The organism is Sphingomonas sp. P4_D12 (assembly GCF_056401895.1).
The window spans coordinates 494707-550295 of sequence record NZ_JBFUIL010000001.1 but is presented as its reverse complement, the minus strand read 5'-3'; the positions used below and the strand labels follow the sequence as shown (position 1 = coordinate 550295).

At 63.9% G+C, this 55589-nt stretch carries 56 protein-coding genes (2 of these 56 only partly in view); 34 read left to right on the top strand and 22 right to left on the bottom strand.

Annotation, left to right across the window (positions count from 1 at the left end; genetic code table 11):
* Positions 1–294, top strand: partial view of a mannose-1-phosphate guanylyltransferase/mannose-6-phosphate isomerase gene (locus AC1DSD_RS02605; RefSeq protein ID WP_478028223.1) — the 3' portion only. 756 nt of this gene lie to the left of the window's left edge; the window shows 294 of its 1050 coding nt (coding positions 757–1050); its start codon lies off the left edge, out of view; it ends in the stop codon at positions 292–294.
* Between the two features lie 623 nt (positions 295–917).
* On the opposite strand, the gene AC1DSD_RS02600 is transcribed toward AC1DSD_RS02605, so the two are convergent.
* The 5 genes from AC1DSD_RS02600 to AC1DSD_RS02580 form a co-directional block, all read right to left on the bottom strand.
* Positions 918–1250: a hypothetical protein gene (locus tag AC1DSD_RS02600; protein WP_478028222.1), complete on the bottom strand. Its 333-nt coding sequence runs from the start codon at positions 1248–1250 to the stop codon at positions 918–920.
* A gap of 466 nt (positions 1251–1716) precedes the next feature.
* Positions 1717–6555 (bottom strand): RHS repeat-associated core domain-containing protein, encoded by a 4839-nt coding sequence (locus AC1DSD_RS02595; protein WP_478028220.1) that lies wholly within the window; start codon positions 6553–6555, stop codon positions 1717–1719.
* Between the two features lie 195 nt (positions 6556–6750).
* Complete coding sequence (locus AC1DSD_RS02590; protein WP_478028219.1) at positions 6751–9498, bottom strand: TonB-dependent receptor; 2748 nt, start codon at positions 9496–9498, stop codon at positions 6751–6753.
* Between the two features lie 152 nt (positions 9499–9650).
* Complete coding sequence (gene pepF / locus AC1DSD_RS02585; protein WP_478028218.1) at positions 9651–11510, bottom strand: oligoendopeptidase F; 1860 nt, start codon at positions 11508–11510, stop codon at positions 9651–9653.
* Positions 11511–11596: 86 nt separating this feature from the next.
* Positions 11597–13210 carry a DUF6311 domain-containing protein gene (locus tag AC1DSD_RS02580; protein ID WP_478028216.1) on the bottom strand — a complete coding sequence of 538 codons (1614 nt, stop codon included), beginning with the start codon at positions 13208–13210 and terminating at the stop codon, positions 11597–11599.
* A 144-nt stretch (positions 13211–13354) separates the two neighbouring features.
* On the opposite strand from AC1DSD_RS02580, the gene AC1DSD_RS02575 reads away from it, so the two are divergent.
* Positions 13355–14329 (top strand): bifunctional helix-turn-helix transcriptional regulator/GNAT family N-acetyltransferase, encoded by a 975-nt coding sequence (locus AC1DSD_RS02575; RefSeq protein ID WP_478028215.1) that lies wholly within the window; start codon positions 13355–13357, stop codon positions 14327–14329.
* On the opposite strand, the gene AC1DSD_RS02570 is transcribed toward AC1DSD_RS02575, so the two are convergent.
* The 4 genes from AC1DSD_RS02570 to AC1DSD_RS02555 all read right to left on the bottom strand — a co-directional run bounded on the left by AC1DSD_RS02570 (position 14326) and on the right by AC1DSD_RS02555 (position 18716).
* Positions 14326–14913 carry a hypothetical protein gene (locus AC1DSD_RS02570; RefSeq protein ID WP_478028214.1) on the bottom strand — a complete coding sequence of 196 codons (588 nt, stop codon included), beginning with the start codon at positions 14911–14913 and terminating at the stop codon, positions 14326–14328. The two genes, AC1DSD_RS02575 and AC1DSD_RS02570, sit on opposite strands and share 4 nt — an antisense overlap.
* A gap of 230 nt (positions 14914–15143) precedes the next feature.
* Positions 15144–16787, bottom strand: coding sequence for a chaperonin GroEL (gene groL / locus AC1DSD_RS02565; protein ID WP_478028212.1), 1644 nt, complete (start codon positions 16785–16787; stop codon positions 15144–15146).
* A gap of 93 nt (positions 16788–16880) precedes the next feature.
* Positions 16881–17168 carry a co-chaperone GroES gene (groES, locus tag AC1DSD_RS02560; protein WP_066812912.1) on the bottom strand — a complete coding sequence of 96 codons (288 nt, stop codon included), beginning with the start codon at positions 17166–17168 and terminating at the stop codon, positions 16881–16883.
* A gap of 159 nt (positions 17169–17327) precedes the next feature.
* Positions 17328–18716, bottom strand: a complete 1389-nt coding sequence (locus AC1DSD_RS02555; protein WP_478028211.1) for an MATE family efflux transporter — start codon at positions 18714–18716, stop codon at positions 17328–17330.
* A 125-nt stretch (positions 18717–18841) separates the two neighbouring features.
* Between AC1DSD_RS02555 and sppA the strand changes: the two genes are divergently transcribed.
* The 3 genes from sppA (at position 18842) to AC1DSD_RS02540 (ending at position 22572) form a co-directional block, all read left to right on the top strand.
* Positions 18842–20731, top strand: a complete 1890-nt coding sequence (gene sppA / locus AC1DSD_RS02550) for a signal peptide peptidase SppA (RefSeq protein ID WP_478028265.1) — start codon at positions 18842–18844, stop codon at positions 20729–20731.
* Positions 20728–21291, top strand: coding sequence for an N-acetyltransferase family protein (locus tag AC1DSD_RS02545; protein ID WP_478028209.1), 564 nt, complete (start codon positions 20728–20730; stop codon positions 21289–21291). The genes sppA and AC1DSD_RS02545 overlap by 4 nt, the downstream gene beginning before the upstream one ends.
* 66 nt (positions 21292–21357) lie before the next feature.
* Positions 21358–22572: an MFS transporter gene (locus AC1DSD_RS02540; protein ID WP_478028208.1), complete on the top strand. Its 1215-nt coding sequence runs from the start codon at positions 21358–21360 to the stop codon at positions 22570–22572.
* Here the strand turns inward: AC1DSD_RS02540 and AC1DSD_RS02535 are convergent.
* The gene (locus tag AC1DSD_RS02535) at positions 22569–23207 is read right to left on the bottom strand and encodes a trimeric intracellular cation channel family protein (protein ID WP_478028207.1); all 639 of its coding nucleotides are present in this window, start codon (positions 23205–23207) and stop codon (positions 22569–22571) included. The two genes, AC1DSD_RS02540 and AC1DSD_RS02535, sit on opposite strands and share 4 nt — an antisense overlap.
* A 1462-nt stretch (positions 23208–24669) precedes the next feature.
* Here AC1DSD_RS02535 and AC1DSD_RS02530 point away from each other — a divergent pair.
* From AC1DSD_RS02530 to AC1DSD_RS02520, 3 genes are all read left to right on the top strand, one after another.
* Positions 24670–24975, top strand: coding sequence for a glycine zipper 2TM domain-containing protein (locus AC1DSD_RS02530; RefSeq protein WP_478028205.1), 306 nt, complete (start codon positions 24670–24672; stop codon positions 24973–24975).
* Positions 24976–25039: 64 nt separating this feature from the next.
* A complete protein-coding gene (locus AC1DSD_RS02525; RefSeq protein WP_478028203.1) occupies positions 25040–25468 on the top strand; it encodes an OsmC family protein in 429 nt (142 codons plus the stop codon).
* A gap of 168 nt (positions 25469–25636) precedes the next feature.
* On the top strand, positions 25637–26203 hold the full coding sequence (locus tag AC1DSD_RS02520; RefSeq protein ID WP_478028201.1) for a glycine zipper 2TM domain-containing protein: 567 nt from the start codon (positions 25637–25639) through the stop codon (positions 26201–26203).
* 64 nt (positions 26204–26267) lie between these two features.
* Here the strand turns inward: AC1DSD_RS02520 and AC1DSD_RS02515 are convergent, their stop codons facing one another.
* Together AC1DSD_RS02515 and AC1DSD_RS02510 are read right to left on the bottom strand one after the other, a co-directional pair.
* Positions 26268–26630, bottom strand: a complete 363-nt coding sequence (locus AC1DSD_RS02515; RefSeq protein ID WP_478028200.1) for a hypothetical protein — start codon at positions 26628–26630, stop codon at positions 26268–26270.
* 52 nt (positions 26631–26682) lie between these two features.
* Entirely contained in the window at positions 26683–26904 is a 222-nt protein-coding gene (locus AC1DSD_RS02510; RefSeq protein WP_066812729.1) for a hypothetical protein, read from the bottom strand.
* Between the two features lie 114 nt (positions 26905–27018).
* On the opposite strand from AC1DSD_RS02510, the gene AC1DSD_RS02505 reads away from it, so the two are divergent.
* The 7 genes from AC1DSD_RS02505 (at position 27019) to AC1DSD_RS02475 (ending at position 31960) form a co-directional block, all read left to right on the top strand.
* Positions 27019–27801, top strand: a complete 783-nt coding sequence (locus tag AC1DSD_RS02505; protein ID WP_478028198.1) for a hypothetical protein — start codon at positions 27019–27021, stop codon at positions 27799–27801.
* Positions 27802–28128: 327 nt separating this feature from the next.
* Positions 28129–28500: a fluoride efflux transporter CrcB gene (crcB, locus tag AC1DSD_RS02500; protein WP_478028197.1), complete on the top strand. Its 372-nt coding sequence runs from the start codon at positions 28129–28131 to the stop codon at positions 28498–28500.
* Entirely contained in the window at positions 28497–29768 is a 1272-nt protein-coding gene (locus tag AC1DSD_RS02495; RefSeq protein WP_478028195.1) for an RluA family pseudouridine synthase, read from the top strand. The genes crcB and AC1DSD_RS02495 overlap by 4 nt, the downstream gene beginning before the upstream one ends.
* On the top strand, positions 29768–30364 hold the full coding sequence (locus tag AC1DSD_RS02490) for an FMN-binding negative transcriptional regulator (RefSeq protein ID WP_478028193.1): 597 nt from the start codon (positions 29768–29770) through the stop codon (positions 30362–30364). Before AC1DSD_RS02495 ends, AC1DSD_RS02490 begins: the two co-directional genes overlap by 1 nt.
* Positions 30361–31032 carry an HAD-IA family hydrolase gene (locus AC1DSD_RS02485; protein ID WP_478028192.1) on the top strand — a complete coding sequence of 224 codons (672 nt, stop codon included), beginning with the start codon at positions 30361–30363 and terminating at the stop codon, positions 31030–31032. Before AC1DSD_RS02490 ends, AC1DSD_RS02485 begins: the two co-directional genes overlap by 4 nt.
* Positions 31029–31280, top strand: a complete 252-nt coding sequence (locus tag AC1DSD_RS02480; RefSeq protein WP_478028190.1) for a hypothetical protein — start codon at positions 31029–31031, stop codon at positions 31278–31280. The genes AC1DSD_RS02485 and AC1DSD_RS02480 overlap by 4 nt, the downstream gene beginning before the upstream one ends.
* Entirely contained in the window at positions 31277–31960 is a 684-nt protein-coding gene (locus AC1DSD_RS02475) for an ATP12 family chaperone protein (RefSeq protein ID WP_478028188.1), read from the top strand. The genes AC1DSD_RS02480 and AC1DSD_RS02475 overlap by 4 nt, the downstream gene beginning before the upstream one ends.
* Before the next feature lie 152 nt (positions 31961–32112).
* Here the strand turns inward: AC1DSD_RS02475 and gmk are convergent, their stop codons facing one another.
* Both gmk and AC1DSD_RS02465 read right to left on the bottom strand, forming a co-directional pair.
* Complete coding sequence (gene gmk, locus AC1DSD_RS02470; protein ID WP_478028187.1) at positions 32113–32718, bottom strand: guanylate kinase; 606 nt, start codon at positions 32716–32718, stop codon at positions 32113–32115.
* An 82-nt stretch (positions 32719–32800) separates the two neighbouring features.
* The gene (locus tag AC1DSD_RS02465; protein WP_478028186.1) at positions 32801–33004 is read right to left on the bottom strand and encodes a hypothetical protein; all 204 of its coding nucleotides are present in this window, start codon (positions 33002–33004) and stop codon (positions 32801–32803) included.
* A 264-nt stretch (positions 33005–33268) separates the two neighbouring features.
* Here AC1DSD_RS02465 and AC1DSD_RS02460 point away from each other — a divergent pair, with 264 nt between their 5' ends.
* Complete coding sequence (locus AC1DSD_RS02460; protein WP_478028184.1) at positions 33269–33541, top strand: ArsR/SmtB family transcription factor; 273 nt, start codon at positions 33269–33271, stop codon at positions 33539–33541.
* Positions 33538–34017 (top strand): SRPBCC family protein, encoded by a 480-nt coding sequence (locus AC1DSD_RS02455; protein WP_478028182.1) that lies wholly within the window; start codon positions 33538–33540, stop codon positions 34015–34017. Before AC1DSD_RS02460 ends, AC1DSD_RS02455 begins: the two co-directional genes overlap by 4 nt.
* 124 nt (positions 34018–34141) lie before the next feature.
* Here AC1DSD_RS02455 and fumC read toward each other — a convergent pair whose 3' ends face one another.
* Together fumC and AC1DSD_RS02445 are read right to left on the bottom strand one after the other, a co-directional pair.
* Positions 34142–35533 (bottom strand): class II fumarate hydratase, encoded by a 1392-nt coding sequence (fumC, locus tag AC1DSD_RS02450; protein WP_478028180.1) that lies wholly within the window; start codon positions 35531–35533, stop codon positions 34142–34144.
* Between the two features lie 38 nt (positions 35534–35571).
* Entirely contained in the window at positions 35572–36246 is a 675-nt protein-coding gene (locus AC1DSD_RS02445; RefSeq protein ID WP_478028178.1) for a methyltransferase family protein, read from the bottom strand.
* A 180-nt stretch (positions 36247–36426) separates the two neighbouring features.
* Between AC1DSD_RS02445 and AC1DSD_RS02440 the strand changes: the two genes are divergently transcribed.
* Positions 36427–37737 (top strand): HD-GYP domain-containing protein, encoded by a 1311-nt coding sequence (locus tag AC1DSD_RS02440; RefSeq protein WP_478028176.1) that lies wholly within the window; start codon positions 36427–36429, stop codon positions 37735–37737.
* Positions 37738–38002: 265 nt separating this feature from the next.
* On the opposite strand, the gene AC1DSD_RS02435 is transcribed toward AC1DSD_RS02440, so the two are convergent.
* On the bottom strand, positions 38003–38479 hold the full coding sequence (locus AC1DSD_RS02435; RefSeq protein ID WP_478028174.1) for an SspB family protein: 477 nt from the start codon (positions 38477–38479) through the stop codon (positions 38003–38005).
* Between the two features lie 71 nt (positions 38480–38550).
* Here AC1DSD_RS02435 and hisB point away from each other — a divergent pair, with 71 nt between their 5' ends.
* From hisB to AC1DSD_RS02390, 9 genes are all read left to right on the top strand, one after another.
* Positions 38551–39138, top strand: coding sequence for an imidazoleglycerol-phosphate dehydratase HisB (gene hisB, locus AC1DSD_RS02430; protein WP_478028173.1), 588 nt, complete (start codon positions 38551–38553; stop codon positions 39136–39138).
* Positions 39138–39449 carry a YciI family protein gene (locus AC1DSD_RS02425; protein WP_478028172.1) on the top strand — a complete coding sequence of 104 codons (312 nt, stop codon included), beginning with the start codon at positions 39138–39140 and terminating at the stop codon, positions 39447–39449. The genes hisB and AC1DSD_RS02425 overlap by 1 nt, the downstream gene beginning before the upstream one ends.
* Positions 39446–40051 carry an imidazole glycerol phosphate synthase subunit HisH gene (gene hisH, locus AC1DSD_RS02420; RefSeq protein ID WP_478028171.1) on the top strand — a complete coding sequence of 202 codons (606 nt, stop codon included), beginning with the start codon at positions 39446–39448 and terminating at the stop codon, positions 40049–40051. The genes AC1DSD_RS02425 and hisH overlap by 4 nt, the downstream gene beginning before the upstream one ends.
* Before the next feature lies 1 nt (position 40052).
* Positions 40053–40787, top strand: a complete 735-nt coding sequence (gene hisA, locus AC1DSD_RS02415; protein ID WP_478028169.1) for a 1-(5-phosphoribosyl)-5-[(5-phosphoribosylamino)methylideneamino]imidazole-4-carboxamide isomerase — start codon at positions 40053–40055, stop codon at positions 40785–40787.
* Between the two features lie 142 nt (positions 40788–40929).
* Positions 40930–41697, top strand: coding sequence for an imidazole glycerol phosphate synthase subunit HisF (gene hisF, locus AC1DSD_RS02410; RefSeq protein WP_478028168.1), 768 nt, complete (start codon positions 40930–40932; stop codon positions 41695–41697).
* A gap of 166 nt (positions 41698–41863) precedes the next feature.
* Complete coding sequence (locus AC1DSD_RS02405; protein ID WP_478028166.1) at positions 41864–42082, top strand: hypothetical protein; 219 nt, start codon at positions 41864–41866, stop codon at positions 42080–42082.
* A gap of 32 nt (positions 42083–42114) precedes the next feature.
* Complete coding sequence (locus tag AC1DSD_RS02400) at positions 42115–42435, top strand: phosphoribosyl-ATP diphosphatase (RefSeq protein WP_478028165.1); 321 nt, start codon at positions 42115–42117, stop codon at positions 42433–42435.
* Positions 42435–42812, top strand: coding sequence for an HIT domain-containing protein (locus AC1DSD_RS02395; protein ID WP_478028163.1), 378 nt, complete (start codon positions 42435–42437; stop codon positions 42810–42812). Before AC1DSD_RS02400 ends, AC1DSD_RS02395 begins: the two co-directional genes overlap by 1 nt.
* 98 nt (positions 42813–42910) lie before the next feature.
* A complete protein-coding gene (locus AC1DSD_RS02390) occupies positions 42911–44530 on the top strand; it encodes an amino acid permease (RefSeq protein ID WP_478028161.1) in 1620 nt (539 codons plus the stop codon).
* A 99-nt stretch (positions 44531–44629) separates the two neighbouring features.
* On the opposite strand, the gene AC1DSD_RS02385 is transcribed toward AC1DSD_RS02390, so the two are convergent.
* The gene (locus AC1DSD_RS02385) at positions 44630–45628 is read right to left on the bottom strand and encodes an adenosine kinase (protein WP_478028159.1); all 999 of its coding nucleotides are present in this window, start codon (positions 45626–45628) and stop codon (positions 44630–44632) included.
* Positions 45629–45689: 61 nt separating this feature from the next.
* On the opposite strand from AC1DSD_RS02385, the gene AC1DSD_RS02380 reads away from it, so the two are divergent.
* Positions 45690–46370, top strand: coding sequence for an EI24 domain-containing protein (locus tag AC1DSD_RS02380; protein WP_478028158.1), 681 nt, complete (start codon positions 45690–45692; stop codon positions 46368–46370).
* Positions 46367–46747 carry a hypothetical protein gene (locus AC1DSD_RS02375; RefSeq protein ID WP_478028157.1) on the top strand — a complete coding sequence of 127 codons (381 nt, stop codon included), beginning with the start codon at positions 46367–46369 and terminating at the stop codon, positions 46745–46747. The genes AC1DSD_RS02380 and AC1DSD_RS02375 overlap by 4 nt, the downstream gene beginning before the upstream one ends.
* Before the next feature lie 19 nt (positions 46748–46766).
* Here AC1DSD_RS02375 and queG read toward each other — a convergent pair whose 3' ends face one another.
* The gene (gene queG / locus AC1DSD_RS02370) at positions 46767–47897 is read right to left on the bottom strand and encodes a tRNA epoxyqueuosine(34) reductase QueG (RefSeq protein ID WP_478028156.1); all 1131 of its coding nucleotides are present in this window, start codon (positions 47895–47897) and stop codon (positions 46767–46769) included.
* 41 nt (positions 47898–47938) lie between these two features.
* On the opposite strand from queG, the gene AC1DSD_RS02365 reads away from it, so the two are divergent.
* From AC1DSD_RS02365 to msrB, 4 genes are all read left to right on the top strand, one after another.
* Entirely contained in the window at positions 47939–48868 is a 930-nt protein-coding gene (locus tag AC1DSD_RS02365; RefSeq protein WP_478028154.1) for an ABC transporter ATP-binding protein, read from the top strand.
* The gene (locus tag AC1DSD_RS02360; protein WP_478028152.1) at positions 48868–50109 is read left to right on the top strand and encodes an ABC transporter permease; all 1242 of its coding nucleotides are present in this window, start codon (positions 48868–48870) and stop codon (positions 50107–50109) included. Before AC1DSD_RS02365 ends, AC1DSD_RS02360 begins: the two co-directional genes overlap by 1 nt.
* A 91-nt stretch (positions 50110–50200) precedes the next feature.
* Entirely contained in the window at positions 50201–51442 is a 1242-nt protein-coding gene (locus tag AC1DSD_RS02355; protein WP_478028264.1) for a cytochrome P450, read from the top strand.
* Positions 51443–51521: 79 nt separating this feature from the next.
* Positions 51522–52016 carry a peptide-methionine (R)-S-oxide reductase MsrB gene (gene msrB / locus AC1DSD_RS02350; RefSeq protein ID WP_478028262.1) on the top strand — a complete coding sequence of 165 codons (495 nt, stop codon included), beginning with the start codon at positions 51522–51524 and terminating at the stop codon, positions 52014–52016.
* A gap of 28 nt (positions 52017–52044) precedes the next feature.
* Here msrB and AC1DSD_RS02345 read toward each other — a convergent pair whose 3' ends face one another.
* The 3 genes from AC1DSD_RS02345 to AC1DSD_RS02335 form a co-directional block, all read right to left on the bottom strand.
* Complete coding sequence (locus AC1DSD_RS02345) at positions 52045–52608, bottom strand: CHAP domain-containing protein (RefSeq protein WP_478028150.1); 564 nt, start codon at positions 52606–52608, stop codon at positions 52045–52047.
* Between the two features lie 208 nt (positions 52609–52816).
* Entirely contained in the window at positions 52817–54274 is a 1458-nt protein-coding gene (locus tag AC1DSD_RS02340) for an MFS transporter (protein ID WP_478028148.1), read from the bottom strand.
* Positions 54271–55101 carry an SDR family NAD(P)-dependent oxidoreductase gene (locus tag AC1DSD_RS02335; RefSeq protein ID WP_478028261.1) on the bottom strand — a complete coding sequence of 277 codons (831 nt, stop codon included), beginning with the start codon at positions 55099–55101 and terminating at the stop codon, positions 54271–54273. Before AC1DSD_RS02335 ends, AC1DSD_RS02340 begins: the two co-directional genes overlap by 4 nt.
* A 234-nt stretch (positions 55102–55335) precedes the next feature.
* Between AC1DSD_RS02335 and AC1DSD_RS02330 the strand changes: the two genes are divergently transcribed.
* Positions 55336–55589, top strand: partial view of an acyl-CoA dehydrogenase family protein gene (locus AC1DSD_RS02330; RefSeq protein WP_478028147.1) — the 5' portion only. It continues 892 nt past the right edge of the window; only the first 254 of its 1146 coding nucleotides appear in the window; the start codon lies at positions 55336–55338; its stop codon lies beyond the right edge, outside the window.

Here is a 55589-nt window from a genome sequence, read left to right as displayed (position 1 = left end):
GCGGTGATGGAGAAAACGCCGCGCGTCGCGGTCGTGCCGGTCAGCATGGGCTGGAGCGACCTCGGCAGCTGGGATGCGCTCCACGAACTGAGTACATGCGATGGCAACGGCAACGTCTGCAAGGGCGATGTCGTCGCGATCGAGACCGAGAATTGCCTGGTCCAGGCCGATGGCGTGCGCATCGCCTTGGTTGGTGTGACCGACCTGATCGTGGTCGCCAACGGCAAGGATGTCCTGATCCTGCCGCGCGGCCGCAGCCAGGAGGTCAAGAAGCTGATCGAGGCGATGAAGTAGGAAGCCAAAGCCTTCTCCCCATGGAGAGAAGGATACCGCAGCTGGCAGCTTGCTGCCTAGCAGAGGTTGGATGAGAGGTTAGCCGCGCTCCGCGCCGCGCGTCCGCTCTGCGGTCGCTTCCCTCACGCACCCCCTCGGCTGCGCCGAGCGGGCCTCTCCTGTTTATCACCTTGTTCAGCGCGCAATAGTCATCGGCTTTGTGAAAAGCCTCTAGGATACCAAACACCTCTCCAAGTAGGCGCGTCCATATTCGGAAGCACATGTTTTTGGTCCAAAGTTGAAACGTCGACATCTTCAATTACGTGTTCGATCTCTGGGATGGGCTTCCCATTGAAAACGGTCATCCCCAAAATCGCGAGTGCATCGTCATAGCTATACGCCGTGACTCCGCACCCAGGTCTGGGCACGCCAAAGCTGTTGCTCGCTGCAAAGCGAATCCAGAATCGATGAAGGTCCATGGGGCACCCGGCACAAAATAGGTAGAAGTTCCCGGCTCAAACCGGATTGAAGGACCTTCGTATGGATCGGCGTTGCCCCGGGAGAGCCCATGTTCCGGAAAATGCTCGGTGGTGCTCCGTTCGACCTTCCAAATGATGCTCACCACGCGATCGGCAGTTCTGAAATTACTCGCCAAAATCGCTCCAGATGATGTCTTCGTCGGTTGCCCCAATAGATCTCAGTACGTCCTTTAGCTCCTCGCATGGATCTTTCGAATCTTCACGGAGGTACACGTCAACTCCCTTCTTGGGAGCATCCAGATAGAACCCCAACAAAGCATAGATACCGGCCTCGGTGTGTATCGACGCGACGTCGAGATCACCCAAATCATCACGAATTCGTTCAAATATTAGCCCGAAACGCTCGGATAGAGCCTCTTGGGTGATGTCCAACATGGCAGCATACCGACCCGTCCTATAGGGTGCAGTTCCGAGCGGGATTTGAGCAATTTTTGTCATTCACGGCCTCGTTATGGCACGATCGTCTGGCCTGTCACCGTCACAGGAATGGATGCCCATCCTCGCTAACTAGGGCTCCCTCCCCCGCCAAATCGCCCGAGCATTTGTTGATATCCAACGCAGATGCTTGCGTAAGGCGAGGCGGGTCATCGCCCCAAGCTGACTTCACCAATCACAGAGTAGAGGGTCGTTCCAGGCGTTACCGAATCCCTACGCCGACTCTACGTAACGCCTTACGAGACTATAATAACCTTCTTCGCCATCTTTGGCAGGATTGTTATCAAGGAACTCAATTATACGATTTATAAATAAACTCTCAGCTTCCCCGTTTTTCGAAATTCGACATGCAACGAGAGAGTTCACGTATGAAACAAGCTCATAAATCCGATGATTACGCCGATAAGCATTTGGAGGCAGGGAAAATGGAGCATTCAATCTCTCTTCCATTTCACTACGTTCTGGATGATCAGCGCGGGACAATGGTAGCTCCAGGATTGAGGGAGTTTATGCCATCGAGATACTCTCGCAATGGAACAGCATTTGGACTGAAGCGCGGATCATAAACGTACGATCCATCGGTATAGACGTCATGATAGACAAACCCATCTTGCACCGAGCCATACTCCGAAAGACTCAGATCCCTTCCGGCTGACGGAGTGATGTGAAGAATATCACCATTCCCATTCGCGGCTCGTTGTATGGATTCCGCGATCTCTGAGCAATCGGTTCCAGAACATATGTTCATATTGTTCATGTGATTGGCAAGATCCGGATTGGCCGCGGCGTCCGCTCCAGAGCTCGCTTCACCAGCTGCTGCGCTGGCGTCCGCCGCTTCAGCTGCGGCCCCGCCGTCTGCGGCTCCGGCGGCGGCCGCCGCGTCCGCCGCGCCAGCGGTCCCGGCACCACCACCCGCCTCCGCAGCAGCTGCGCCACCGAGCCCCCCGCCAACGAATGCTCCAGCACCACCAAGTGCGCCGCCCGTTGCTACCGAGATCGCCAATCGCCCCCAGTTGAAGTTCCAGCAATGCTCGTTCCGGTGCTCCCACAACTCTATGCCGAGGTCGATCACCGCACCAAGCATCATGCCGATCAGGATCGGATTACGCCCGCTTGGATCGGTGAAGCGCAGCGGATTGGCGTTCGCGTAGAGATAAGGGTTCGCACCACCTCTCAACCCGACCGGGTCGGCCTGGATGTAGCGCCCGAGCGTCGGGTCGTAATCCCGGTACCGGTTGTAGTAGAGGTCCATGAGCGTCCGGGTCTGTCCGGGGAACCCGACCAGCGTGTATCCCGGCGTCACCACGTTGCGCAAATTGTCGGTAATCAGGATCGGCACGCCGAGATGATTGCCGTAGACCCAGTTGAGCCCGGCGGGGGTCGCGACGGCGAGCGGGGCGTAGCCGCCCATGCCGTCATCTCCACCAAAAGGCTCGGCAGGACTGCTCACCGTCGGGCTCAGCCAGATCGTCTCGGCCCGCACATCGGTATAGGACGAACCATATTCGCCCATCATCCGACCATCGAGATCGTACACATAATGGCGCGGGTCGGTGGTCGCACCGCCGGTGATGCGATCGTCGAAGCCGTTATATTCGTTGACCAGCGTATCGCCGCCGGACACCTGGTAGCTCGTCAGCCGGCCAAAGCCGTCATAGGCCACGGTGATCCCGCTCCCCGGCCGCGTCTCTCCGATCGTGTTGCCACGCCCGTCATAGCTGATCGACCGCGTACCGGCGGCATCGACCACAGAGGCGAGCTGGTTCGTGCCCGTGTTGAGTGCGTAGGTCGTCGTCGATGCCGGCACGATGTCCGCCGGATTGGCGCGCAGCTCGGTGCGCTGCAGGTTGCCGTTGGTATCGTAAATCAAATCCTGGCGCCGCGCGCTCCCAGATGCCAGCACGCTCTGCGTCAATCGCCCGACGGCATCATAGCCATAAGTGACACTACGCGTGGAATCGACGTTGTCGGTGATCGACGTGATGTTGTCGTCATTGTCGTAACCATAAGTCAGCGACGAGACGTCGGTTCCTGCCGGGAGGTAAAGCCGCCTGCTCGCGAGCCGGCCGTCATTGCCCCAACTTTGCTGGAACAGGAGACCATTGCCGTACGTCGCCGACAGCATCGACCCGAAGGGTTCGTAGGTGATGCCGGATATCAGGTATTGGAGCGGGGCGGAGGAATTAGCTCGCGTGGAAACCAGGGTTACGCGCCCGTACAAATTACGCGTGTAGTTCACGATCCGGCCTGACGGATAGGTGATGCTCACCACGCGGTCAGCGTTGTCGTAAGTATAGGTAAGATCGGCGAGGACGGTCGATCCGCTCTTGCGCCGCTTGATCGTGATATTGCCGCGATGGTCGTAACCGAACTGGGTTTCGCCGGTGCTGTCCACGGCCGAGACCAGCCGTCCAATGCTATATGAGCCGGTGATCACATTGGCGTCATAGCCATAGTTGACGATTTCGGATGCCGGGCGGCCGGCAGGCGTCTTGCTCAGGATTCGCCCCAGTGCATCGCGAACGATATCAACGCGCTGCCCCCGCCCATCGATTGTCGCGATCACCGCGCCCGCCGCATCGTAATAATAGGTGCTGGTGCCGCGATCGGGGCTGACCTCCCGGATAACGTCACCGAACCCGTCGCGAACGAAGGTAGTCTGGACCGACTTCGCATCGGTGAAGCTGCTCGCTCTGTCGAATACGTCGTAGGAAGTCCCGCGGCTGCCCGTGTCGGGCGCGACTGACGAGATCAGCCGATTGAGCGAATCGAAGGCTCGCGTGGTCGCGAAAGATCGCGCCGAGGTGACCGAAACGACGTTGCCGAGCTTGTCATAAGCCAGAGCCGAGGTGCGGCCGGTCCCCAGCGTCTCCGTCAGCAATCGACCGAGTCCATCGAACGTGCGGCCGATCTCGCGAGCGGTGGTGCCGTTGATCCGCTTCACGGATTGGAGCGTGACGTTGCCCATCGGATCGCGGGTGAAGGCGATCTTTTCTCCGGTTAGCGTCAAGCGAAGCGCGGTGACTTGCCCCGCGAGGTCGCGATCGATCGCCAATTTTGTCGTACCTGGCAACGTAACTCCGACGATGCGTCCTTCGATATCATAGTCGAAGGACGTGACGGCATCGCCCGCAGACGACGCGGGGCTCTTGACCGTCACGATCGCCAACCGGCCGAGCTGATCATAGGTGTAGAGCGTATCGATGCCATTGGGGTCGGTCATCTTTCCCGGTCGACCATTCGCATCGTAATTGGCGAAATGCGTCACGTAACCAAGCGCATTGGTCGAGGTCAGCAGATTGCCATTGGTATCGTAGGTGAAGGTGGTGACGTCGTCCTTACCGTTCACATCGAGCCCCTTGGGCCCGTTGACCGACAACAGCCTGCCGTTGCCGTTCCAGTTGTAGGTCCAGGTCCTAGTTTGACCCGCCGTCGAATAAGGGACCGTTTGCGTCGTCGTGTCGGTCTCAGTCTTCGTCAGCAACAATCCCGCCGGGCTGTAGGTGTAATCGATGCTGAGCCCGGGTCGATCTTCGTGCTTGGGAAGATCGAACACTGGATCCCAGGTGAAGTTGGTCGTCCGCGCGTCCGATGTCCCTGACGCTTCGCGCAACAGCGTGGGACGGAGCTGTCCGTCGATATCGACGTGCTGCTGCAGCCCCTTCTCATCGGTAAAGTCGGCGATCGCCATGTCGCCGACATAGCCGTAGTAATTATAGTTGGTCGTCGACCCTTCGACTCCCATCGAGGCGTAGTTGGTAACGCTTTGAAGCACACGCTGAGCGTCAGCCCAGTTATGCGCTTTATAGAATCTATAATCCTGTCGATATCCGAGCGGGTTTGTCACCTGCCTTATGAACGAGGCCCCCCAAGACATGTCCTCCAGGTTGACGATTTGGTACTTGTTGAACCCGCCAGCGAGTTCGGTCGACGTGACCAACCCGGCCGCATCATAGGTATAAGTAGAAAGCCGGTTGCCGTTCTGGTCGACTTTGCCGGTCAGCGCATAAGGGATCGCCAAGTTTTCATAGAGATAGGTCCGCCCCCAAAGCAACGTGCCGGTGGATGAGAGGCGCTGGACTCCTTCCAGGCGGTCCTGGAGCTTGGAACCGCGGACGTCGTAGTCCTTGCCATAGGTATAGTTCAGGCTCGTTCCATCCGGCAGGTCGATCTTGGAAATCACGTGCACCGCGTGATTCAGCGACAGGGTAGCTGCGGTTTCCCGCGGCGCGTCGGCCCAGGTCAGGGTCATTTGATGACCGAGGCTATCGGTCACCAGGTTGGGAAACTCGCCTGTGTCGGGATATGAATAGGAAATCTTGTACCCATCCGCCCAACCATGCTCGATCGGGACAAGATACCTGACGCCATCCGTTGGATTGCTGGGACCGGCCCGACGGAACAGGATATACTCACCCTGCTGCATATCCATCCGGACTTCGCCACCGCCATTAGAGACAGCCGATCCAGCATAGAAATAATCGTTACGACCGGACGACGGAATGGCGACCATCGATAGTCTGCGCCTAGTCGCCGCATAAGTGTGCCAGGTCCAGACGGAGTCCCCACCATCGGGAAGGAAGATGGCGAAGGAACCATCGACGTCTAGATATTCGAGCCTGCCGTTACCAAAAGCGAGTCTTCCAGGTACGACGCCGTGCCAGCGCGCACCAAAACCCGGAATAGCTGTTGGCGAGACGACGTTCGTATAATCCTCTCCGAGACTGTAATATGTTCGATCGACCGAGAACCGTCGTTCGGCAGCGGAATAGTCAACCTCTTCATCGACCTTTGCGCCTTGGTTGAGCGCTACAGGATTGCCTACGGTCGGATTTGGAGAGCCATCAGGACCGCCGTCTTTACAACCGCATTGCGCACGCGAGCCGGTATTGGCATCGCCGCGCAGGCAGATGCCGGGATCCGCCAATTGATAGCCGGAGGGACAATATGCTGTTGCGAGGGCGGAGAGGATGGTGTTGGAATTGGCGTTCAGCGTCCAGTTGCAAGCCGCAGTACGCCCACCATTGTAGGTCGGCGGTTGAAGCGTCGCGCCCGGGTTGTAATAATCGTGCTGAGCCTTGCAGGCCGCATCCGGGCTTGGCCAGTTTCCAGGATCACTCGGAAAATTGCCGCTCCAGAGTGGCGTTGGCGCATAAGCCGGCGGGGCCACTCCTTGTGCATTCGCCGTGACGGGGAACAATAACAGCGTAAAGAGAAGAGCCAAATATGCAGCAAATCTGCGCATCGTCGTCATCGCCCCCGATCGAGACTCAATGCGGCGAAAGTGTACTGTAATCTCCAGCTTCACAAGGGGTTAGGTCCAAATAGAACGTAAATTTACCTTTCACTACAATATCATGACACGTACGCGGCCCTGCCTGCAAAACCGCGCAGTTGAAAGCTTCGGCGCCCGGCGAATTTTCGCCGATCAACGACCACCGGCAGCGTCGCCAGCTTTGAAGGCGGCGGAAAAGGCAGCTCCCAACGGGGGAGCAACCCGCTCCTAAAAGTGCAACTGCACGCCAATGCGGTAGGTCGACCCATAGCGCTCGCGTTCGACTAGGAAGTCCTTGCTGCCCTGATAGTGGCGCCATGGCGAGTCAGTCAGATTGGCCGCGTCGACATAGATCGTATATTGCGGCGTGACCTGTAAACCGACGTGCAGGTCGAGCTGTCCCTGCGCATCCCAATAGGAGTCGGTGGCCGCGCTGGTGCCGACCACGTCGGAGAAGGCCGAGCGGTAATTGAACGCCAGCCGCGCGGTCAGGCCGTATTTCTCGTAGAAGAGGCTGACATTGCCGAGGTCGTGCGACTGATAGGCGAGCGGGATAGCGCCGGCGCGGAACCCCGGTCCGGTGGCATGGCCCCAAACGTGCGTGTAATTGGCCGACAGGCCGAAGCCGCTCAGGAAACCCGGAAGACCGGTGAACTGGGTCTGGGCGTTGAGCTCGACGCCGCCGATGAACTCCTTGTCCATATTGGTATATTGGGTGAGGTCGATCTTCGGATAGTCGGTCGCCGACGCGCCGGGAATGTCGCCCGGATTGGCAATACCCTTCTGGACGATCTGATAGATCGGGTTCTTGATGTCCTTGTAGAAGAAGCCGACGCTGAACAGGCTGTCCTTGGTCGGATAATATTCGATCGCGGCGTCGAAATTGACCGCTTTGTAGGGCTTCAGGAAGGGGTTGCCGGCGGCAACCGTGGCCGGATTGGGATCGTTCGGCGTCACCGTGATGAACGGCGCCAGCGTGCTGTAATTCGGGCGGCCGATCGACGTCGTGACCGCGCCGCGTAGCAACAAATTGGGCAACGCCGCGAACTTGACGTTCAGGCCGGGGAACCAGTCGGTGTAGCTGTTGGTGGCGCGGGCGTTGAAACTGTTATTGGCAGCCAGTGCCGCGGCATAGGCCGCGTCGGTCGTGATCGTCTTGCCGATCGCGGTGATCGCGGGGCCGACGATCTTCGCCGCGGTCTGATCGCGCGTATTCTCGACGCGCACCCCTGGGACGATGGTCAAATTGCCGAACTTTAGCGTGACCATCGCATAGCCCGCCAGGATGCGTTCCTTGACGTCGTAATCGGGCGCCAGCGAGCCGCCCAGATTGCCAGCATAGTCGAAGGTCGCCACGTTCGGATGCGCGACGAGATAGGCCCGCGCCTTGTTCCAGTCGATCCGCTGACCGAAGTTGAACTGCCCGTTGTAGAAGTCGCTGTCGCCCAGGAATCCGACGGTATCGAGCGTCCAATTGGCGCCCTTCGTGCTCTTGTAACTGGTCAGGTCGTGGTCGTCATTCTTGTGGCGGTCGAGATATTTGAAGCCAACCTGGAACGATGAGTCGGTGCCGATCGCCAACGGGTGGCTGTAATCGGCCCTGCCCTGCCAGATGCGTTCGAACGTGAAGCGGTGCTCGGCCTTCAGCTTGCTCTGGATGAAATTGGCCGGGTCCGAAAAGATCCCGGCATTCGTACCGCTCGGCACCAACGTATAGGGGTAGGTCGAGGGATCGTAGGTCGCAAACAGCGGGTTGGTCTTGGGCGGCGTATAGGTGAAGGTGAATTCGCTGCGAATCGGGTCGACCTTTTCGGCCCGGGTCCAACCGCCCGACATCGACAGCTTGCCGCCGCCGACATTGAAATCGCCACCCAGGGTCACCGACTTGGTGTTGTCGTCCTCTTCGCGATGGCGGACCAGGATCGTCGCAGTGGCCGGCAGCGTGGACAAGGTAAGAGCATTATAGGCCCCGCTGCCCTTTGCCGGGAAGTTGATCGCGAGCAGGTTCTGATCGCGAGTCTCATGGTCCTGATATTTGGAATAGCTCGAGCGGATATAGAGCTTCACGTCGTCGCTCGGTCGCCAATCGAAATTGCCGACAATGCCCAGGCGCGTGCGGAACAGATTGTAGTCGCGATAGCCGCCACCGGCCGGAACGGCCACGCCGCCGACGGTGTTGGTCCAGTCCGAAGAACCCTGAAAATTCTCGGACTCGATCGGGCGCCGCGAATAATTGACCGACAACACCGCGCCGAACGTCTCGCCGGCGCCGAACCGGCCACCGATCGTGCCGTCAACCTCATAAGGCGATTTCTTGTTGATGCCGTACAGGCCGATCGCGCCGCGGGCGTCGAAGAAGAACGGCGCCTTGCTGTCGAACGCAGTCTTGGTCCGGACATTGACCTCGCCGCCGATCGCATTGGCATCCTGGCTCGCGAGCAGCGACTTGGTGACGACGACCGACTGGATCATCGCCGAGGGAAGATCGTCGAGCTTGACCACGCGGCCGTCCGGCTCGGGCGCGGGCAAAGTCTGGCCGTTGAGCGTGACGTTGACCAGGCTCGGGTCGATACCGCGAATGACGACATAGCGCCCTTCGCCTTGATCGTTGGCGACAGACAGCCCGGGCAGGCGCTTGACCGCCTCGGCGACATTCTGGTCGGGCAGCTTGCCGACATCGTTGGCGTGGAGCGTTTCGACGAAATTGTCGGCGTCCCGCTTCTCGGCGGTGGCGGCGCGCAGCGCGGCGCGGCTGCCGGTCACGATGATGTCGCTGCTCGGAGCATCGCTCGGAGCAGCACCGCTATCCGCAGTCTGCGGGGCATCACTCGTGGCCGGCAAGGCAGGCGCGGTCTGTCCGTCGGCCGCGAATGACGGCGTCGCAACACACAGAGCGATAACGGCGAGAGCGAAGCGCGACGTCGTGCCGCGCAGCGTGAAGCTGACCATGTCGTAACCCCCGAAGAGCTGAGACATTGGTAAATCCCAACGTCCCGTCGCAAGGCGCGCTATTCCCGGCGCGCGACATTCGCGCGACACCAGGATGACGTCCGCGTTACGATTCGGGGTCGGTTTTGCGACGTGGCGCTATAAAGCCCCTCCCCTAAAGGCGAGGGGCATAGATAGTCTCACGCCATCAACTTCTCGCAGGCATCCAGCGTTTCGCGGAACGTCTGGATGATCGCCTGATATGGCGCCGGGCTCGCCATATCGAGGCCGGCGCGCTCGAGGATCTCGGTCGGATAATCCGACCCGCCCGACTTGAGGACGGTGAGGTAAGTGTCGCGCTCCTTGGCGCCGCCTTTCAGGATCGCGCGCGCGAAATAGGACGCCGCCGAGATCGAGGTGGCGTATTGATAGACGTAGAAGCTCGAATAGAAATGCGGAATGTACGCCCATTCGGACGCGTATGTGTCCGACACCGCGACCTTGGGTCCGTGATAGCGCTTGAGCAGATCGAGATACATCGCGCTGAACTTCTCGCCCGACATCCCCTCACCCGCTTCCGCTTTGTCGTGCGCGGCAAGTTCGAACTCGGCGAACATCGCCTGGCGGTAGAAAGTCCCGCGCATGCCTTCGAGCTGCATGCCGAGATAATAGAGCTTCTCCTGCTTGGTCTTGGCATTCGCGACCATATACGCCGCCAGCAGCTGCTCGTTACAGGTCGAGGCTATCTCCGCGAGGAACAACGGATAGTCCGACTTCTCATAGACCTGGTTCTTGTTCGCGAGCAGCGTGTGCATCGCATGGCCCCATTCGTGCGCGAAGGTCGTCATCCCCTCGTAATTGTGCCCCAGGTTGAGCAGCAGATACGGGTGCAGGTCATACGCCGCACCCGGGTTCATATAGGCGCCCGATTTCTTGCCCGGCCGCGGGAACGGATCCATCCACTTGCCCGCGGTCGCCTTGCCGAGCAGATCGACATATTCGGGGCCGAGCACCTTGGTCGCCGCCAGCGTGTTTGCGCGCATGTCCGCGAGATCGGCCTTCTGATCGAGCTTCACCAGCGGCGGATAGATATCGTAATAAGCCATGTCGGGCAGGCCGAGCAGCTTGCGGCGCAATTCGAAATAGCGGTGCAGTTCGGGCAGGCCCTTATTGGTCTCCGCCACCAGCGTCCGGTACACGCCCTCCGGTACATTGTTGCTCGACAGCGACATGGCGAGCGAGGTCGGATATTTGCGCGCCTTCTTGCGGAACACATCGGCCTTGAGCTTGGCGGCATAAGCCGCGCCGAGCGAATTCTGGAACTTGCCATATTCGGCCCAGAAAGTGTCGAATACCAGTTTGCGGTCGGCGCGATTGGGCGCGTCGCGGTTGAGCGTATAGGCCTGATCGTCGAGCCGCACCTGCTTGCCGGTCGACAAGGTCACGGTCGGCCAGGGAATGTCCGACGCGACGAGTTGCTCGCGGATGTCGCTCGGCCCCGACAAAGGCGAGCCCACGCCCGCCAGCAGCGTCTCGCCTTCCGGCGACAAGGTATGCTCGGCTTGGCGCAACGTATCGGCGAGCGCGAAGTCGAAGCGCTTCTTCAGCGTGTCGTTGGAGGCGATGAACCCGTCGATCTTCGCCTTGCCGAGCGACAGGATCTCAGGCGTTGACCAAGCGGTCGCCTCCCCCAACGCGGTGAACAGGTCGATCGCCTGCGCCTGGCGCTCCTGATTGGCCGAGACGCGCAGATCGGCGTCAGCATTGAGGCTGGCATAAGTATAGACCCGGCTCGCGGCACGGCCGATATCGGACTGAGCGACCAGGAAGGCCGCGAGCGTCTCGGCGCTTTCGCCCAATTTGCCCTGATACTTGGCCAGGCCCGGCACCTCGGCCAACGTCTTCTTGCGCGCTTCGTCCCAGGCAGCGTCGTTGGGATAAAGGTCGGTCAAATCCCACATCGCACCGGGCGCCGCGTCCTGCGCCCAGGCCGGCATCGCCGCGGCGATCGAAATCATCGCCGCGGCGGTCATCGCCTCACGGCGCGAAAGTTCGGTCATGCTATTTCCCTTTGAGCGCGCCGGTGGACCGGCATCGAGTGGACGCACTCATCCTGCCGCGACGACTGGCCAAAGGGAAGTGTGTATTAGCGGGTTAGCGCACCGACGGGCAGGATCACCGGAATATTATCGATCCGTGTGAGCCGCCCGGCCGCCGTCGCGGGCACCGCGACGTTGGGCGCCAGCACGTAGAGGCGGTGCGGATCGACCTGCCCCGCGGTGAACGCCGCCAGCTCGCGCCGCTGGCGCTCGACGGTCGCAACCGAATCGCGTGCCGCATAGACCAATCGGACAGGCTTGCCCTGGCCTACCGCGCGCCAGGCGACTTCCTGGAACAGCGAGAGATCACGCGTCGCGTCGGGCGGTACGAAGGTGACGTCGCTCGCCGCCGCGATCGCGCGATCCCAGCGGAGATCGGGCGTCAAGACGTAGAGGCGATGCGCACCGGCCTCGGCACTCTGTGCGCGGACCACGGCCGCCATGCCTGACAGATCGAGGATCTGGATCGCCAGCAGCAATACGAGCAGGCCGTCGGCCTGGGCACGCGGTAGCCGATAAGCTGCAAGGATTGCGGCCAGCACGAGCACATAGGCGACCGGCCAGAACAGCCGGCCCGATGCGCGGACCAAATCCAGCGCCGCTATGAGAAAACTCGGCAACGGGATGCGCGGCAGCATCTGCCCGGCGACATCGGGATAATTGCTGATCGCGAGCAAGGTCAGCGCGACGAGCGCGGGGATCAGCCAGCGCAAGCGACGTAACGACGAACGCTGGTTGTCCGCCGCCGGTCGCCTCCACGCGACCACCACCGCGATCGGGAACAGCAGGAGCAAGCCGGCACCGAGATACTGGAATCCTTCGAACCCGCGCCCGGCGCGTTGCGCGACAGACGGCAGGAGGCGCGAATAAACCGGCGTGCCTGGGTTTATGGGCGCGTCGATCGGCATCGCGAACGCGCCGTAATTGCCCGCCAGCGTATGCGCCTCTCCGGCCCCGAGCAGCCAGGCGAGACCCGCGACCATCGCCAAAATCACCGCCGCGCCGCCAACCAGGACGACGCGCCCACGCCGATCCGCGATCACGAAGCGCTCGATCATTGCGGTCAGCCAGATCGCGCCGACCATCATCAGCAGGTAATTGTGCACCAATGCCGCGATCAGCAGCAGCACCGCCCAGCCCCGGTTCGATCCGGCCCGCCCCGGATCGAGGAAGCGCCACAGCGCCCACAGGATCAGCCAGTGCGCCATCAGATTGGCGTGGACATAGCGATTGGCGAGCGTTGGCAGCGCAGCGAGCAGAATCACGCCACACCATAAGGCGATCGGCCCTGGTGCGTATTTCCTGAGCAACAGCCAAGCGAAGAAGACCTGCAGGAACAGGCAGACCAGAATCCATGGACCGACGAACTGCGCATCGGTGGGCAACAGCGAGGCGAGCGGCCGCGCTGCGATACCAATCAGCGGATTGCTGTCGGTGAACAATAAAGGCACGCCGTCGGGGGCGTTGAGCTGGCGCGTCCGCAGCACGCCCGGCGCAGGATCGTGCAGCCACGCGTGAATCCCCAGCGCATTCTCACCATTGTCCGACCCACGGATCAGCCAGCCGGCATTGCCGATATCGAGCGTTGCCGGGTGGAATAGCGCAAGGAACAGCGCCAGCGGCAACAGCAGCAAAGGCAATCGAGGCAGAAGCGCGCGCACTCCAGCGGCTTGCCCGACCGGCGCTACTTTATAGTTAACGGACGGCCAAAGTCCTTTCGGCGAGGGGAGATTTTTCTGATCTGGGCTTGACTCCATAACGCGATATATATCACGTTATATTTATAGCAACACGAGGACGATTCGATGGTCGACGATGCGATAGCGTTCGAGGGAGCGGTTATGCTCGGCAGCCGCCTCAAGCGACTGGCCGAACGCTTCCAGAGCGGCGCCGAACGCATCGCTGCCGATTGCAACCTGCCGACCCAGCCGAGCCAGATGCCCCTCCTCACCGCGCTTCATCGTCACGGTCCCCAGACGGTGGGCGATCTGGCCGAGCGGATGGGGATCAGCCAGCCCGCCGTGACGCGCATCCAATCACGACTGCTCGACCTCGGCCTGATCGAGACCAGCCGCGACGAACGCGACCAGCGTACCCGGACGATCGCGCTGACCGACAAGGGTCACGAGGCGATGGACCTGGCGAGGACGGTGCTGTGGCCGCGGCTGCGCGCCGCGGTTGCCGAAGTGTGCGACGTCGATGCCTTCCTGGCGCAGATCGCCGCGATAGAGACCGCGCTCGCCGCGCAACCGCTCGAGCGGCGCCCGCGCGGCGGCCTCGCCATCCGCCGGTTCAGCGATGAACTCGCGCCCGATTTCTATCGCATCAACGCGCAATGGATCGAGGACATGTACACGCTCGAACCAACCGATATCGACGTGCTCAGCCACCCGCGCGAACGGCTGATCGAGCCGGGCGGCGACGTGCTGTTCGTCGAGGATCCCGAGCTCGGTATCGTCGGGACATGCGCGCTGCAGAAGACCGGCGAGCGTCAGTTCGAGTTGACCAAGATGGGCGTCGTGCCGAAAGCGCGCGGGCGCAAAGCGGGCGAATTCCTGCTCCACGCGACGATCGAGCGCGCCTTCACGCTGGGGTGCGACCGGCTGTATCTGCTGAGCAACGCCAAGGGTGCAGCGGGCGTGCATCTCTATGAGAAGGCAGGGTTCGTGCACGACGAGGGAATTATGGAAGAGTTCGGCAAGCGCTACGCGCGGTGCAATGTGGCGATGCTGTATCGGGGCACGCAAGACAGATTTAGTTCAACGACCGTCGTTGCTTAGGTCGTTTTCTGGACGTCGGAAGGACACAATTCGATACTTCCGCGTGGCAGCCCCGCCCGCCCTCCATGGAGTATCCGAATGGCATCCCCGGCCTTCTGGATGCTGGCCAGAACGCAGAAATACCCCTCGCTTTTTATCTCGTCCGGACCTGACGCAACGTCCCCAGGACGCCGATGGGCGAGCATCCAGGCATAGTCATCTTCGCTGATCTCGATATTCGACCAGAGCGGCATGGTCTGGATGTTCCAGCTCTGACCTTTTCCATGCGTCCGATAAGCTCGCGATATCGCGATTGGCACCTGCCGATATGTGACTGTCTTCGCGGGCGGAAAGTCGATCCATCCCTCGACGATCTCGCTCGCCGGCAGGAGCGTCATCGAGACCGCCAAAAAACTCAGAAAAGAACTGGCGATCGTGAAGCCGATCCGATTGTAGGCCGGCCATGAATTTGTCGTCGGCCACAGGACGACAGCGCCGACGAGAGCGACAACAACGCCTGTTGCGAAATCCCATCCGATGACGTTGCTGTGGTCCGGCGCCAACTCGGTGGCGTCGTCGATCCTGCCCAGAACAAAGCTGAGCAAGAGCAGACACCCGCAGACGGCAAGCCATCCGATAGCCGGCTTTTCGAGCTTTCGTTTTACTGACGGGATAAAACGACCGGCCGGCGGATCGCTCCGTCGGCCTTTCTTTTTGGGGGCGGGGCAGCGGCGAASCCGCKGCCTGACGTCGGTCGGGATATTCGGCGGGGCCGAAGACCCGCCGTCCGTTCCGATTTCGTGTCGGAAGCAGCTCTCGCTGCTCCCGTCCGAAATCAGAAGTCCATCCCGCCCATGCCGCCCATGCCGCCGCCGCCCATGGGCATGGCGGGCTTGTCTTCCGGCAATTCCGACACCGCCGCTTCGGTGGTGATCAGCAAGCCGGCAACCGAGGCCGCATCCTGCAGCGCAGTGCGAACGACCTTGGTCGGATCGATCACGCCGGCAGTGACGAGGTTCTCGTACACGTCGGTCTGGGCGTTGAAGCCCTGCGACGGGTCGTTGCCCTCGAGCAGCTTGCCCGAGATCACCGCGCCGTCATGACCGGCATTCTGCGCGATCTGGCGCAGCGGCGCATAGAGCGCCTTGCGGACGATATCGATGCCGCGGGTCTGGTCGTCATTGGCGCCCTTGAGACCTTCGAGAGCCTTGGTCGCGTAGAGCAGAGCGGTACCGCCACCGGGGACGATGCCTTCTTCGACGGCCGCGCGGGTCGCGTGCAGCGCGTCGTCGACGCGATCCTTGCGCTCCTTGACCTCGACTTCCGAAGCACCGCCGACCTTGATCACCGCGACGCCGCCCGCGAGCTTGGCCAGACGCTCCTGGAGCTTCTCACGGTCGTAATCCGACGTGGTGTTCTCGATCTGCTGACGGATCGCTTCGGTGCGGCCCTTGATCGCATCGGCATCACCGGCGCCATCGACGATGGTGGTGTTGTCCTTGTCGATCGAGACGCGCTTGGCGGTGCCGAGCATGCCGATGGTGACGGTCTCGAGCTTGATGCCCAGGTCTTCCGAGATCATCTCGCCCTTGGTCAGGATCGCGATGTCCTCGAGCATCGCCTTGCGGCGATCGCCGAAGCCCGGCGCCTTGACCGCGGCGACCTTCAGGCCACCACGCAGCTTGTTGACCACGAGCGTGGCGAGCGCCTCGCCCTCGATGTCCTCGGCGATGATCAGCAGCGGACGGCCCGACTGGACGACCGCTTCCAGGATCGGGAGCATCGCCTGCAGGTTCGACAGCTTCTTCTCGTGGATCAGGATGTACGGGTCGTTGAGTTCGACCGTCATCTTCTCCGGGTTGGTGATGAAGTAAGGCGACAGATAGCCGCGGTCGAACTGCATGCCCTCGACGACATCGAGCTCGAATTCGAGACCCTTCGCCTCTTCAACGGTGATCACGCCTTCCTTGCCGACCTTGTCCATCGCTTCGGCGATCTTCTCACCGACGACGGTATCGCCATTGGCCGAGATGATGCCGACCTGGGCGATCTCGTTCGAACCCGAGACGGGCTTCGAGCGCGCCTTCACGTCCTCGACGACCTTGGTCACCGCGAGATCGATGCCGCGCTTCAGGTCCATCGGGTTCATGCCGGCCGCGACCGACTTCATGCCCTCGCGAACGATCGCCTGGGCGAGCACGGTGGCGGTGGTGGTGCCGTCGCCGGCGAGATCGTTGGTCTTGGACGCGACCTCACGGATCATCTGCGCGCCCATATTCTCGAACTTGTCCTTGAGTTCGATTTCCTTGGCGACGGTAACGCCGTCCTTGGTGATGCGCGGAGCGCCGAACGACTTCTCGATCACGACGTTGCGGCCCTTCGGACCGAGCGTGACCTTGACCGCGTCGGCCAGGATATCGACGCCGCGCAGGATGCGCTCACGCGCGTCGCGGCTGAATTTAACGTCTTTGGCTGCCATGCTGGCTACCTTTCCTTATGGTTCGTCATCCCAGCGAAAGCTGGGAGCTTATGGTGCTTGAGACCCCGGCGTGCGCTGGGGTGACGGAATTGATCAGCCGACGATCCCCAGGATGTCGCTTTCCTTCATGATCAACAGGTCTTCGCCATTGACCTTGACCTCAGTGCCCGACCATTTGCCGAACAGGATGCGGTCGCCGGCCTTGACGTCGAGCGGGGTGACCTTGCCGTCCTCGCTCTTGGTGCCGGTGCCGATGGCGACGACTTCGCCTTCCTGCGGCTTTTCCTTGGCGGTGTCGGGGATGATGATCCCGCCCGCAGTCTTCTCTTCCGCCTCAACACGGCGGACGAGGACGCGGTCATGCAACGGACGAAAGTTCATTTGCGTGAGTCCCTCAATAGGAATTGAATTGGGATTAGCACTCAGTTCCCCCGAGTGCCAACGCAGCGCATATGTGTCTCGTCTTCCAACTCGTCAACGGGGTCGGAAGATTCTTTTGCTTAAGCGGGGCGAGCGCACTCGAACCCGCGACGGACCGGGTCAGCCGGTCGCGGGCAGCAATCCCAGCCGCTCGCGCATCGCCCAGCGCGCGACGAGCAGCGCCGAGACGACGGCCAGCCCGACCGCGAGCCCGACCCAGATGCCGACGCCTTGCCAATGCAAATGGAAACCGAACAGGATCGCCGTGCCGAACCCGGCCACCCAATAGCCGAACGCCGCGACCACCATCGGAATGCGCGTATCCTGCAGCCCGCGCAGCGCGCCCGCCGCGACCGCTTGCGCGCCGTCGAACAACTGGAACATCGCGGCGACGGCCAGATACTGGATCGCCAGCGTCACTTCGCGGGCCCGCGCCAGGTCGTCGACATTGACGTAGATCCCGACGATCAGCTTCGGCGCGATCCAGATCGTCGTCGCGGTCAGCACCATGAAGCCGGTGCCGGTGACGATCGACGCCCAGCCGGCGCGGCCGATCCAGACGCGGTTGCGCGCGCCATAGGCCATGCCGACCCGGATCGTCGCCGCCTGGGCGATGCCGAACGGCACCTGAAAGGCGAGCGCGGCGATGTTGAGCGCGATGGCGTGCGCCGCGACTTCGGTCACGCCGATCAGTCCCATCAGGAAGGCCGCGCCACCGAACAGCCCGCCTTCGAGCGTAAAGGTCAGTGCGATCGGCGCGCCGAGCCGCGCGATTTCGCCCATCCGCGTCCAATGCGGCAGCCACCATTTGCCGAACAGGCGGTAGCGGCGCAGCTTGCCGTCGAACGCCAGGATCGCGGCATAAGCCAGCATCATCGCGATCGCGGTGACCAGGCTGGCGATCGCCGATCCCTCCAGCCCCAGCGCGGGAAAGCCGGCATGGCCGAACACCAGCAACCAATTGCCCAGCGCGCCCATGCCGAGCGCGCCCGCCGTCACCAGCATCGCCCAGCCCGGCCGGCCGAGCGCGGCGGCGACGGTGCGCATCACTCCCGCCCAGATATTGGGCACCATGATGAACAACAGGATGTCGAGGAACGCGCCGGTGCGTGCCGCCACCCGCGGATCCTGCCCCAACAGCAGCAGGATCTCCCGGCTGAACGCGAGCACCACCATGAAGAACAGCCCGCTGATCAGCCCCAGCCACATCGCCATGCGGAATGACCGCCTTACCTGGCGAACGGCATGTGCCCGCGCACCCAGTTCGGCGGCGATGATCGGCGCGCAGGCGCCGGTGAAGCCGATCATCGCCCACATGATCAGGCTGAACAGGAACACGCCCAGCGTCGCCGCGGCGAAATCGATCGCGCCCAGCCGCGCCACGAACATCACGTCGACGGCATAGACGCCCATCTGCAGCAGATTCGCGCCGACCAGCGGGCCGGACAGGCGAAACAGCGCCCACAGCTCGGCGCGCGTCGAGGCAGGGACAGGGCCGGCCAGCGGCATGGGGGCAGCTAACGCGACCATAAGTCCGCGGCCTCTAATCCAAATCATGCGTATTGCTCAACCATCACACTTGCGGCTATCGCGGCTTTAAGACACGCTGCATGGCGCAGTGGGAGACGATCGACGTGAAATTGGTACGCGGCGCCTGGAAGATTCTGGTCGGCATCAAGGACGGCCTGGTGTTGATCTTCATGCTGCTGTTCTTCGGCATCTTATTTGCCGCTCTGTCAGCCAAGCCCAACAGCACGGTCCGCGACGGGGCGCTGCTGCTCAAGCTCGACGGCCCGATCGTCGAACAGCCGGAGAACGTCAGCCCGTTCGCCGCGATGCAAGGTGGCGGCAAGCAGCACCAATTCCGCCTGCGTGACCTGGTCCGCGCGATCGATGCGGCCAAGGACGATTCGCGGGTCAAGGTCGTGGTGCTCGATCTCGACGGCTATGGCGGCGGCTATCCCGCTGCGGTGACCGAGGTCGCCAATGCGCTCGGCCGGGTCAAGGCATCGGGCAAGCCAGTGCTGGCTTATGCCACTGCCTATACCGACGGCAGCTATCTGCTCGCCGCCAATGCCAGTGAGGTCTGGCTCAACCCGATGGGCGGCACGCTGTTCATGGGTCCCGGCGGCAACCAGCTCTATTACAAGGGCTTGATCGACAAGCTCGGCGTCAACGTCCACGTCTATCGCGTCGGCAAGTTCAAGTCGTTCGTCGAACCCTATGAGCGCGACGCGCAGTCGCCAGAAGCGAAGGAAGCGCTCACCGCGCTCTACGCATCGATCTTCAGCCAGTGGAAGGACCTGATCCACAAGGCGCGGCCCAAGGCGCAGATCGACGCCTTTCTGACCGCGCCGGATCAGGCGATCGCCGCGACCAAGGGCGATATCGCGCACGCCAACCTCGCCTCCGGCCTGGTCGACAAGCTCGGCGATCGGCTGGCTTTCGGCAAGCGCGTGGCGCAACTGGCGGGTGACGGTCCGAAAAAGGTCGCCGGTAGCTTCGCCGCGATCAAATATGACGATTTCGTCGCAGCGCACCCGATGTCCACCTCCGGCGACAAGATCGGCATCGTCACCGTCGCCGGCGATATTATCGACGGCAAGGCCGGACCCGGCACCGCCGGCGGCGACACGATCGCCAAGGCAGTGCTCGACGGCCTGGCCAAGAAGGACCTGAAGGCGCTCGTCGTGCGCATCGACTCGCCCGGCGGGTCGGCGCTGGCGTCCGAGACGATCCGCAAGGCGGTGCTCGAAGCCAAGGCGCAAAAGCTGCCGATCGTCGTCTCGATGGGCGGGCTCGCCGCATCGGGCGGCTATTGGGTGTCGACTGCCGGCGACGTGGTCTTCGCCGAGCCCAATACGATCACCGGGTCGATCGGCATTTTCGGCATCATCCCGACCTTCGAGAATTCGCTCAAGAAGCTCGGCATCACAACCGACGGGGTGAAGACCACCCCCCTGTCGGGCCAGCCCGACGTCTTTGGCGGCACCAGTCCCCAGGTCGATTCGATCCTGCAGGCGTCGATCGAACATGGCTATGCCGAGTTCATCGGCCGGGTCGCTACCGCCCGCAAGATGACGCCGCAACGCGTCGACGAGATTGGCCAGGGCCGTGTCTGGGACGGCGGCACCGCGCGTCAGCTCGGGCTGGTCGATCGTTTCGGCTCGCTCGACGACGCCGTTGCGGAAGCCGCCAAGCGCGCCGGGATCGACGCCAAGAACGTGCGCCGCGTCTATCTGGAAAAGCAGCCCGGCTGGTTCGCCAAGCTGGTCCAGGGCTTTGCCGACAATGACGATGACGACGCCAGCGCGACCGACGACGCCAAGGCGGGCGATCTGTTCGCGATGCTTGCCGCGCAGCGTCAGGACGTGTTCGCCCGCGCGCTGGGCGATGCCAAGCGGCTGGCGACGGTCAATTCGGTCCAGGCACGCTGCCTCGAATGCGCCGGCTTCTCCGACGCCCGCTCCGATGCCGACGACCGCACCCTGGCGCAGATGCTGATCAAGGCGATCTGGCAGTGATCGCGCTGCGCCCCGCGCGGCCCGAGGATGCAGCATCGATCGCGGCGATCTACGCGCCGTATGTGCTGACCGCGACGGTCTCGTTCGAGACGGAGGCGCCCGACGCGCGCGCGATGCGTAACCGCATGACGGCGAGCGATGGGCTCTATCCGTGGATCGTCGCCACCAACGGCGTCGAGGATGGCGATGCCGTCCTGGCCTATGCTTATGCCACCAAGTTCCGCGAACGGCCGGCCTATCGCTATGTCGTCGAGACCTCGATCTACGTCTCCGGACCGGTCCAGGGACAAGGCGTCGGACGGCTACTTTATCCCGCGCTGATCAACACGTTGCGCGCACAGGGATTCGTCCAGGCGGTGAGCGTGATTTCGCTGCCTAACGACTATACGATCGGGCTGCACGAAGCGGCGGGGTTCCGCCGTCAGGGTGTGCTGCGCGAGCTCGGCTTCAAGCAGGGTCGCTGGATCGACGTCGGCTTCTGGCAGCGCGAGCTCAACGATGCCGCGATCCCACCGGCCGAGCCCAAGCCGTTTTCCGAGGTCGGTCTGATCCGCGCCTGACACCGCGATAGTTCGGTCCCGACCTAAGTGTCGGCACCTGTGCCGGGACGGCGCGTTGTCCCCGGCATGAACCACCTGTCTTCGCAAACCCAGGCTCGGCGCGGCACCGCGGCGGCGATGGGACTGATCGCGATCGGCTTTGCCGGCAGCACGATGATCACGCCGCTTTATGCCTTGTATCAGGCACAGTTCGGCTTCTCCGCCGTCGTGCTGACGATCGTCTATGCCGCTTATGTCATCGGCAATCTCTCAGCGCTGCTGTTCCTCGGCCGGCTGTCGGATCGCATCGGCCGACGCCCGATCGCCTTCGCCGCGATCGGCCTGTGCCTGGTCGCGGCGTCGGTCTTCCTGACAGCGCACAGCACGGCATGGCTGTTCGCGGGACGCGTCGTCAGCGGCCTCGCCGTTGGGCTAGCATCGGGCACCGGCACTGCCTGGCTGGTCGACCTCCGACCCGACGACCGCCCCCGCGCGACCCTGCTCGCGATCCAGGCCAACATGGCGGGGATTGGCCTGGGGCCGTTGATCGCAGGGCTGCTCGCGAGCTACGCACCGCTGCCGCTTGCCCTGCCCTTTCTGGTCTATGGCGCCGCTATCGCCACGGTCGCCGTGATAGTGACGCGGACTCGCGAGACGGTCTCAACCCGCGCGATCGACGCCGCGTTGTTCCGCCCGCAATTCGCGCTGCCGCAGGACGCGCGCGCCGCCTTTGTCGCGCCCGCCATCACCTCGTTCGCCACGTTCGCCTTTGTCGGTTTCTACGCGGCGCTGGTGCCGTCGATCCTGCACCAGGCGATGCATCTCGCCAGTCCGGCGATCAGCGGCGCGATCCTGGCGCAATTGTTCGCGGTCGCCGCCGCGACGATGCTGGCGACGCGGCGCCTGTCGAGCCGGATGGCGATGCTGAGCGGGTTGGTGACGATCGCGCCGGCGCTCGCGCTGCTGGTCCTCGCTCAGTCGCAGCAGAGCCTCGCATTGTTGATGCTGGGAACGACATGTGGCGGCATCGCACTGGCGCTCGGCTATCGTGGCAGCCTCGAGATCGTCAACACGATCGCACCCGCCGACCGCCGCGCGGGGTTGGTCTCGGTCTATCTGGTGATCTGTTTCATCGGCAATTCGCTTCCGGTGATCGGCGTCGCGATGGTCGGCGCCGTGGCCGGACCGGTCAGGGCCAGCGAGATCTTCGCCGGCGTGATGATCGTGCTGGCCGCGGTGGCGTTCGTCACCGGGCTGCGCTTTGCCCCGCGTCGCCCAACCCGTGCTTGCGAAGCGCGCTAGCCCGGCTCGCCCTTGCGATAGGCCGGCAGCGCCAGCTTCCAGTGCAACGCCGCCGCGCGCAGGCTGAACCCCGCGACGGCAGCAATGGCCGCGGCAACCGGTAGCGGCACGCCGAGCAACCCCAAAGCGACATAGGAGCCTGACGCCAGCGCGGCCGCTGTGACATAGATTTCGGGCCGCATGATGATCGACGGCTCCCCCGCCAGCACGTCGCGGATGATCCCGCCGACACAGGCCGTCACCACGCCCATCAGCGCCGCCGGCACCGGGGGCACGCCGAACCCGATCGCCTTGGCCGCGCCGAATACGGCATAAGCGGCGAGCCCGACCGCATCGAACCAGTCGAGCGCCGCCCCGCGCCACCATCGGACGGGAGTCAGCCACACGGCGAAGGCAACCGCCAAACACGCCGCCGCCGCGCGGCTGTCATGGATCCAGAATACCGGCGCCCCGATCAGCAGGTCTCGCACCGTCCCGCCGCCGACACCGGTGACGAGCGCGAAGAAGCAGAGCGTCACCATCGTCTGCCCGCGCCTCGCCGCCGCGAGCGCGCCCGACGCGGCGAATACGACGAGCCCGGCCAGATCAAGCCACGGCGCGATCGCGGGGAGCCATTCTGGGGTGTGGGGGAGCATCGGACGAAGGGTAGCGCGACGAACCAGGCTTCGCCACAGGGTTTGAGTTCTGCAAAGCCCGGATGACGAACCAAAGGTGTCTAGGCTCCCCCAAACGTAAACGGTGCTTATCCCCTAAGAGCGAGGGTAAGGTGTTCCCCGCAAAAAGTGCATCCCGTACGTCAGCCGGCGCCCGCTAGCGGATCTCAAGGCGCTCGCGGCAAGCAAGCTCGGAAGATAATTCCCTCTCCCGCTTGCGGGAGAGGGAGGGACCCGCCGCCGAAGGCGGTGGGAGGTGAGGGTCTTCTTTCTTCTTGAATTCCAGCTGCTTGAAAGAAGAAAGAAGACCCTCACCCAACCCTCTCCCGTATACGGGAGAGGGCTAAAGATAAATGAGGGCGGAATCGGGGGAGCAGGGGTGGACAGCCGACTATGTCGCCAGTCCCCAAACGCAATTGGGGAGCCGGTGTTGCCACCGACTCCCCTGTCGCCGGACTTCGATCCGCTCATCATGTCTTGCGACCTGACCGCGCTTTCTGGTTTCGGCGGCTCGCTACGCCCGTGCTGTCCGAAGACGGCGCCAGGTTTCGCGCTTTGCTCGGTTCGGATCGTCTTGCGACGTTCCTCCCTTTGCACCGTTCCGGTCGAACTATCCGAAGACACTTCTCCCTTCGCGGATCGCTCCACCCCTCTGACCCGAAAGTCCCAGGAATCTCGCGTTTGCTTCGTTCGGATCGTCTTGCGACGTTCTTCCCTCGGCTCCGCTCCGGCCGAACCACCCGAAGGCATTTCGTCCATCGCGGTTTGCTCTACCCGGCTGGCCCGAAAGCTGCCCCGGTATCGCGCCGTTCCACTCGGTTTGATCCGAAGACCCACCTGAGCTTCCCGGGTCGGTCGTCGGGGCCGGGCGCGATCATCCGAAGAGTCTCAGCAACCCGACCACCGGCGGCCTACGAAGATAGTTTGCCGAAGCATCCTGTCTTCGCTTTGTCGCCTCGATGCCCTTTCCATTTCCCCGGTTGCCCGGTTCGATGAACAGCGTTCCGCTGCGACCCGCGATCATTCCGCCCGAAAGCTTCCTGGTCGCGTTCGGTCCGTCAGATGCATAGTCCGGCCGTCGCGCTTGCGCGCTCCAATCGGACGCAGCAGCGCTGCCGTCCCTACCTCGAAACCGCCCTCCTCCCCTTGCGGGTCGGATGCACCTTCTCGAAGATCAAGTTCTTGAACTTTCTTCCGATTTCTCGGTGAACCGCTCTCGTTCCTGATGTCATCATGCTGTCACCAAAGCCGAGTCGCACCAAGCACGAAACACGCACCAGGCCCTGTGGATAACGTGGATAACGTGCACAGATGGCAGCAGCCTTGAAACAAAGTGTCGCGCGATCATTTCGTCCCGGATTCGGCACGCCATGCAACCCAATCGCTGCGAGAACGTTACGCACCCGGCATTGAATCACATCCACTACCAAGCAAGGGAAACAATATGCGTAAAGTTCTGCTCGCGCTCAGCGCAGCGTCGATGGTCACCTCGGCGGTCATTCCGCTCACGCAGGCCGATGCCCGTCGCTCGCAATATCGCGAATGGCGCGGCCGTGACGGCCGCACCTATTGCCGCCGCTCGAACGGCACCACCGGCCTGGTGGTCGGCGGCGTGGCCGGTGCATTGATCGGCCATGGTGTCGCCGGCCGCGGCGACAAGACGCTCGGCACGATCGTCGGCGGCGTCGCCGGCGCGTTCGGTGGTCAGGCGATCGACAAGACGATCACCAAGAAGCGTCGTTGCCGCTAAGGCGATACGATTAAATGGGGCGCGGTTCGCAAGGGCCGCGCCCTTCTTCTATGAGGAATGCACCATGCCCACACGCAGCGGATCGGCAAAATACGAAGGCTTCGGCAAGGACGGTGTCGGCCACGTCTCAACCCAATCCGGCGTCCTCAGCGACCAGAAATACGGCTTCAACACCCGCTTCGGCGACGAACCCGGCACCAATCCCGAGGAGCTGATCGCGGCGGCGCATGCCAGTTGCTTCACCATGGCGCTCAGCTTCGCACTCGCTCGCGAGGGCTTTACCGCCGGCACGCTCGAAACCAACGCTAAGGTGACGCTCGACAAGCAGGGCGAAGGTTTCGCGATCACGCGTTCGGACCTGACGCTCGCCGCTCATATCGAGGGTATCGACGAGGCTCAATTCGCGCGCATCGCCGCCGACGCCAAGGCCAATTGCCCGGTGTCGAAAGTGCTCAATGCCGAGATCACGCTGACCCACACGCTCAACGGCTGACGTGTTTTTTCAGCTTCGCTGATACGGTGCCAGCCCGCGACCGTTTCAGCTTCCTGAAACGGCATCACGCCAACTGTCGCTCCGATGAACGCGAGGTAGTTCTACGTTCACGCAACCTCCCGGCCGTGCGGTTTGTTTTAACCGCACCCAAACAACGGGAGAATGATGATGCGACGGCTAATCATGGCCGCCCTGGCCACCAGCGTGACGATTACCCCGATCGCGGCGATGGCCCAGGACAATCCGTACCAGGCGCGCAAGGAATATCGCGACGAGGTCCGCGACGCCAACAAGGATTACCGCAAGGATTTGCGTCATGCCGACAATTGGCGCGACGTCCAGCGCGCGAATCGCGAGCGCAACGGCGAGATTCGCGATGCGCGCAGGGATTACCGCAGGGACACGCGCGACTGGCGCCGCTATCGCTCGTACGACTGGAACCGGACGGAGCCGGGTCAGCGATATTATTATGCCGACCGCTATTATCGCGACGGCCGCTATTATCGTCCCTATCACCTGAGCCGGAACGACCGCGTCTATCGCGGCTATGACGGACGCTATTATTGCCGACGTTCGGACGGCACGACTGGACTGATCGCCGGCGCGGCGCTGGGCGGGCTGCTTGGCAACGCCCTGTCGAATGGACGCTCGGCGACATTCGGCACCCTGCTCGGCGTCGCGGGTGGTGCGGCGCTGGGGTCCTCGATCGACCGCGGCCGGGTGCAGTGCCGCTAAGATCCTGATCGTTCAGGCGATAAAAATGCGAGGGTCCGGTCCCCGACCGGGCCCTCGTTTCGCGTCAGTTCGCGCTCGAGACGGGTGTCGTGCCGTTGAAGCGGATCGTGACGAATGAGGCGTCGCACAGATTGACCGCCGGGAAGACAGCGGAACTAGTGTCCGCGAAGGTCGCCTTGATTTCCCATTTGCACTGCGACGCGGCCTTGTCGAAATGGACCGTATTTCGGCCGCCGACCTTGAAGTTCTTGGGCTTCTCGCCTTCGTCGACCTTGTTCTTCTGCCATTGATTGGCACCGGCCGGCGACAGTTCGATCAGCGTGATTTCCTTGCCGGAATTGTTGATCAGGATGAAATCCCAAGCGTCAGCATAAGCGGGAGCGGCCAGCCCCAGCATCGCGACGCCCACCCCGAAACGGTAGCGCATATGACGTCCCCTAAGCCTCCCGCCTCTAAGCGGACGGGCGCGCGGGACTATCTTACAGGATGCCGCCTCCGAGGAACAGGCGGAACGCGGCAATCGCCATCAGGACGAGGTTGATGATCAGCCCCGCCTTGTTCTTCGACAGCGCGCCGAATAGCAGCCCAACCGCACCGATCAGCAGCCCGAGCCAGTTCAGCCAGCCCAGAAAAGGGATCAAGGCGACGAGCGTGACGACCAGCAGGATCACGCCGATGATGATCGAGAGCACATTGAGCATGTCGCGTCATATGTGGGCAATACACTTCGGGCGCAAGTCCAATGTCGTCATCATAGGCCGTTTCTTAACCACTTCGCAGGCATGGCGAGCGCCGAACCGATCGGAGTTTTTTGGGTGGGCATCACCTTTCGCAATCTGGCCTGGGCACTTGCCCCGCTTGCGCTCGCCGCGTGCGGATCGAAGCCGCCCGCCGACAGCAATATCGACTCGCTCGATGCCGAACTGGCCGGCGGCAATACGACAGGCAATAGTCGCGACCCGGCGATGATGAGCGCGCTCCAGGATCAGATCATGGTCGATCCCGCGCTGACCGGTCAGGCCAACAACGACGCCGTCCGCCCGCCGCAACAGCCCTATTCGGGGGCGACCCCGCCCGATTCGGTGGCGCCGTCCAAGACCGACGGCACCAATGTCGCCGACGGCACCGGTTCGTCGAGCGGCGGCAGCAAACCGGCCCCTGCCTCGGCCGGCGACTGCCCGCAATGCAAGGTCAAACGCGATTCGGTGACACTCGGAGCACTGGCCCAGCGCCAGGCCGACAAGCGCACATCGGGCTGCGCGCGTGGTCTGCAATATTCGACCGCTTGGGTGCAGCGCCTGCCCGCCGACATCCCGCTCTATCCCGACGCCCGGGTCGACGAAGCGGCGGGTGTCGCCGGCAATGGCTGCGCGCTTCGCGTCGTCAGCTTCTCGACCGGCGCCTCGGTCCAGACGGTACTCGATTATTATTATGGCCGCGTCACTGCCGCCGGCTATTCGGCCGAACATCAGGCCGATGGCGCCCAGCACGTGCTGGGCGGCGTCCGCGGCAAGGACGGCGGCGCCTATGTCATTTATGTCGAAAAGCGCGGTGACGGCAGGACCGAAGTCGATTTAGTCGCAAATAACGGGAACTGATTGGGTTCTCATCTCTTCTAGCCGCTTCAGCATCGACGCGAGCTCACCCTCCCGATAACGGACAGCAAGGGTCACGCCGTTCGCGTCGATGCTGAAACCGATCGCCACCAAGTAGCGATCGCCCCGGCGAAGGCCGGGGCCCATCAAGCGACCTCATCAGAATTCGTCATGCCGTGCTTGTCCCGGCATCCAATGCGCAACAACGGCTTGATTCCGTTGTGGAGGGTTGGCCCCCGGCACAGGGCCGGGGTGACGATTAGCATGGCGCGCACTCCCCTTCCCAAACCGCCGTTTGTCCGAACGCCCGCGTGCGGCTACAGCGCGCGAATGAATTTCCTTCTCGTCATGGCCGGCGGTGCCCTGGGCAGCGCCGCGCGCTACCTCGTCGGCAAGCTGACGCTCGGCTGGTTCGGGCCCGATTATCCCTGGGGTACGCTTGCGGTGAACCTGATCGGCGGGTTCCTGATGGGCACGCTCGCCGGCATGCTGGCGCGCACCGGCGGCAGCGAACATGCTCGCCTGCTGCTCGGCGTCGGGGTGCTGGGTGGCTTCACCACCTTTTCCGCTTTCTCGCTCGACACCGTGCTGATGATCGAACGCGGGCAATTGGGTATGGCGATTGCGTATGTATTGATCTCGGCGATTGGCTCGATCCTCGCGTTGTTCGCCGGCCTGCACCTGATCCGGGCGGTGGCATGAGCGAGATCCGCACCTTCATCGTCGCGCCCGATGACGACGACATCCGGCTCGACCGCTGGTTCAAGCGGCATTTGCCCGACACCAGCTTCACCACCGTCGCTAAATGGGCGCGCACCGGCCAATTGCGCGTCGATGGCGCGCGCGCGGCACCGGGCGACCGCATCGCCGCGGGCCAGACCTTGCGCTTCCCGCCGCCCGAGCCGGTCCCGGTCGCCGGCAAGCCCAAGCGCGAACGCCCTCCCCTCACCGACGACGAGACCGCCTTTGCGCGCGAATTGGTGATTCATCAGGACGCCCAGGCCTTCGTGCTCAACAAGCCACCGGGGCTGGCGACGCAAGGCGGCACCAAGACCCTCCAGCATGTCGATGGCCTGCTCGACGCGCTGCAGTTCGACAATGAAGGCCGGCCCAAGCTGGTCCACCGGCTCGACAAGGACACGTCGGGCGCCTTGCTCGTCGCGCGCACCTCGCGCGCGGCGGCATTCTTCGCCAAAGCGTTTTCGGGCCGCACCGCCAAGAAAGTCTATTGGGCATTGGTGGTCGGCGTGCCGTCGATCGAGGACGGCATGATCGAGCTGCCGATCGCCAAGCAGCCGGGCACCGGCGGCGAGAAAATGCATGTCGACGAAGACGAGGGCCAACCTGCACGGTCGCGCTATCGCGTGATCGAGCGCGCCGGCAATCGCGCCGCCTGGGTCGAGTTGCAGCCGTTCACTGGCCGCACGCATCAATTGCGCGTGCATATGGCGGCGATCGGCCATCCGATCGTCGGCGACGGCAAATATGGCGGCCCCGAAGCGTTCCTGACCGGCGGAATCAGCCGCAAGATGCACCTCCATTCGCGGCGCATCGCGGTCGACCATCCCGATGGCGGCAAGATCGACGTCGAGGCCGAATTGCCGACCCATTTCGCGGAAAGCCTGTCCGGCCTGGGCTTCGACCAGATGGCGGGCAACATGATGCCGCTCGACGAACCGGCGCCGCCGACCAAGCAGGTGAAAAAGGCTTGGGCGAAGGCGCACGCCAAGACGGTGCGCAAGGAACGCAAAGGCGAACGCCGCAGCCGCGGTGCCGCTGTCGAGCCACGCAAATCTGGGTCGCGTCCCAAGCCTGCAAGTAGCAAGTCCACGGGATCCAAGTCTTCGGGCAACAAGCCCGCGGGTGCCAGATCGGCGGGTCCCAAGCCTGGAAGTCGCAAGTCGTCAAGCCCCCAGTCTTCGGGCTCCAAGCCCGCAAGCCCCAAGGGCCCGCCTCGCAGGGGCCGCTGATGCATCCCAATGCCGCGTTCCGCTGGGAAGATCGCGACGCGATGCGCGCGCTGGTCGCCGAACTCGGTTTCGGCGCGTTGTTCTGTGCGACGCCCGACGGCCCGCGCGTCGCGCATGTGCCGGTCGTGTGGCTCGACGACGCGACCCTCGGCCTCCATCTGGCGCGCGGCAACGGCATCGTCCGTCATCTCGACGGCGCGACTGCCTTGTTCGTGGCGCAAGGGCCCGACGGCTATGTCAGCCCCGATTGGTACGGGCTCGACAACAATCAGGTGCCGACCTGGAATTACGTCGCGGTCGAACTCGAAGGCATGATGCGGCGGATGGAGCATGACGCGCTCGTCGCGCAGATCGACCAACTGACCGCCACACAGGAAGGCCGGCTCGACAAGGTGCCATGGACTCGCGCCAAGATGGATCCGGCCATGTTCGGCAAGATGACGAACGCGATCACCGGCTTCCGGCTGGAGATCGCCGCGTGGCGCGGTACGCTCAAGCTCGGCCAGAACAAGCCCGAAGCGGCGCGGCTGGCGGCCGCCGATGGCGTCGAGGCGTCGGGACGGCGCGGCGTCGCGCACTGGATGCGCAACGCGTGAGCAGTCCGACGACCAGACTGGCGATCTTCGATTGCGACGGGACATTGGTCGACAGCCAGGCCAATATCTGTCGCGCGGTCGAAGAGGCGTTGACCGAGGCGCGGGTCGAAGTGCCGTCGCGCGACCGCATCCGCCGCATCGTCGGGCTGAGCCTGGTCGAAGCGATGCAGGCGCTGCTGCCCGACGCATCCGACGTGGATCACCGTCGGCTGGCGCAAGCGTATAAGGACAAGTTCTTCGCGATGCGGACGAGCGGCGCGCTCGCCGATGAACCGCTGTTCGACGGCATCGACGCGATCGTCGAGCAACTCGCCGGCGATGGCTGGATGCTGGGGGTCGCCACCGGTAAATCCGATCGCGGGCTCGACCATATCCTGACCGCGCACGGCCTGAAGCACCATTTCGTCACCTTGCAAACCGCCGACCGCCATCCGTCCAAGCCGCATCCGTCGATGATCGCGGCGGCGATCGCCGAGGCCGGCGCAGACCCGGCGCGTACGGTGATGATCGGCGACACCAGCTTCGACATATTGATGGCAGTCAATGCCGGGGTCCGCGCGGTGGGAGTCGCCTGGGGCTATCACCCCGCCGACGAGCTGGTCGCCGCGGGCGCGCATGGCGTCGCGCTCGCCGTCGCCGATTTGCCGCATCATCTGGAGGCACGATGACCGATTCCGCAATCCAATCCCGCAATCGCTGGCTGATCATCACCGCGATCCGTTTGCTCGCCATCGCCGGCGCAGTGTTCGCGGTGATCCTGATCGGCCGGGCGCCTACCTGGCCGCCAAAAGTGCTGGGCGTCGCGATCGTACTGTCGGCGCTCTACATGTCCTGGGCGGTTCCAGCCTCGCTCGCGCATCGCTGGCGCACACCCGACGAAGACGCGCCCAAGCGGACGACCAAGACGCGGCGATGAAGCGGTTCTGGAAGACTGTGACGGTCGACGCCGAGCGTGGCGTGCGGCTCGACGAGCGGCCCGTGCGCACCCCTGGTCGCGTGCCGCTATTGCTGCCGACCGACATGTTGGCCGAAGCGGTCGCCGACGAATGGCGCGAAGTAACGGATGATATCGACCCGCGCGCGATGCCGCTGACCGGCCTGGCCAATGCCGCGATCGACCGTATCGCACCCGATCCCGCCGCCTTCGCTGCTGGCCTCGCCGCTTATGGCGAGAGCGATCTCCTCTGCTATCGCGCCGAGAGCCCGCCCGACCTGGTCGCGCGTCAGGCCGCTTTGTGGGATCCGCCGCTCGATTGGGCGCGCGACCGCTATGACGTCCATTTCGAGATCGTCATCGGGGTGATCCACCGGCCCCAGCCCGAGGCGACGATCGCGCGGCTGGGCGCCGCGATCGCCACGCGCCGCCCGTTCGAGTTGGCGCCGCTGTCACCGATCGTGACGATCACCGGGTCGCTGGTCCTGGCGCTCGCGCTCGCCGAGCGCGCGATGGAGGCCGAAGCGGTCTGGGCGGCCGCCAATCTCGACGAGGACTGGCAGGCCGAGCACTGGGGCGAGGACGATCTGGCAGTCAAAGCGCGCGAGACCCGCCAGCACGACTTCGCGGCGGCCGCGCGGTTTCTGAGCCTCGTCAGCTAACCCCTAATTCGTCATGCCGGCCTTGTGCCGGCATCCACCGCGCGACAAACCCTAACAGTTCAGGATACGCGGCACGGTGGATCCCGGGACAAGCCCGGGATGACGGGCGAAATTGTGGCGGGCGAGCACCTCATCACCCAGCGCCGACTTGGTCAATTATCCGGCAGCTTGCGAATGAACCCGATTAGCCCGCGCTGGCGCGAGCGCTTGAGCCGTTCGGCCGTCAGGATCGTCTGGACGCACTCGAAACAATCGTCGAGATCGTCATTGACCAGGACATAGTCATAGCCGTCCCAGTGGCTGACCTCGGCCTGCGCGCGCTCCATGCGACGCTCGATGATTTCCTGGCTGTCGGTGTTGCGCCCCTCTAGCCGCTCGCGCAGCGTCTTCAGGCCCGGCGGCAGGATGAACACGCGGACGACGTCACCACCGGCGAGCTGGAACAATTGCTGCGCGCCCTGCCAGTCGATGTCGAACAATATGTCCTGTCCGGCCTCGAGATCCTTGAACACCGTCTCGCGCGGCGTGCCGTAGCGCTGGTCGAACACCCGCGCCCATTCGAGGAAAGCGTCGTCCTCGACCATGTCCTTGAACGTATCTGTGTCGACGAAATGATATTCGCGCCCCTCCTGCTCGCCCGGGCGAATCGGCCGGGTGGTGTAGGAGATCGACATCTTCAGCCGGCCGTTCTCTTCCGCCAGCAGCCGGTTGGCGATGGTCGACTTGCCCGCGCCGGACGGCGAGGACAGTACGAACATCAAACCACGGCGCTTGAAGCCCGGCGGCTGCGAGGAACGGTGATCGACCATGCGCGCTAGTGGCGTGCGCGCAGGGGGCGCGTCAAGCGCTGGCGGGTTCGTTCCCGAACTTGCGCATCAGATAGCGTGCCCCGAGCGCCGCGCCGCCAAGCACGATCGCGGCGGGAACGACTCGACTGGCGACCTTCCATGTCGCGACCCCGGCGAGCGCCCCGAGCGTTCCGCCTTCGCCGTCGCGCTGATCGATGTTGCGGCCGATGGCAGCGGCGATGAGGTCTCCGATCACGCAGTATCTCCTTGAAATATCCGTGATTGAAAGCCGGAGTGCGAGGAAGGTTCCCACGCCGTCATCCCAGCGAAAGCTGGGATCTCACGCCGTATCGCGCCTTCGCCTGAGACCCCAGCTTGCGCTGGGGTGACGGGAAAATGAGCCGCCTGACACTAAAGCACTTGCTAAAGTGTTCGACTCGGAATACTTAAGCGTATGCTTAACGAATCACCCTCCCTCGATCGCGTCTTCCACGCCCTCGCCGACTCCACGCGGCGGGCGATGGTGGAAAGGCTCGCGCTTCGGCCGATGTCGGTGAGCGAACTGGCGTCCCCCTTCGCCATGTCGCTCCCCGCCGTCATGCAGCACCTCGCGGTGCTCGAGGAATCGGGGCTGGTCCGGTCGCACAAGGCCGGGCGGGTCCGGACCTGCCGCATCGACACCGAAACGTTCGGCCTGGTCGAACGCTGGACCGCCGATTGCCGCAGCGAGTGGGAGAACCGGCTCGATAAGCTGGAGGACTATATCAACACCCTGAAAGGACAGCAGAAATGACCGAGAAGACGATCATCCGCCCGGAACCGCTCGTGATCGAGCGCCATTTCGATGCGCCCCGCGCCATCGTGTTCCAGGCCTGGACGACGGCCGAGCATATGAAAAACTGGTTCAGCCCCGAACATTTCACCACGCCCGAGGCGGTGATCGAATGTCGCCCCGGCGGCCGCTTCGACCTCTGCATGCAGGCGCCCGACGGCCAGAAATTCTGGAACCACGGCCGCTTCATCGACGTGGTCGAGAATGAAAGCCTGTCGTTCGAGGCCGGCGCGCATGTCGACGACAGCGGCAACGCGCCGTTCGCGGTACGGACCTATGTGACCTTCAGCGACGACGGTGATGGATCGCTGATGTCGGTGCGCCAGGAATATGAGATCTACGACGAGGCCGCCAAAGCCATGATCGGCGGCGCGCCTGAGGGTTGGCGCACGACGCTCGACAAGCTCGAAGCCGAGGTGGCGCGGATCAAGGGGTAACCTGTGGGAAAGCCCCTCCCCTTCAGGGGAGGGGTTGGGGTGGGGCAGTGCGGCAGGCGACACTCTCTGCGAGGCATCCCCCACCCCCAACCCCTCCCCTCAAGGGGAGGGGCTGCAATGATTCTCACCGCCCGACCATATCCTCGGCCCGCACCACGCGATCGAACGTCGCTTCATCGACCAGCCCCAAATCCAGCCCCGCTTCCTTCAACGTCATCCCCTCGGCGTGCGCATGCTTAGCGATCTTCGCGGCATTATCGTAGCCGATCTCGGGCGCCAACGCGGTGACCAGCATCAGCGAGCGATCGACCAGTTCGGCAATTCGCCGCCGGTCCGGTTCGAGCCCCTCGACGCAGCGTTCGGCGAAACTCTCCATTCCGACCGACAGCAGATCGATCGAGCGCAATACCGCCGCTCCGATCATCGGCTTGAACACGTTGAGTTCGAGATGTCCCTGCATCCCGCCGACCGTCACCGCCTGGTGGTTGCCGATCACTTGCGCCGCGACCATCGTCAGCATCTCGCACTGGGTCGGGTTGACCTTGCCGGGCATGATCGAACTGCCCGGCTCGTTTGCAGGCAGCATTAGTTCGCCAATCCCCGACCGAGGACCCGAGCCGAGCAGGCGGACGTCGTTGGCGATCTTGGTCAACGCGACCGCCAGGCTGTTCAACCGCCCCGAGAAATCGACCAAAGTATCGTTCGACGCCAGCGCCTCGAATTTGTTCGGCGCGGTCTCGAACGCGAAGCCGGTCAGATCGGACAGCTCGGCGGCGATCGCTGGGCCGAAATCCTTCGGCGCGTTGAGCCCCGTCCCCACCGCGGTGCCGCCCTGCGCGAGCTTGGACAGGCCATGCTCGATCAGCGGAACCAACCGCGTCCGCGCCAGACGCACTTGCGCATAATAACCCGAGAATTCATCGCCGAGCGTCAGCGGCGTCGCGTCCTGGAGATGCGTGCGGCCGATCTTGACGATGTCCTGCCACGCCTGGGTCTTGGCGAGCAACGCCGCCTCCAACCGCTCGATCGCCGGCACCAGCCGCCGCGTCGCCGCCAGTGCTGCCGCGACATGCAGCGCGGTCGGGAAGCTGTCGTTCGACGACTGGCTCATGTTGACGTCGTCGTTCGGGTGGATCGGCGTCTTGCCGCCGCGCGTGCCGATCAGCATCTCGTTGGCGCGGCCGGCGATCACTTCGTTGACGTTCATGTTCGATTGCGTGCCGCTGCCGGTCTGCCAGATGACCAGCGGAAACTGGTCGTCGAGCTTGCCCGCGACCACTTCCGCCGCCGCAGCTTCGATCGCGTCGGCCTTGTCCGCCGCCAGCCCATGTGCGCGGTTCACCCGCGCCGCCGCCTGCTTCACCAAAGCGAGCGCATGAACGATCGCGTTCGGCATTCGCTCGCGCTCGCCGAACGGGAAATTCTCGATCGATCGCTGCGTCTGCGCGCCCCAATAGGCGGTCGCGGGCACCTCGATCGCGCCGATCGAATCGGTTTCGGTGCGGGTTTCGGTCATCGCGCAGGCTCCTCGTGACGGGAGCGCCCGATTTGGCGTTACCAGATGCCGGGCACAAGCCTTGCCCGCACGCGGCCGGCATAGTCCCGATAACCCGGTAGCTTGTCGTGGAGCAGCCGGTCTTCCCACGCAGTACGGACGGCAAGCAGGACCGACGCGATCGCGGCCGGCACCAATCCCCACCACGACGCCAGCGCCAGCGATATTCCCAGGAACATCGCCACCGCGGCACTGTAGCCGGGGTGGCGGACGAAGCGATAAGGGCCGGTGTCGATCACGCGCTGATACCGTTCCGACTGGATGCGCACGCCGGGCTCGAAGAACGGGTTGACCGCCTGCGCCCAGGCGGTGACCGCGATCCCACCGAGCAGGGCGGAATAACCGATCACGACCAGCCACAGCGGCACGTGCGACCAATGCGCCCTCCCTGCGTCAATGCTCGCGACGGGAATGGTCACGACCATCGCGGTCAGGATCACCGCTACCAGCGGCAAGTCCCAGCGCTCGGTCCCCGGCTGGAAGCGACTGCGCGCGCGAAAGATGACCGGATTGACCTTGGCGAGCGCCAACCCGGATGCCGCGAACCCGATCACCAGCGCGGCGACGAAAATCCAGCCAGGCACCCAGAGAATATCGCCGGCCGGCAGGAAGACGAGCAACAACAGCGAGATCGGCAGCGCGACCGCATAAGCGATCGCCGTTGCGCGTGACATTGGTGTCGGATCTTGCGGCTGTGGTTGAGCCATATCCACCCTACGCCGCCGCGCTCCCCTAGTTCCGGTGGGGTCATACTCGATCCGGCCGAGCCACAGTACGACCACCGCCATATCCTCGAATAGAAAAACACAGCGAAAGTAGTAAGTTGTCAACCGCTGTCGATTATCCACGCCAGCATGCAGCGTCGCGTCCCGCTCTCTTTGCTTCGGCCGGGCATGTTCATCCACGGCATTGAGGGCTCCTGGCTCAGCCATCCGTTCTGGCGCCGCCGCTTCCTGCTACGCTCGGACAGCGACATCGCCGCCTTGCGCGACGCCGACATCGCCTTCGTGACGATCGACACCGCGCGGGGACTCGCGCCGATCGAAGAGCCCGAACCGATCATCATCACCGAACCCGTGGTCGCCAATGTCCCCACGGGCATCACCGCCGAGCGCGAGCGCGCCGCCGACATCGTCGCGCGGACCAGGGAAATCATCCGCGGTGTTTTCGAGGGTGCCCGATTGGGCAAGGCGATCGACTCCGATCAGGTCGCCGCGGTCGTCGACGAGATTTCCGAATCGGTACAACGCAACGCTTATGCCCTGATCAGCATCGTCCGGCTCAAGTCGAAGGACGATTATAGCTATCTGCATTCGATCGCGGTGTGCGCGCTGATGGTCAATTTCGCCCGCCATCTGGGGTTGCCCGACGACACCGTGCGCGAATTCGGCCTGGCCGGGCTGGTACACGACATCGGCAAGATGGACGTGCCGTCCGAGATCCTCAACAAGCCCGGCCGGCTGACCGATGAGGAATTCGCCATCGCGAAGCTCCATCCCGAGCGCGGCTGCGCGATCCTCGATCGGGCGGACGCCATTCCCGCCACCGCGATCGACGTCTGCCGCCATCATCACGAAAAGATCGACGGCACCGGCTATCCGTTCGGGCTGAAGGGGAGCGAGATCAGCCTGGCGGCGCGGATGGGCGCTATCTGCGATGTCTATGACGCCTTGACGTCGGATCGCGCGTACAAGGATGCCTGGTCACCGATCGAGGCGGTGACCGCGATGCACGGCTGGCGCGGCCAGTTCGATCGCGACCTTTTATTCACCTTCTATCAAAGCATTGCAGTGTTCCCGGTCGGCATGGTCGTCCGCCTTCGCTCGCAGCGTTTGGCGATCGTACTGTCCAATGGCCGCCGCGCAAGTCGGCCCCGGCTGCGCGTCTTCTACGACACCGCCGCAAACAGCCTGGTCGATCCACGCGACATCATTTTGGCCGATGACGACGCGTGCAAGACCGTCATCCGCGCGGAGAATCCCGCCGATTGGGGAGCGCATGATTGGCCCGCGCTTTGCGTGCATCTGCTGCAGGAGAGCGATAAGCTCGACCGCGACGTGATCGAGCGGCTGTGGGCGGGGGTCGAAGCGACGGCGGGGGAAACGGTCGAGATGCCTGCTACCGATCGCGTCTCGCGTTGGCGGCCGAGTCAACGGCTCGATTGAGTTAGGTCGTTACCCGTCTCCTTCGTCATGCCGGGCTTGTCCCGGCATCCACCGTGCAACATCGCCTCAGCTCGCGAATGGAGGAGTGCCCCCCAGCGCAGGGCCGGGTTGTCGGCGGGAAATGAGGCTAATTCACCGCGCTAAGCAGACATCCTCGGGCCGTCACGGAAGTAAATTCCGTGACGTCGGACGCGGCTTTGCCGCGCCGGCCGGCCGTTCGCGTCACCATAGGTGACCGCCGCGCGAGCCGCGCGGCTCGCTCCGGCTACTTCTTCCTTTTGAAATCGACGCTGACGACGTTCGAGCCGTCATCGACGCGCTCGACATGGTCGTTCTCGGCCTCGTCATGCGGCTCGGGACCGTCTGGGCCTTCCTGCGCCTGGAAGCGGAGTTCGAAATTGACCGCCGGATCGTGAAAGCCGGTGATCGCCGAATAGGGAATGTCGAGCTTCGACGGCACCTGGTTGAAGCTCAGCCCGACCGAGAATCGCTCGTCATCGACTATCAGGTCCCAATAGCGATTCTGCAGGACGATCGTCATCTCGTCCGGGAATCGCTCGATCAGGCGTTCGGGGATGCTGACACCCGGCGCCTGGGTCTTGAATGTAATGTAGAAATGGTGCTCGCCGGGCAGCCCGCCACCGGCCGCAACCGAGCCGAGCACGCGGCCGACCACGGCGCGCAAGGCCTCTTGCACGATCTCATCATACGGAATCAGGCTATCGGGCAGTCCATCACTCATATGCCTTGGGTAGCCGATGCGAGCGTCGGGTCAAGATTGCATGACGTGCAACACACCCATATGGGGGCGCGATGCGCACCGCGACGATCAACCGCAAGACGAGCGAGACGTCGATCGACGTCACCGTCAACCTCGACGGGACCGGCAGCTATGCCGTGTCGACCGGCATCGGTTTCTTCGACCATATGCTCGAACAATTGTCGCGCCACTCGCTGATCGACCTCGAGGTCAAGACCGTGGGCGACCTCCATATCGACCAGCACCACACGGTCGAGGATACCGGCCTCGCGATCGGTGAGGCGATCAACAAGGCGTTGGGCGAAAAGCGCGGCATCCGCCGCTATGCCGATGCGCTGTCACCGATGGACGAGACGCTGACCCGGGTCGCGCTGGATATTTCGGGTAGGCCGTACCTCGTATGGAAGACCGAATTCTCGCAAAAACGCCTCGGTGAGATGGACACCGAGATGTTCGAACATTTCTTCCACTCGTTCGCGCAGACCGCCGGGATCACGCTCCACATCGAGACGCTGTACGGCTCGAACAATCATCATATCGCCGAGGCCGCGTTCAAGGGCCTGGCCCGGGCGCTGCGCGAGGCGATCGAGATCGATCCGCGCAAGGCCGATACGATCCCCTCGACCAAGGGGACGTTATGATGCCGGCGACCAACGCCGATGCGCCGGTCTGCCTGATCCTGATCAATTACGTCGTTTCGCTCGACGAGGTCGATCGGCACATGAAGCCGCATATCGACTGGCTCGAGCGCGGCTATGTCGAGGGGCTGTTCCTGATGTCGGGGCGCCGTGAACCGCGCACCGGGGGTGTGATCATCTGCCGCGGGCAAAAGGCCGAGGTGGAAGCGCTCGCCGCCAGCGACCCGTTCGTGACCAGCGGCGCGGCGACGATCGAGGTGATCGAGTTCAATGCGAGTTGGGCGGCCGAAGCGGTCGCTCCTCTGTTCGCGTGACGCTCGCGCTGATCGATTACGGCGCGGGAAACCTCCATTCGGTCGCCAACGCGCTGAAGGCGGCAGGCGCACAGGACATCGCGATCACCGCCGATCCCGAACTGGTGCGCGGCGCCGACCGGATCGTGCTCCCCGGCGTCGGCGCGTTCGGCGCCTGCTCCGCAGCGCTGCGCTCTGTGCCGGGAATGATCGACGCGCTCGACCAGCGCGTGCGGCGCGATGGCGCGCCGTTCCTGGGCATTTGCGTCGGCATGCAGCTGATGGCGGACGTCGGTGAGGAAATGGGCGAGCATGACGGCCTCGGCTGGATCAAGGGCCGCATCCGCCGCCTGTTGCCGTCCGATCCCACGGCCAAGGTACCGCATATGGGCTGGAACGATGTCCGGCTAACCGCCCCTCACCCGCTAATCGAGGCAGGCGAGGCCTATTTCCTGCACTCTTATGCGTTCGAGGGCGACGATGTGATCGCCACGACCGATCATGCCGGCTCGGTCGTCGCCGCGATCGCCCGCGACAATATAGCGGGCGTGCAATTCCACCCCGAAAAGAGCCAGCGCTACGGGCTGGAATTGTTGAAGAGGTTCCTGACATGGCGGCCGTGAAATGAGCCTGATCATCTTCCCGGCGATCGACCTCAAGGGCGGCAATGTCGTGCGCCTGGCCGAGGGCGATATGGATCGCGCGACGATCTATGGCGACGATCCCGTGGCGCAGGCGATGGCCTTCGCCAATGCCGGGTCGCAGCATCTCCACATGGTCGACCTCGACGGCGCGTTCGCGGGTGAGTCGGTCAATGGCGACGTTGTCCGCGCGGTGGTCGCTGCCTTTCCGGGCCACGTCCAATTGGGCGGCGGGATCCGCGACCGAGCGGCGATCGAAGGTTGGTTCGACGTCGGCGTCTCGCGATTGGTGATCGGCACCGCCGCCCTCGACAATCCCGAACTGGTGCGTGAGGCCGCGCGCGATTTCCCGGGCGGTATCGTCGTCGCGGTCGACGCCAAGGACGGCATGGTCGCGACGCGTGGCTGGGCCGATGTCTCGGATGTCTCGGTCGAAGACATGGCACGCCGATTCGAGGATGCCGGGGTCGCCGCCTTGCTGTTCACCGATGTCGGGCGCGACGGCCTGCTCAAGGGCTGCAACGTCCAGGCGACGGTCGATCTGGCGCGCGCGGTCGACATTCCGGTCATCGCCTCGGGCGGAGTCAGCGGGGTCGCCGACATCCACATGCTCGCGCTCCACGCCCGCGACGGGATCGAGGGCGTGATTACCGGCCGCGCATTGTACGACGGCCGCCTCGACCTTGCGACCGCGATCGCGGTGGCGGAGGCGGCGTGAGAATCCCCTCTCCCCGTGGGAGAGGGAGGGGCCCGCTCGGCGCAGCCGAGTGGGAGGGTGAGGGCAGCACGCTTTTCTCACTCCTGCCCTCACCCTTCCGCCGCTTCGCGGCTCCCTCCCTCTCCCACAGGGAGAGGGATTTATGACCGTTCGCGCCCGCGTCATCCCTTGCCTCGACGTCGCCAATGGCCGCGTGGTCAAGGGCGTCAACTTCGTCGATCTGCGCGACGCCGGCGATCCGGTCGAGCAGGCGCAGGCCTATGACGCCGCCGGCGCCGACGAACTCTGCTTCCTCGACATTACCGCCAGCCACGAAGCGCGCGGCACCATCCTCGATGTCGTGCGGCGCACCGCCGAAGTCTGCTTCATGCCGGTGACGGTCGGCGGCGGCGTGCGCTCGGCCGAGGATGCCCGCGCCTTGCTGCTCGCCGGCGCGGACAAGGTCGCGGTCAATTCCGCCGCGGTGGCGCGGCCCGAACTCGTCAGCGACATCGCCGAGCGCTTCGGCAGCCAATGCTGCGTCGCTTCGGTCGATGCGCGGCGCACTGCCGACGGTTGGGAAGTCTTCACGCATGGCGGCCGCAAGCCGACCGGGATCGATGCGGTCGCCCATGCGCTGCGCCTCGCCGAACTCGGCGCCGGCGAGCTGTTGATCACCAGCATGGACCGCGACGGCACGCGCGACGGTTATGACCTCGAGCTTATCCGTACGATTGCCGACCAGGTCAGCGTGCCGGTAGTGGCATCGGGCGGCGTCGGCGGGCTCGACGACCTCGTCGCCGGGATTCGCGACGGCCATGCCAGCGCCGTGCTTGCCGCAAGTATTTTCCATTTCGGCGAGGCGTCTATCGCCGACGCGCATCGCGCGCTCGCGGCAGCCGGTATCCCGGTCAGAACTCCGATCGTCTAAGATTCGGGTAAGCCGACCCACTCGTCACCCCGGGCTTGTCCCGGGGTCCACTGTGCCGCACACCCGAAACTTGAGGCCATGTTGCGCGGTGGATGCCGGGACAAGCCCGGCATGACGGATGGACGTAGAAACGGCGTTAACCCGCACGCGGTATCAAGCCCTTTCAATGCGCTACGCCCTTGCCCTGCCCCTGCTGTTGATCGCGACGCCCGCGCTCGCCTCGGTGCCGCCGCATAGCGGGGTGATTCACACCCGATCGATGCCCGAACTGTCCGACATCGCGTTATTCGGCATGGCAGTCGCGGGTGTCTGGCTGGCACGTCGCGCACTCCGCAAACGCTTCGCCAAACAGGCCGACACGACCACGACTGCGCCAAAGGATTGACGGCGGCGGCGCGGACAGGCAGCGCTCGCGTCATGAACAACGATCCGCTCGATGCGCTCGACGCGCTGATCCACTCGCGCAAGGGCGAAAGCGCCTCCAGTTCGTACACCGCAGAACTGTTCGTCCGCGGCCGCGCCAAGATCGCGCAGAAGGTCGGCGAGGAAGCAGTCGAAACCGTGATCGCGGCGATGCGCAAGGACAAGAAGGAACTGACCAGCGAGGCCGCCGATCTGGTCTATCACTTGCTTGTCCTGCTCGCGGATTCCGGACTGTGTCTCAACGACGTGCGCAACGAACTGGCGCGGCGTACGGGCACGTCGGGCCTCACCGAAAAAGCCAATCGGAGCCGCTGATGCCGATCGACGCCACCCTGCCCTATGACGACCAGAACATCTTCGCGAAGGTCCTGCGCGACGAGATACCGTCGAAGCGCGTTTACGAGGACGAATGGGCGGTCGCGTTCCACGACATCAATCCGCAGGCGCCGATCCATGTCCTGGTGATCCCGCGCGGGCCGTACGTGTCGTGGGACGATTTCAGTGCCAAGGCGTCGGACGTGGAGATTGCAGGCTTCGTCCGCGCGGTCGGCAAGGTCGCACGCGACCTCGGCCTCGTGGCACCCGGCTATCGCCTGCTCGCCAATGTCGGGTTGCACGGCCATCAGGAGATCGCGCATCTCCACGTCCACCTGTTCGGCGGCCACGCGCTGGGCCCGATGCTCGCGCGCTGAGTTCGTCGCAGGCGTAACCAATAAGGGATTGCGCGCGGGGGTTTTGCGACTAGGCTCCCCCGCCAGCACCAAAATACCACCTTGGGGGTTGGCTATTCATGATTTTTGACCGCGTAAAGTCACTGGACGCGATTCTCGCGACCGCCGAGAAGAAGGGACTCCACCGATCGTTGGGGGCGTTTCAGCTGACCATGCTGGGCGTCGGCGCGGTGATCGGCACAGGCATTTTCGTCCTCACTGCCGTCGCGGCGCAAAAGGCAGGGCCGGGCATGATGCTCAGCTTCATGATCGCCGGGTTCGTGTGCGCAGTCGCCGCGTTGTGCTATTCGGAGCTTGCCTCGATGGTCCCCGTCGCGGGATCGGCCTACACTTACACTTATGCCGTCATGGGTGAAATGCTCGCCTGGATGGTCGGCTGGGCGCTCGTCCTCGAATATGCCCTGGGCGCGAGTGCGGTTGCCGTCGGCTGGTCGAACCATCTAGTCGGTGCGCTAGCAGACAGCGGATTCCATTTTCCCGCGATTATCAGCAACGCGGACGGCTTGATGGCCAAGGTCTCGCTGGCGTTCGGCAGTAAAGCAACGCCTGACCTTCTCGCCGCTGCGCAGCATGGCGGCTATATCAACGTGCCCGCTGTCGTCGTCGTTCTCGCCGTGACGGCGCTGCTGATCAAGGGCACGACCGAAAGCGCGATGGTCAATGCGGTGCTCGTCGTCGTCAAGCTGGTCGCCCTGACCGCCTTCATGGTGCTGACGCTCCCGGCGATGCACACAGCGAATTTCAGCCCGTTCACGCCCACCGGGTTCGGCAATCTGACCAGCGGAACGGGCTATGTCGGCGCGGCCGCATCTATCTTTTTCGCCTATGTCGGTTTCGACGCGGTTTCGACTGCCGCCGAGGAAACCAGGAACCCGCAGCGCAACGTGCCGATCGGATTGATCGGCAGCCTGATGATCTGCACGCTTATCTATCTGCTTGTGGCGGCCGGCGCGATCGGCACGATGGGGGCTCAGCCCGTAACGTCGGCGGCTGGTGCGTTCCTCGCGCCCGGTTCGCCCGAAATGGCAGGACGCTGTACCGCGATCGTGGCGAGCGGAGTGACCGAGCCGCTGGTGTGTTCGAAGCACGCGCTGGTACACGTGCTTCAGACGATCGGCTATCCCGTCATCGGCTGGCTCGTCGGACTTGCAGCGATCATCGCGCTGCCGTCGGTCGTGCTGATGATGATGTTCGGCCAAACGCGCGTATTCTTCACGATGGCGCGTGACGGTCTGCTCCCCGCGTCGTTCGCGAAGGTGCACCCGAAGTTCAGGACGCCGTATGTCGTGACCGCCGTCACCGGCCTTTTCGCTCTCATCTTTGCGGGGCTGCTGCCGGTGGGCAGCCTGGCGGACTATTCGAACTCGGGCACGTTGTTTGCGTTCGCGATGGTGGCGCTGGCGGTGCTGGTGTTGCGGGTCAAAGATCCGACGCGCAAGCGCAGCTTCCGCACGCCGGGTGTATGGATCGTCGCGCCGCTGGCGATCATCGGCTGCATCGTCCTCTATCTTGCGCTGGATACGACGTCGAAGCTGGTCCTGGTGGGCTGGGGCGCGATCGGCTTGGTCGTTTATTTCCTCTACAGTCGCAGCCGCAGCCATGTCGGTCAGGGCATCATCGATGTTCCCGAACACGAAGCATATGGCGAGCTGGAGCCCCCGGTGCCCGGCACCGAGTGAGGGTCTGATCCAGGCAATAAGAAAGGGGCTGGAGTAGCGATACTCCGGCCCCTTTTCTTTTTTAGGCCCTCTCCCGCTTGCGGGAGAGGGGGTTTCTGCTCAGCCCAGTTTGCTTGCCACCAGCTTCTTGAGATCCGCCAGCGGCCGCGGGCCGACGTGCGAGATGCATTCGGCGGCGCAGATCGCGCCCATGCGCAGGCTGGTGGCGAGATCGCGGCCTTGCGCCTGGCCGGCAAGAAAGCCAGCCGCGAACAGGTCGCCCGCACCGGTCGTATCGACCACGTGATCGATCGGCTCGGCGGGAACGCGAGCATGTTCGTCGGCATGGTGCGCCTCGGCGCCATGTGCGCCGTGCGTGCACACCAGGGTCGGCACGCGCGCCGCCAGGCCCTTCACCGCCGCCTCGATATCGTCGGTCTGCATCATCGCGCGGACTTCATTGTCATTGGCGAACAGCAAATCAATCTGGCCGGCGTCGATCAACGCGAAGAACTCGTCGCGATGCCCTTCCACCACGAAGGTGTCCGACAGCGTCAGCGCTACCTTGCGTCCCGCGTCGCGCGCCAACGCGATCGCCCGCTTCATCGCATCGCGCGACTGTTCGGCGTTCCACAGATAGCCTTCGAGATAGAGGATCGCGCCGGCGCCGATCGTCTCCGCGTCGACCGCGCTTTCGGGCAGATACTGCGCCGCACCCAGGAACGTGTTCATCGTGCGCTGGCCGTCGGGCGTGATCAGGATCAGGCAACGCGCGGTCGGGTCGCCGCCGGTCGCCGGTGGGGTGGCGAAATGCACGCCGAGCGACTGGACGTCGTGCGCGAACACCTTGCCGAGCTGGTCGTCGGCGATCTGGCCGATGAAGCCGGTCGGCTGGCCCAAGGCCGCGAGCCCAGCGATCGTGTTCGCCGCCGACCCGCCCGACACTTCCTGCCCCGGGCCCATCCGCGAATAGAGATCGTCGGCGGCGGCGGGATCGAAGATCAGCGCCATCGATCCCTTGGTCATGCCCTCGGCCGCGATGAACTCGTCGGTCGACTGCGAAAGGATGTCGACGATGGCATTGCCGATCGCGACCACGTCATAAGCGGGGCTGGTCAAGTCAGATATCTCCGGGAAATGGTTGGCCGCGCCGTATCGCCGCCGCTAGACAGAAGCAACGATGATCCGCGCTTTCCTCCTGTCGCTCGGCCAGCTCACCGATTCCGCGATCCTGCGCGTCTTCCTCAAATCGATCGGGTTGACCTTGCTGGTCTTCCTGCTGCTCGGCGCCGGGCTGTGGTTCGGGACGCAATGGCTGTTCGTCGATCAACTCGGTTGGGGCGAGAACGCCGCCGGTCTCGCGATCATCGGCGAGTTCGTCGTGACGATCATGTTCGGCTGGGTATTGTTCCGCGCGGTGGCGATTGCGGTGATCGGTCTGTTTGGCGATCAGATCGTGATCGCCGTCGAGCGCAAACATTATCCCGACGCGCTGGCGAGCGCCCACGACGTGCCGTTCGCGCGGTCGTTGCACATGGGATTGCGATCCGCCGGCCGCGCGCTGGCGGTCAACCTGGTGCTCCTCCCGGCCTATATCCTGCTCCTGCTGACCGGATTCGGCACGCCGTTGCTGTTCTTCGCCGCCAATGGCTGGCTGTTGGGAGTCGATCTCGGCGAGATGGTCGCAGCGCGGCATATTGCGCCATCCGAGATGAAGGCATGGCGCGCCTCGACCCGCTGGGTGCGCTGGGAATTGGGGGTAATCGTATCGGGACTGCTGACCGTGCCCGTTATCAACCTGTTCGCGCCGGTCTTGGGCGCGGCGATGGCGGCGCATTTGTTTCACGGGAGGAAAGGATGAAGCGACTTCTGGCGATAGCGGGGTTGGCGCTGCTGCTTGCGGGTTGCGGCGAATCAACCATGGCGCGTCCGGCGACGCCGGTCAGCGCGGTGATCAAGCAGCCGCCGCTGCCGGCCAACGGGCTCGAGCGCGTGATGGGGCAGAATGCCGCCGGCCTGACCCAGACATTCGGGCCGCCCAATGCCGATGTCCGCGAAGGCACGGCGCGCAAGCTGCAGTTCCAGGGCACGTTCTGCGTGCTCGATACCTATCTCTATCCCGGCAAGAACGGCGGGGAGCCGACCGTGACCTATCTCGACGCCCGCCAGCCCGATGGAAGTCCGATCGACCGCGCGAGCTGCGTCGCGGCGTTGGCGCGGAGGGGTGGGGGTAAGTAACCATATAAGCCCCTCCCCTTCAGGGGAGGGGTTGGGGTGGGGCAGTCGCGGGCGACGCGCTCTGCGAGGCATCCTCCACCCCCAACCCCTCCCCTGAAGGGGAGGGGCTAGATAGCTGTCCCAGCGCCCAGCGCGCTGCGTCCGCCACAACCTCTGACGGATCGTCGCACAGCGCCTCAAGCACCGGCGCCAGCCCAACATCCCCACTATTTCCCGCCGCATAAGCCGCATTGCGCACCATCCGATCCCGCCCGATCCGCTTGATCGGCGACCCCGCAAACACCTGACGAAACCCAGCATCGTCGAGCGCCAGCAGATCGGCCAGCCGCGGCGCGGCGAGCTCGGCACGCGGCAGGAATGCCCGGTTGGCCGCCGCCGCCGAGGCGAACTTGTTCCACGGGCACACCGCCAGGCAATCGTCGCAGCCATAGATGCGGTTACCCAGCGCCTCCCGGAACTCCTCCGGCACCGGCCCCTTATGCTCGATCGTCAGATACGAGATGCAGCGCCGCGCATCGAGCCGATAGGGCGCCGGGAAAGCATCGGTCGGGCAGGATCGTTGGCACGCATCGCACGAGCCGCAGCGATCGCGCCCCGCCTGATCGGGCACGAGGTCGAGCGTTGTGTAGATCGCGCCGAGGAACAGCCAGCTGCCATGATCGCGGCTGACCAGGTTGGTGTGCTTGCCCTGCCAGCCCAGCCCGGCCGCTTCGGCCAGCGGCTTTTCCATCACCGGCGCGGTGTCAACGAACACCTTGAGGTCGGCGCCCGGCGCTTCCGCCACGATCCACCGCGCCAATGCCTTGAGCGTCCGCTTGACGAGATCGTGATAATCACCGCCCTGGGCGTAGACCGAGATGCGCCCGCGATCGCCCTCGCCCGCCAGCGCCAGCGGATCGCGGCCAGGCGCATAGCTCATGCCGAGCGCGATCACACTCCTGACCTCGGGCCACAATCCGGTCGGCGCGGCACGGTGATGCGCGCGCTCCTCCATCCAGATCATCTCGCCATGGCGGCCTTCGGCCAGCCATTGCCGCAAGCGCTCGCCCGAGCGCGGCGCGGCATCGGCGCGCGCGATCCCCACCGCGGCGAAACCAAGCGTTAACGCCTCTGCCCGCAGGCGATCCTCGAATAGCTTGTGTTCGGTCACTCCGCCCCGCTACCACGGACGGAGCAGTCGAGGGAGGTCGCGTGTCTCAATCTCTGGCCGTCTCTGCCCACGGCCTCGTCAAGAATTTCGGTGGGCGGAGGGTGGTTGACGGCGTCGACCTCGCGGTGCCGACCGGCACGATCTACGGCGTGCTCGGCCCCAACGGCGCAGGCAAGACCACGACCTTGCGCATGCTGCTCGGCATCATCGAACCCGATGAAGGCGAGCGCACCTTGCTCGGCCGCGATCGTCCGCGCGACGCGAGCGACCATGTCGGCTATCTGCCCGAGGAGCGCGGCCTCTATCCACAGATGAAGGCGCGCGAAGCGATCGCGTTCATGGGCGCGTTACGCGGCCTGCCCTGGAAAATCGGGCGCAAGCGCGCGATCGAGATGATGGAGCAGGCTGGCCTCGGCTATGCGGTCGATTTCAAGATCCGCAAATTGTCCAAGGGCATGGCCCAGCTGGTCCAATTGCTCGGATCGGTCGTTCATCAGCCCGATCTGCTCGTCCTCGACGAACCCTTTTCGGGGCTCGATCCGGTCAACCAGGAAGGGCTCGAACAGCTGATCCGTGCCGAGCAGGCGCGCGGCGCCACCGTCCTGTTTTCGACCCATGTCATGGCGCATGCCGAGCGACTGTGCGACCGGCTGGCGATCATCGCCGGGGGCAAGCGCCGGTTCGAAGGCACCGTCGCCGACGCGCGCGGCATGCTGCCGATGCGCGCGCATTACCAACCCGAGCGCGACGGACCCGAAGTGGCGGCGATCCTGCCCGCCGACGCGCAGCATAACGGCCGCGACTGGGTGTTTCCGGTCCCCGATGACGCGGTCGAGGCAGTGCTGCTCAAGCTGACTCAATCGGGATTTGGCGTGGCGGGCCTGTCGATCGAACGTCCTGGATTGCATGACGCCTTCGTCCGCATCGTCGGCGCCGAAGCGCTGGCCCAGGCCGAAGCGGAGGCGCTGTGATGGGCGGTAATATCGGTCGCGGGCTGCGCCAGGCGCTGACCGTGGCGCGGCGCGATTTCATCGCCACCGTGTTCACCCCGACGTTCCTGCTGTTCCTGTTGTCGCCGATGTTCACGATCCTGTTCGGCGCCGCCGGCGGGTTCGGCGCGTCGAGCATGGCGCAGGGCGCCGCCGACCGCGCGCGCATTGTCGTGATCGCAGCTCCCGACCAGGCGCCAGCGATCATCGCGACCGACTGGCAATTGCGCCGGGTGTTCGGTCGCGGCGACATTCCGCCGCCGCTCGACGTCCTGACGCCGTCGGGCGATCCCGCCGCACAAGCGCGCGCGCGCGTCTCGGGCCGCGATGGCGATGTTGACGCGGCGCTTTATGGTCCACTCGAACGCCCGACGATCGTCTACGGTGGCGGCGGACGCGATGAGGCGGATTATCTCGCGGGCCTGGCCGAACAGGTCATGCGTGCGCAGAAACTGGGCTCGACCGCGCCGCTCAGCGTGCCGACCAAGACGAAGATCGTCCGCACCGTGGTGACCACCAGCGGCCATAACGCCGCGGCCTTGTTCGCGGTCATGGCGATCTTCCTGCTGACCCTGTTCCTCGCCGGCCTGACGATGGGCACGATGGCGGAAGAGCGCAGCAACAAGGTGATCGAAGTCCTTGCCGCCGCGGTCCCGCTCGAATCGGTGTTCTTCGGCAAGCTGATCGGCATGTTCGGCGTCGCTTTGCTGTTCGTCGGTTTCTGGGGCACGGTCGCGAGCCAGATCACCAGCATCCTGCCCGCCGGGACAGCGGCGGCGCTTGCGGGTGTGGCGCCGGCCGTCGGCAAGCCGGTCTTCGCGTTGCTGTTCCTGGCCTATTTCGTCATGTCGTATCTCCTGATCGGCGCGGTCTATCTGATCCTCGGCGCGCAGGCCTCTACCCAGCGTGAGCTTCAGCTGATGGCGCTGCCGATGACCGTCGTCCAAATGGCCAATGTCGGCATGTCGACCGCGGCGGCCGGTCGCCCCGGAAGCACGATCGCCTGGATCGCGGAGATTTTCCCGTTCAGCTCACCGATGGCGATGGCCGCGCATGCCGCCAATTCGTCCGCTTTGTGGCCGCACGCGGTCGCGATCCTGTGGCAATTGCTTTGGGTGTCGCTGGTGATCTCGCTCGGCGCGCGCTGGTTCCGTCGCGGCGTGCTGAAGTCGGGCGAAGGCCCCAAGCGCAAACGCAAGCAGCCGCAGCCGGCGAGCAGCTAGCCGCTCCACTATTGACATCTGTGTAAGTATAGGTTTGTCTCGCCCGATAAATGGGAGAGTGGGCATGGCGACTCAAGCCGAATTGACCGAGATGTTGGCGAAGGGTCCGACCTTCAAATATGAAGGCCCGGTCGATCCGCTCGACGTCAGCCGGCCCGAACTTTATCGCGACGATGTCTGGCATGAGCCGTTCAAGAAGCTCCGCGCCGAGTCGCCGGTCCACAAGGTCGAGAATTCGGATTACGGCCCCTATTGGTCGATCTCCACCTACAAGCCGATCCTCGAGGCGGAATCGCTGCCGGACGTCTTCTCGTCCGAAGTGGGCGGGATCACGCTTGCCGACTTCCTGCCCGACAGCGACGTCAAGATGCCGATGTTCATCGCGATGGACCGGCCCAAACATACCGGCCAGCGCCGCACCGTCGCCCCCGCCTTCACGCCGAGCGAGATGGTGCGGATGAAGGAGGATATCGTTCGCCGCACCGCCGAAATCCTCGACACGCTGCCTTATGGCGAACCGTTCGACTGGGTCGACACGGTGTCGATCGAACTGACTACCCAGATGCTCGCGATCCTGTTCGATTTTCCCTGGGAAGATCGCCGCAAGCTGACCTTCTGGTCCGATTGGGCCGGCGATATCGAACTGGTGAAGACACCCGAACTGCGTGCCGAGCGGCTGACGCACATGTTCGAGTGCGGCGCCTATTTCCAAAATCTGTGGAACCAGAAAGTCGGCAAGGAGCCGACCCCCGACCTGATCAGCATGATGATCCATTCGGACGCCATGGCGGAAATGGATCAGTATGAGTTCCTGGGAAACCTGATCCTGCTGATCGTCGGCGGCAACGACACGACACGCAATTCGATGTCGGCGGCGGCTTACGGCCTCGACCTGTTCCCCGATCAGCGCGCCAAGCTCGAGGCGAATCCCGAACTGATCCCCAATGCGGTTCAGGAAATCATCCGCTGGCAGACCCCGCTCGCGCATATGCGCCGCACCGCGACGCAGGATTACGAACTGGGTGGCCAGATGATCAAGGAAGGCGACAAGCTCGCACTCTGGTATCTGTCGGCCAATCGCGACGAGACGGTGTTCGGCGACGACGCCGACAATATCGTGGTCGACCGCCCGAATGCGCGCCGGCACCTGGCGTTCGGTCATGGCATCCACCGCTGCGTCGGTGCTCGCCTCGCCGAACTCCAGATCAGCGTGCTGCTCGAGGAAATGGCCAAGCGCCGGATGCGCGTGAACGTGCTGGGCGAGCCCGAGCGCGTCGCGGCCTGTTTCGTCCACGGCTATCGCAAGCTGCCGGTCGAGATCAGCAAATATTGAGCTGACGCGTCGCGGCGGATTGAAACCGGCAGCGTTTATCGTCCGTACTTATATAGGTCCGATCGATGGAGCCTGTATGATGACGTTCGACCGCCGCCATTTCCTGACCCTGGCCGGCACCGGTGCCGCGACGATGCTGTTCGGCGGCTGTCGCGCCGCGCCCGTCGCGCCGCCCGAAAAGTTCGAGTTCCAGTTGAGCGACGCCGAATGGCGCAAGCGGTTACCCGGGCTCTCTTACCAGGTGCTGCGCCACGAGGCGACCGAGACGCCCTATACCAGTCCGCTCAACAACGAGCACCGTGCCGGTATCTTCTCGTGCAAGGGCTGCGCGCTGCCGCTCTATTCGTCGAAGACCAAGTTCGAGAGCGGCACCGGCTGGCCAAGCTTTTGGGCGCCGTTGCCCAATACAGTGAAGACGCGTAACGACGGTTCGCTGGGGATGACCCGGACCGAAGTCCATTGCCGCCGTTGTGGCGGGCATCTCGGCCATGTGTTCGACGACGGCCCCAAGCCGACCGGTTTGCGTTACTGCATGAACGGAGCGGCGATGACCTTCACGCCGGGTAAGGCGTAGGGCTCATCAACCGATAGTAGCGGCTCGCTCAGTCGCGAACGCCGACCACTCCGCGCGCACCAACCGGGGCGATCGTGGCGACCGTCTGGCTGCGCGACGCGTCGAACTGGTCGTCATCGCCATTGTCCATCTTGGGCGCACCGGCGCCATAGATGAAACCCTTGGTCGGATAAGTCGTCGTGCCCAGGCCGCCCATCGGGCCGTACCAGACCTTGACCTGGCTCCAGTCGCCTTCGGGCGAGACGTCGATCGCGCGGACATTATACTCGACGCCGCCGCGGCGCGACCAATTGGCGTGGGTCAACAGGATCTCATGGTCGTTGACGATGCCCGACACCATCGCGACGTGGCCGAGCGGCATGCGGCTGAACGAAGCGAAGGCGAGGACCGAACCAACTTTCGGGGTGTTGCCGCGCTCATATTTGCCGGCGGCCTGCGACCACCAGGTGTTGGCGTTGCCGAAAATCTGGATACCCGAAATCTCGCGCGCATAGGGAGCGCACTGCCAGAACCGAGCCTGAGCCGGCACCGTCGTCGCCAGGGCGCAGAGCGCCACCAGCGCGAATCGCGCTGCCAAACCACCAAATTTCATGCGACCCCCCAAAAGGTCCGTTGAACTGTTGATGGTGGGTTAGGTGGACAAAACCGACATGGGAACCCTGTCGGCACGATGAATGGAACCTTTCACGACGAACTGTGTTTCGTCGCCGGTGAATGCCCAAATGCGGTGCCGCCTGGACCCAATTCACGCCTGAGGCGCCCATATTTTGTGGCCGAAATCCGCCGAATCGCTACCGGTGTCACGGCGAGTGCGGCGCGCCCTCGGCCTCCGCCGCCGCGATCATCCGCGCCAGCCGCGCTTCGTGTTCGGTGCGGCCGAACGGGAATTTGGAGAACAGAATGGCCGCCATGATCGCCAACGAGCCGTAGATCAGGATGAAGGCCAGCGTCAGGTGGTCGATCACCGCCACCGGCACCATGCCGGGCTTCGCACCCTTAGGGAACGAGACGAGATCGAGCAGCTGGCCGACGATCATGATCCCCAGGCCCGAGGTGCATTTCTGGACGAAGAAGGATCCCGCGAAATAGACGCCTTCCGACCGGCGGCCGGTCCGCGCTTCCGAATCCTCGACCACATCGGCCATCATCGATGCGCCCAGGATGAAGGACGATACGCTGAGCGCGGTCGCGGTGACGAAGATCGGGAGGAGCAGAAACACCAGTGCGCTCGATCCCGGCGGCGGCAAGACGCCAGCGAAGCGCAGCCAATAGGGCATGGTATGGAACACCGTCGCCGCCAGCACGAATGCCATTGCCGCATGCGGCTTGCTGGTGCGCTTGCCGACCGCGGGCGCGATGACGAAGGCGAGCGCCGCACCCAGCATCAGCGCGAACGGTAGCAGTTGCAGCGTCCAGGACTTGAACTGCCAGACGAAACTATAGGTGTAGTTGGACAGCGCGTAGCTGATCCCCTGGTTGGTATAGGCACAAACGCCCGCCAGCATCAGGATCAGGAACCCACGATTCTTGACCGTTTCCCACAGCTCGCGGAAATGCTCGCCGAGCGATTGGCTGCGTACGACCGTCTTGGGTAACCGCGCGATCTCGTGATGCGTGCCCAGCGCCGATGCCAGGATCGCGACAACCATGATGACGGTACTGGCGATTGCGAGGTGACCATAACCGACGCGATTGAGCAGGCCGTTGGGATAGGCGGCCGACGGCGTCAGGAACACGCCGTAAGCGAGCAACAGGATCGACAGGCCGCCCGCCCATCCGAACAGATAGCGATAGGAGGTGATCCGCGTGCGCTCGTCGTAATCCGACGTCAGTTCCGGCGTCAGTGCTTGGGACGGCACTTCATAGCAACTAACCGCGCTGCGCACGACGACCGCGGTCACGAACAGCCAGGCGAGCGTGGCGCCGCCGCTCAGATGCGGCGGGTTCCACAATAACAGCCATCCGATCGCAATCGGCAGCGCCGCCGAATACATCCATGGATGACGCCGCCCCCAGCGCCCGCGCGTGCGGTCCGACAACACGCCAATGAGCGGATCGACGAACGCGTCGCAGACGAGCGCGATGAAAATGATCAACCCGACAGTCGAGGCGTCGAGTCCGACTACCTGGTTGTAGAAGATCAGCAGGAACGTCCCGAACCCGGCATCCTTGACGCCGTACGCGACCGATCCGAAGCCGTAGCTTGCCGTAGTCCAGTTCGAAAGCCGGCGCGGTGCCGGCGTCGCCAGCTTGCTCACGAGGCCGCCGCCTCCAGTGATGAGAACAGGCCGGGCACGCTGTCGTCCCAGCTCGCGCGCGTGCCGATCAGCATGCCACCATCGACCAGGATATGCGTGCCGGTGACAAAACTGGCGTCATCGCTCGCCAGATAAGCGACCGCTGCGGCAATGTCTTCAGGCCGTCCGGCGCGCTGCACCGGTTGAGCGTGCGCGGCGGTCTGGGCGATCACGCCGTTGACATGATCGCGCACCTCGCCTTCGAGTCCCAGCGCCGAAGTGAAGATGTTGGTGGTGATGAACCCCGGCACCACCGCATTGACGCGGATATTGTGCTTGGCGAGGTCGGCGGCGGCGACCTTGGTCAGATGCAACACGCCCGCCTTGGCGGTCGAATAAGCGGTCGGCGCATAGCCGCTGCCCAGCGCGGAGACGCTCGACGTGTTGACGATCGCCCCACCACCGCGTTTCGCCATCAGCGGCGCGGCATAGCGGATACCCATCGCCACCGATCGCAGCAACAGGCTCATCGTGCGATCCCAATCGTCGGGCGAAATCTCGTCGATCTTGTCGCGCGCGCCCGCCGCGCCGGCATTGTTGAACAGGATGTCGAGCCCGCCCGCGGCATCGGCGGCGGCCAGCAACGCCTCGATATCGGCGACTTGCGTCACGTCGGTTTTCTGGAAGCGGATGCGGCCGTTCGAGGTTTCGGCAAGCTCCTGGCCGCCCGCGACATCGACGTCGCCGATCAGGACGTCGGCGCCTTCCTCGACCAATCGCAGCGCCGTCGCACGGCCGATACCGGAGGCGCCGCCAGTGACCACAGCGCGCTTGCCCTGAAACCGCATTCCATTCTCCTGCATGTGTTTTTCCTGCAGCATAGAGGGGGCCTGAGGCCGGTCAATCCGGCTTTTCGAATTTCGGGTTTGTTTGATGTTGCAGCGAGCTTTGCGCCAAACTACCAACCGTCACCCCGGACTTGTTCCGGGGTCCAACCCGCCACAACGGAATCCAGCCGTTGCTGCACGTTGGATGCCGGGACAAGCCCGGCATGACGAGTTGGACATGGGGAGAGGAACGTCATGGCGCTCGACGCCGAAACCTTCGACGCATTGATCGACACCGTCCGCCGCTTTGTGACCGAGCGGCTTCGCCCCCTGGAAGCCGAGGTGGAAGCACAGGACGCCATCCCCGACGACGTCACCGCGGAGATGAAGGCGATGGGCCTGTTCGGCCTGTCGATTGCCGAGGAATATGGCGGCCTGGGCCTGACCATGCTCGAAGAGGTAAAGGTCGCGATCGAGCTCGGCCGCACCACCCCGGCGTTCCGCTCGAG

What these genes read in the sequence shown, in the direction of transcription:
- AC1DSD_RS02600 (WP_478028222.1), bottom strand. Translation starts at nt 1,250, where the DNA reads ATGACAAAAATTGCTCAAATCCCGCTCGGAACTGCACCCTATAGGACG.
- AC1DSD_RS02590 (WP_478028219.1), bottom strand. Translation starts at nt 9,498, where the DNA reads ATGTCTCAGCTCTTCGGGGGTTACGACATGGTCAGCTTCACGCTGCGC.
- pepF (WP_478028218.1), bottom strand. Translation starts at nt 11,510, where the DNA reads ATGACCGAACTTTCGCGCCGTGAGGCGATGACCGCCGCGGCGATGATT.
- AC1DSD_RS02575 (WP_478028215.1), top strand. Translation starts at nt 13,355, where the DNA reads ATGGTCGACGATGCGATAGCGTTCGAGGGAGCGGTTATGCTCGGCAGC.
- groL (WP_478028212.1), bottom strand. Translation starts at nt 16,787, where the DNA reads ATGGCAGCCAAAGACGTTAAATTCAGCCGCGACGCGCGTGAGCGCATC.
- groES (WP_066812912.1), bottom strand. Translation starts at nt 17,168, where the DNA reads ATGAACTTTCGTCCGTTGCATGACCGCGTCCTCGTCCGCCGTGTTGAG.
- AC1DSD_RS02555 (WP_478028211.1), bottom strand. Translation starts at nt 18,716, where the DNA reads ATGCCGCTGGCCGGCCCTGTCCCTGCCTCGACGCGCGCCGAGCTGTGG.
- AC1DSD_RS02540 (WP_478028208.1), top strand. Translation starts at nt 21,358, where the DNA reads ATGAACCACCTGTCTTCGCAAACCCAGGCTCGGCGCGGCACCGCGGCG.
- AC1DSD_RS02535 (WP_478028207.1), bottom strand. Translation starts at nt 23,207, where the DNA reads ATGCTCCCCCACACCCCAGAATGGCTCCCCGCGATCGCGCCGTGGCTT.
- AC1DSD_RS02530 (WP_478028205.1), top strand. Translation starts at nt 24,670, where the DNA reads ATGCGTAAAGTTCTGCTCGCGCTCAGCGCAGCGTCGATGGTCACCTCG.
- AC1DSD_RS02525 (WP_478028203.1), top strand. Translation starts at nt 25,040, where the DNA reads ATGCCCACACGCAGCGGATCGGCAAAATACGAAGGCTTCGGCAAGGAC.
- AC1DSD_RS02520 (WP_478028201.1), top strand. Translation starts at nt 25,637, where the DNA reads ATGCGACGGCTAATCATGGCCGCCCTGGCCACCAGCGTGACGATTACC.
- AC1DSD_RS02515 (WP_478028200.1), bottom strand. Translation starts at nt 26,630, where the DNA reads ATGCGCTACCGTTTCGGGGTGGGCGTCGCGATGCTGGGGCTGGCCGCT.
- AC1DSD_RS02510 (WP_066812729.1), bottom strand. Translation starts at nt 26,904, where the DNA reads ATGCTCAATGTGCTCTCGATCATCATCGGCGTGATCCTGCTGGTCGTC.
- crcB (WP_478028197.1), top strand. Translation starts at nt 28,129, where the DNA reads ATGAATTTCCTTCTCGTCATGGCCGGCGGTGCCCTGGGCAGCGCCGCG.
- AC1DSD_RS02495 (WP_478028195.1), top strand. Translation starts at nt 28,497, where the DNA reads ATGAGCGAGATCCGCACCTTCATCGTCGCGCCCGATGACGACGACATC.
- AC1DSD_RS02490 (WP_478028193.1), top strand. Translation starts at nt 29,768, where the DNA reads ATGCATCCCAATGCCGCGTTCCGCTGGGAAGATCGCGACGCGATGCGC.
- AC1DSD_RS02480 (WP_478028190.1), top strand. Translation starts at nt 31,029, where the DNA reads ATGACCGATTCCGCAATCCAATCCCGCAATCGCTGGCTGATCATCACC.
- AC1DSD_RS02475 (WP_478028188.1), top strand. Translation starts at nt 31,277, where the DNA reads ATGAAGCGGTTCTGGAAGACTGTGACGGTCGACGCCGAGCGTGGCGTG.
- gmk (WP_478028187.1), bottom strand. Translation starts at nt 32,718, where the DNA reads ATGTTCGTACTGTCCTCGCCGTCCGGCGCGGGCAAGTCGACCATCGCC.
- AC1DSD_RS02460 (WP_478028184.1), top strand. Translation starts at nt 33,269, where the DNA reads ATGGTGGAAAGGCTCGCGCTTCGGCCGATGTCGGTGAGCGAACTGGCG.
- AC1DSD_RS02455 (WP_478028182.1), top strand. Translation starts at nt 33,538, where the DNA reads ATGACCGAGAAGACGATCATCCGCCCGGAACCGCTCGTGATCGAGCGC.
- fumC (WP_478028180.1), bottom strand. Translation starts at nt 35,533, where the DNA reads ATGACCGAAACCCGCACCGAAACCGATTCGATCGGCGCGATCGAGGTG.
- AC1DSD_RS02445 (WP_478028178.1), bottom strand. Translation starts at nt 36,246, where the DNA reads ATGTCACGCGCAACGGCGATCGCTTATGCGGTCGCGCTGCCGATCTCG.
- AC1DSD_RS02440 (WP_478028176.1), top strand. Translation starts at nt 36,427, where the DNA reads ATGCAGCGTCGCGTCCCGCTCTCTTTGCTTCGGCCGGGCATGTTCATC.
- AC1DSD_RS02435 (WP_478028174.1), bottom strand. Translation starts at nt 38,479, where the DNA reads ATGAGTGATGGACTGCCCGATAGCCTGATTCCGTATGATGAGATCGTG.
- hisB (WP_478028173.1), top strand. Translation starts at nt 38,551, where the DNA reads ATGCGCACCGCGACGATCAACCGCAAGACGAGCGAGACGTCGATCGAC.
- AC1DSD_RS02425 (WP_478028172.1), top strand. Translation starts at nt 39,138, where the DNA reads ATGCCGGCGACCAACGCCGATGCGCCGGTCTGCCTGATCCTGATCAAT.
- hisA (WP_478028169.1), top strand. Translation starts at nt 40,053, where the DNA reads ATGAGCCTGATCATCTTCCCGGCGATCGACCTCAAGGGCGGCAATGTC.
- hisF (WP_478028168.1), top strand. Translation starts at nt 40,930, where the DNA reads ATGACCGTTCGCGCCCGCGTCATCCCTTGCCTCGACGTCGCCAATGGC.
- AC1DSD_RS02405 (WP_478028166.1), top strand. Translation starts at nt 41,864, where the DNA reads ATGCGCTACGCCCTTGCCCTGCCCCTGCTGTTGATCGCGACGCCCGCG.
- AC1DSD_RS02400 (WP_478028165.1), top strand. Translation starts at nt 42,115, where the DNA reads ATGAACAACGATCCGCTCGATGCGCTCGACGCGCTGATCCACTCGCGC.
- AC1DSD_RS02395 (WP_478028163.1), top strand. Translation starts at nt 42,435, where the DNA reads ATGCCGATCGACGCCACCCTGCCCTATGACGACCAGAACATCTTCGCG.
- AC1DSD_RS02390 (WP_478028161.1), top strand. Translation starts at nt 42,911, where the DNA reads ATGATTTTTGACCGCGTAAAGTCACTGGACGCGATTCTCGCGACCGCC.
- AC1DSD_RS02380 (WP_478028158.1), top strand. Translation starts at nt 45,690, where the DNA reads ATGATCCGCGCTTTCCTCCTGTCGCTCGGCCAGCTCACCGATTCCGCG.
- AC1DSD_RS02375 (WP_478028157.1), top strand. Translation starts at nt 46,367, where the DNA reads ATGAAGCGACTTCTGGCGATAGCGGGGTTGGCGCTGCTGCTTGCGGGT.
- AC1DSD_RS02360 (WP_478028152.1), top strand. Translation starts at nt 48,868, where the DNA reads ATGGGCGGTAATATCGGTCGCGGGCTGCGCCAGGCGCTGACCGTGGCG.
- AC1DSD_RS02355 (WP_478028264.1), top strand. Translation starts at nt 50,201, where the DNA reads ATGTTGGCGAAGGGTCCGACCTTCAAATATGAAGGCCCGGTCGATCCG.
- msrB (WP_478028262.1), top strand. Translation starts at nt 51,522, where the DNA reads ATGACGTTCGACCGCCGCCATTTCCTGACCCTGGCCGGCACCGGTGCC.
- AC1DSD_RS02345 (WP_478028150.1), bottom strand. Translation starts at nt 52,608, where the DNA reads ATGAAATTTGGTGGTTTGGCAGCGCGATTCGCGCTGGTGGCGCTCTGC.
- AC1DSD_RS02335 (WP_478028261.1), bottom strand. Translation starts at nt 55,101, where the DNA reads ATGCGGTTTCAGGGCAAGCGCGCTGTGGTCACTGGCGGCGCCTCCGGT.